Annotated in this window: 55 protein-coding genes and 1 tRNA gene (1 of these 56 running past the window's edge); 26 read left to right on the forward strand and 30 right to left on the reverse strand. The window is 63.8% G+C overall.

What is annotated here, in order from left to right; all coding sequences use genetic code 11:
• Positions 1-345 precede the first annotated feature (345 nt).
• The 3 genes from msrQ to OEZ49_RS13900 all read right to left on the reverse strand — a co-directional run bounded on the left by msrQ (position 346) and on the right by OEZ49_RS13900 (position 3,501).
• A complete protein-coding gene (msrQ, locus tag OEZ49_RS13890) occupies positions 346-939 on the reverse strand; it encodes a protein-methionine-sulfoxide reductase heme-binding subunit MsrQ (protein WP_263388871.1) in 594 nt (197 codons plus the stop codon).
• A 3-nt stretch (positions 940-942) separates the two neighbouring features.
• Positions 943-1,842 carry a protein-methionine-sulfoxide reductase catalytic subunit MsrP gene (gene msrP, locus OEZ49_RS13895; protein WP_263388872.1) on the reverse strand — a complete coding sequence of 300 codons (900 nt, stop codon included), beginning with the start codon at positions 1,840-1,842 and terminating at the stop codon, positions 943-945.
• Between the two features lie 105 nt (positions 1,843-1,947).
• A complete protein-coding gene (locus OEZ49_RS13900) occupies positions 1,948-3,501 on the reverse strand; it encodes an FMN-binding glutamate synthase family protein (RefSeq protein ID WP_263388873.1) in 1,554 nt (517 codons plus the stop codon).
• Positions 3,502-3,614: 113 nt separating this feature from the next.
• On the opposite strand from OEZ49_RS13900, the gene OEZ49_RS13905 reads away from it, so the two are divergent.
• Positions 3,615-4,052 (forward strand): DUF302 domain-containing protein, encoded by a 438-nt coding sequence (locus OEZ49_RS13905; RefSeq protein WP_263388874.1) that lies wholly within the window; start codon positions 3,615-3,617, stop codon positions 4,050-4,052.
• Between the two features lie 132 nt (positions 4,053-4,184).
• Positions 4,185-4,580, forward strand: coding sequence for a hypothetical protein (locus OEZ49_RS13910; RefSeq protein WP_263388875.1), 396 nt, complete (start codon positions 4,185-4,187; stop codon positions 4,578-4,580).
• A 3-nt stretch (positions 4,581-4,583) separates the two neighbouring features.
• On the opposite strand, the gene OEZ49_RS13915 is transcribed toward OEZ49_RS13910, so the two are convergent.
• Both OEZ49_RS13915 and clpB read right to left on the reverse strand, forming a co-directional pair.
• A complete protein-coding gene (locus tag OEZ49_RS13915) occupies positions 4,584-5,279 on the reverse strand; it encodes a DUF6629 family protein (RefSeq protein ID WP_263388876.1) in 696 nt (231 codons plus the stop codon).
• A 158-nt stretch (positions 5,280-5,437) separates the two neighbouring features.
• Positions 5,438-8,056 carry an ATP-dependent chaperone ClpB gene (gene clpB / locus OEZ49_RS13920; protein ID WP_263388877.1) on the reverse strand — a complete coding sequence of 873 codons (2,619 nt, stop codon included), beginning with the start codon at positions 8,054-8,056 and terminating at the stop codon, positions 5,438-5,440.
• A 217-nt stretch (positions 8,057-8,273) separates the two neighbouring features.
• Here clpB and OEZ49_RS13925 point away from each other — a divergent pair, with 217 nt between their 5' ends.
• Positions 8,274-8,534 (forward strand): hypothetical protein, encoded by a 261-nt coding sequence (locus tag OEZ49_RS13925; protein ID WP_263388878.1) that lies wholly within the window; start codon positions 8,274-8,276, stop codon positions 8,532-8,534.
• Positions 8,535-8,708: 174 nt separating this feature from the next.
• Positions 8,709-9,443 (forward strand): orotidine-5'-phosphate decarboxylase, encoded by a 735-nt coding sequence (gene pyrF, locus OEZ49_RS13930; RefSeq protein ID WP_263388879.1) that lies wholly within the window; start codon positions 8,709-8,711, stop codon positions 9,441-9,443.
• A 349-nt stretch (positions 9,444-9,792) separates the two neighbouring features.
• Here the strand turns inward: pyrF and OEZ49_RS13935 are convergent, their stop codons facing one another.
• Positions 9,793-10,227, reverse strand: coding sequence for an NUDIX hydrolase (locus OEZ49_RS13935; protein WP_263388880.1), 435 nt, complete (start codon positions 10,225-10,227; stop codon positions 9,793-9,795).
• Positions 10,228-10,295: 68 nt separating this feature from the next.
• Here OEZ49_RS13935 and OEZ49_RS13940 point away from each other — a divergent pair, with 68 nt between their 5' ends.
• A complete protein-coding gene (locus tag OEZ49_RS13940) occupies positions 10,296-11,558 on the forward strand; it encodes a DNA polymerase IV (RefSeq protein WP_263388881.1) in 1,263 nt (420 codons plus the stop codon).
• A gap of 15 nt (positions 11,559-11,573) precedes the next feature.
• Here OEZ49_RS13940 and OEZ49_RS13945 read toward each other — a convergent pair whose 3' ends face one another.
• Both OEZ49_RS13945 and OEZ49_RS13950 read right to left on the reverse strand, forming a co-directional pair.
• Positions 11,574-13,196 (reverse strand): DUF4139 domain-containing protein, encoded by a 1,623-nt coding sequence (locus tag OEZ49_RS13945; protein ID WP_263388882.1) that lies wholly within the window; start codon positions 13,194-13,196, stop codon positions 11,574-11,576.
• Positions 13,197-13,308: 112 nt separating this feature from the next.
• Entirely contained in the window at positions 13,309-14,169 is an 861-nt protein-coding gene (locus tag OEZ49_RS13950; RefSeq protein ID WP_263388883.1) for an N-formylglutamate amidohydrolase, read from the reverse strand.
• Positions 14,170-14,319: 150 nt separating this feature from the next.
• On the opposite strand from OEZ49_RS13950, the gene OEZ49_RS13955 reads away from it, so the two are divergent.
• The 5 genes from OEZ49_RS13955 to OEZ49_RS13975 all read left to right on the forward strand — a co-directional run bounded on the left by OEZ49_RS13955 (position 14,320) and on the right by OEZ49_RS13975 (position 18,463).
• Positions 14,320-14,394, forward strand: a tRNA-Val gene (locus OEZ49_RS13955).
• A 77-nt stretch (positions 14,395-14,471) separates the two neighbouring features.
• Positions 14,472-14,597, forward strand: coding sequence for a type B 50S ribosomal protein L36 (gene ykgO, locus OEZ49_RS13960; protein WP_011048967.1), 126 nt, complete (start codon positions 14,472-14,474; stop codon positions 14,595-14,597).
• A gap of 134 nt (positions 14,598-14,731) precedes the next feature.
• On the forward strand, positions 14,732-16,339 hold the full coding sequence (locus tag OEZ49_RS13965; protein ID WP_263388884.1) for an arylsulfatase: 1,608 nt from the start codon (positions 14,732-14,734) through the stop codon (positions 16,337-16,339).
• Positions 16,340-16,448: 109 nt separating this feature from the next.
• On the forward strand, positions 16,449-17,456 hold the full coding sequence (locus OEZ49_RS13970; protein WP_263388885.1) for a Fe(3+) ABC transporter substrate-binding protein: 1,008 nt from the start codon (positions 16,449-16,451) through the stop codon (positions 17,454-17,456).
• A 131-nt stretch (positions 17,457-17,587) separates the two neighbouring features.
• Positions 17,588-18,463 carry an adenylate/guanylate cyclase domain-containing protein gene (locus tag OEZ49_RS13975; RefSeq protein ID WP_263388886.1) on the forward strand — a complete coding sequence of 292 codons (876 nt, stop codon included), beginning with the start codon at positions 17,588-17,590 and terminating at the stop codon, positions 18,461-18,463.
• 10 nt (positions 18,464-18,473) lie between these two features.
• Here the strand turns inward: OEZ49_RS13975 and OEZ49_RS13980 are convergent, their stop codons facing one another.
• The gene (locus OEZ49_RS13980) at positions 18,474-20,141 is read right to left on the reverse strand and encodes an ABC transporter permease (protein WP_263388887.1); all 1,668 of its coding nucleotides are present in this window, start codon (positions 20,139-20,141) and stop codon (positions 18,474-18,476) included.
• Between the two features lie 103 nt (positions 20,142-20,244).
• On the opposite strand from OEZ49_RS13980, the gene OEZ49_RS13985 reads away from it, so the two are divergent.
• The gene (locus tag OEZ49_RS13985) at positions 20,245-21,396 is read left to right on the forward strand and encodes an adenylate/guanylate cyclase domain-containing protein (RefSeq protein WP_263388888.1); all 1,152 of its coding nucleotides are present in this window, start codon (positions 20,245-20,247) and stop codon (positions 21,394-21,396) included.
• Positions 21,397-21,448: 52 nt separating this feature from the next.
• Here the strand turns inward: OEZ49_RS13985 and OEZ49_RS13990 are convergent, their stop codons facing one another.
• The 8 genes from OEZ49_RS13990 to OEZ49_RS14025 form a co-directional block, all read right to left on the reverse strand.
• Positions 21,449-22,666: a phenylacetate--CoA ligase family protein gene (locus OEZ49_RS13990; protein WP_263388889.1), complete on the reverse strand. Its 1,218-nt coding sequence runs from the start codon at positions 22,664-22,666 to the stop codon at positions 21,449-21,451.
• 14 nt (positions 22,667-22,680) lie between these two features.
• Positions 22,681-23,517, reverse strand: coding sequence for an ABC transporter ATP-binding protein (locus tag OEZ49_RS13995; RefSeq protein WP_263388890.1), 837 nt, complete (start codon positions 23,515-23,517; stop codon positions 22,681-22,683).
• 110 nt (positions 23,518-23,627) lie between these two features.
• On the reverse strand, positions 23,628-24,911 hold the full coding sequence (locus OEZ49_RS14000) for an ABC transporter substrate-binding protein (RefSeq protein WP_263388891.1): 1,284 nt from the start codon (positions 24,909-24,911) through the stop codon (positions 23,628-23,630).
• Positions 24,912-24,990: 79 nt separating this feature from the next.
• Positions 24,991-26,067, reverse strand: a complete 1,077-nt coding sequence (locus OEZ49_RS14005) for a branched-chain amino acid ABC transporter permease (RefSeq protein WP_164131107.1) — start codon at positions 26,065-26,067, stop codon at positions 24,991-24,993.
• A 3-nt stretch (positions 26,068-26,070) separates the two neighbouring features.
• Positions 26,071-26,328: a hypothetical protein gene (locus OEZ49_RS14010; protein ID WP_263388892.1), complete on the reverse strand. Its 258-nt coding sequence runs from the start codon at positions 26,326-26,328 to the stop codon at positions 26,071-26,073.
• Between the two features lie 82 nt (positions 26,329-26,410).
• Positions 26,411-27,397 carry a branched-chain amino acid ABC transporter permease gene (locus tag OEZ49_RS14015; RefSeq protein ID WP_164131103.1) on the reverse strand — a complete coding sequence of 329 codons (987 nt, stop codon included), beginning with the start codon at positions 27,395-27,397 and terminating at the stop codon, positions 26,411-26,413.
• Positions 27,398-27,438: 41 nt separating this feature from the next.
• Positions 27,439-28,257 (reverse strand): ABC transporter ATP-binding protein, encoded by an 819-nt coding sequence (locus OEZ49_RS14020; RefSeq protein WP_263388893.1) that lies wholly within the window; start codon positions 28,255-28,257, stop codon positions 27,439-27,441.
• 68 nt (positions 28,258-28,325) lie between these two features.
• Entirely contained in the window at positions 28,326-30,299 is a 1,974-nt protein-coding gene (locus OEZ49_RS14025; RefSeq protein ID WP_164131099.1) for an AMP-binding protein, read from the reverse strand.
• A gap of 256 nt (positions 30,300-30,555) precedes the next feature.
• Between OEZ49_RS14025 and OEZ49_RS14030 the strand changes: the two genes are divergently transcribed.
• From OEZ49_RS14030 to OEZ49_RS14045, 4 genes are all read left to right on the forward strand, one after another.
• Positions 30,556-32,454, forward strand: coding sequence for a hybrid sensor histidine kinase/response regulator (locus tag OEZ49_RS14030; RefSeq protein ID WP_263388894.1), 1,899 nt, complete (start codon positions 30,556-30,558; stop codon positions 32,452-32,454).
• Complete coding sequence (locus tag OEZ49_RS14035; protein ID WP_263388895.1) at positions 32,451-33,155, forward strand: response regulator transcription factor; 705 nt, start codon at positions 32,451-32,453, stop codon at positions 33,153-33,155. The genes OEZ49_RS14030 and OEZ49_RS14035 overlap by 4 nt, the downstream gene beginning before the upstream one ends.
• Before the next feature lie 103 nt (positions 33,156-33,258).
• Positions 33,259-33,546 carry a hypothetical protein gene (locus tag OEZ49_RS14040; RefSeq protein WP_263388896.1) on the forward strand — a complete coding sequence of 96 codons (288 nt, stop codon included), beginning with the start codon at positions 33,259-33,261 and terminating at the stop codon, positions 33,544-33,546.
• 67 nt (positions 33,547-33,613) lie between these two features.
• A complete protein-coding gene (locus OEZ49_RS14045) occupies positions 33,614-34,012 on the forward strand; it encodes an MAPEG family protein (RefSeq protein ID WP_263388897.1) in 399 nt (132 codons plus the stop codon).
• Positions 34,013-34,024: 12 nt separating this feature from the next.
• On the opposite strand, the gene OEZ49_RS14050 is transcribed toward OEZ49_RS14045, so the two are convergent.
• Positions 34,025-34,897, reverse strand: a complete 873-nt coding sequence (locus tag OEZ49_RS14050; protein ID WP_263388898.1) for a LysR family transcriptional regulator — start codon at positions 34,895-34,897, stop codon at positions 34,025-34,027.
• 98 nt (positions 34,898-34,995) lie between these two features.
• On the opposite strand from OEZ49_RS14050, the gene OEZ49_RS14055 reads away from it, so the two are divergent.
• The gene (locus tag OEZ49_RS14055; protein WP_263388899.1) at positions 34,996-35,277 is read left to right on the forward strand and encodes a DUF1330 domain-containing protein; all 282 of its coding nucleotides are present in this window, start codon (positions 34,996-34,998) and stop codon (positions 35,275-35,277) included.
• Here OEZ49_RS14055 and OEZ49_RS14060 read toward each other — a convergent pair.
• Complete coding sequence (locus tag OEZ49_RS14060; RefSeq protein ID WP_263388900.1) at positions 35,274-35,969, reverse strand: SGNH/GDSL hydrolase family protein; 696 nt, start codon at positions 35,967-35,969, stop codon at positions 35,274-35,276. The genes OEZ49_RS14055 and OEZ49_RS14060 overlap by 4 nt on opposite strands.
• Before the next feature lie 24 nt (positions 35,970-35,993).
• Entirely contained in the window at positions 35,994-37,250 is a 1,257-nt protein-coding gene (locus OEZ49_RS14065) for a Zn-dependent hydrolase (protein ID WP_263388901.1), read from the reverse strand.
• Between the two features lie 163 nt (positions 37,251-37,413).
• Here OEZ49_RS14065 and OEZ49_RS14070 point away from each other — a divergent pair, with 163 nt between their 5' ends.
• The 4 genes from OEZ49_RS14070 to OEZ49_RS14085 are packed head-to-tail and all read left to right on the forward strand — an operon-like array spanning position 37,414 to position 40,904.
• Positions 37,414-38,064 (forward strand): histidine phosphatase family protein, encoded by a 651-nt coding sequence (locus OEZ49_RS14070; RefSeq protein ID WP_263388902.1) that lies wholly within the window; start codon positions 37,414-37,416, stop codon positions 38,062-38,064.
• 9 nt (positions 38,065-38,073) lie between these two features.
• Positions 38,074-38,688 (forward strand): glutathione S-transferase family protein, encoded by a 615-nt coding sequence (locus OEZ49_RS14075; protein ID WP_263388903.1) that lies wholly within the window; start codon positions 38,074-38,076, stop codon positions 38,686-38,688.
• 14 nt (positions 38,689-38,702) lie between these two features.
• Entirely contained in the window at positions 38,703-39,758 is a 1,056-nt protein-coding gene (locus tag OEZ49_RS14080; RefSeq protein WP_263388904.1) for a saccharopine dehydrogenase, read from the forward strand.
• A 3-nt stretch (positions 39,759-39,761) separates the two neighbouring features.
• The gene (locus tag OEZ49_RS14085) at positions 39,762-40,904 is read left to right on the forward strand and encodes a saccharopine dehydrogenase family protein (RefSeq protein WP_263388905.1); all 1,143 of its coding nucleotides are present in this window, start codon (positions 39,762-39,764) and stop codon (positions 40,902-40,904) included.
• 33 nt (positions 40,905-40,937) lie between these two features.
• Here the strand turns inward: OEZ49_RS14085 and OEZ49_RS14090 are convergent, their stop codons facing one another.
• From OEZ49_RS14090 to OEZ49_RS14120, 7 genes are all read right to left on the reverse strand, one after another.
• On the reverse strand, positions 40,938-41,498 hold the full coding sequence (locus tag OEZ49_RS14090) for a hypothetical protein (RefSeq protein ID WP_263388906.1): 561 nt from the start codon (positions 41,496-41,498) through the stop codon (positions 40,938-40,940).
• Positions 41,499-41,599: 101 nt separating this feature from the next.
• Entirely contained in the window at positions 41,600-41,917 is a 318-nt protein-coding gene (locus OEZ49_RS14095; RefSeq protein ID WP_164131190.1) for a DUF3775 domain-containing protein, read from the reverse strand.
• Between the two features lie 66 nt (positions 41,918-41,983).
• Positions 41,984-42,715 carry an SDR family NAD(P)-dependent oxidoreductase gene (locus OEZ49_RS14100; protein ID WP_263388907.1) on the reverse strand — a complete coding sequence of 244 codons (732 nt, stop codon included), beginning with the start codon at positions 42,713-42,715 and terminating at the stop codon, positions 41,984-41,986.
• Positions 42,712-43,290: a DUF3833 domain-containing protein gene (locus OEZ49_RS14105; protein WP_263388908.1), complete on the reverse strand. Its 579-nt coding sequence runs from the start codon at positions 43,288-43,290 to the stop codon at positions 42,712-42,714. The genes OEZ49_RS14100 and OEZ49_RS14105 overlap by 4 nt, the downstream gene beginning before the upstream one ends.
• Entirely contained in the window at positions 43,287-44,513 is a 1,227-nt protein-coding gene (locus OEZ49_RS14110; RefSeq protein ID WP_397545667.1) for an MFS transporter, read from the reverse strand. The genes OEZ49_RS14105 and OEZ49_RS14110 overlap by 4 nt, the downstream gene beginning before the upstream one ends.
• On the reverse strand, positions 44,510-45,271 hold the full coding sequence (locus OEZ49_RS14115; protein ID WP_263388910.1) for a DUF1365 domain-containing protein: 762 nt from the start codon (positions 45,269-45,271) through the stop codon (positions 44,510-44,512). Before OEZ49_RS14115 ends, OEZ49_RS14110 begins: the two co-directional genes overlap by 4 nt.
• Positions 45,268-46,566 (reverse strand): NAD(P)/FAD-dependent oxidoreductase, encoded by a 1,299-nt coding sequence (locus OEZ49_RS14120; RefSeq protein ID WP_263388911.1) that lies wholly within the window; start codon positions 46,564-46,566, stop codon positions 45,268-45,270. Before OEZ49_RS14120 ends, OEZ49_RS14115 begins: the two co-directional genes overlap by 4 nt.
• 279 nt (positions 46,567-46,845) lie before the next feature.
• On the opposite strand from OEZ49_RS14120, the gene OEZ49_RS14125 reads away from it, so the two are divergent.
• From OEZ49_RS14125 to OEZ49_RS14140, 4 genes are all read left to right on the forward strand, one after another.
• Positions 46,846-47,343, forward strand: coding sequence for a sigma-70 family RNA polymerase sigma factor (locus OEZ49_RS14125; RefSeq protein ID WP_397545670.1), 498 nt, complete (start codon positions 46,846-46,848; stop codon positions 47,341-47,343).
• A 5-nt stretch (positions 47,344-47,348) separates the two neighbouring features.
• Entirely contained in the window at positions 47,349-47,996 is a 648-nt protein-coding gene (locus OEZ49_RS14130; RefSeq protein ID WP_263388913.1) for a ChrR family anti-sigma-E factor, read from the forward strand.
• Positions 47,997-48,059: 63 nt separating this feature from the next.
• Entirely contained in the window at positions 48,060-48,713 is a 654-nt protein-coding gene (locus OEZ49_RS14135) for a methylated-DNA--[protein]-cysteine S-methyltransferase (protein ID WP_263388914.1), read from the forward strand.
• The gene (locus OEZ49_RS14140) at positions 48,710-49,483 is read left to right on the forward strand and encodes an isocitrate lyase/PEP mutase family protein (protein WP_263388915.1); all 774 of its coding nucleotides are present in this window, start codon (positions 48,710-48,712) and stop codon (positions 49,481-49,483) included. Before OEZ49_RS14135 ends, OEZ49_RS14140 begins: the two co-directional genes overlap by 4 nt.
• Here the strand turns inward: OEZ49_RS14140 and OEZ49_RS14145 are convergent.
• Complete coding sequence (locus OEZ49_RS14145) at positions 49,480-50,049, reverse strand: helix-turn-helix domain-containing protein (protein WP_263388916.1); 570 nt, start codon at positions 50,047-50,049, stop codon at positions 49,480-49,482. The two genes, OEZ49_RS14140 and OEZ49_RS14145, sit on opposite strands and share 4 nt — an antisense overlap.
• A gap of 105 nt (positions 50,050-50,154) precedes the next feature.
• Here OEZ49_RS14145 and ilvD point away from each other — a divergent pair, with 105 nt between their 5' ends.
• A complete protein-coding gene (ilvD, locus tag OEZ49_RS14150; protein ID WP_263388917.1) occupies positions 50,155-51,987 on the forward strand; it encodes a dihydroxy-acid dehydratase in 1,833 nt (610 codons plus the stop codon).
• A gap of 180 nt (positions 51,988-52,167) precedes the next feature.
• On the opposite strand, the gene OEZ49_RS14155 is transcribed toward ilvD, so the two are convergent.
• Both OEZ49_RS14155 and OEZ49_RS14160 read right to left on the reverse strand, forming a co-directional pair.
• Positions 52,168-52,881, reverse strand: coding sequence for a DNA helicase (locus tag OEZ49_RS14155; RefSeq protein ID WP_263388918.1), 714 nt, complete (start codon positions 52,879-52,881; stop codon positions 52,168-52,170).
• A gap of 307 nt (positions 52,882-53,188) precedes the next feature.
• Positions 53,189-54,007, reverse strand: coding sequence for a sulfotransferase family protein (locus OEZ49_RS14160; protein ID WP_263388919.1), 819 nt, complete (start codon positions 54,005-54,007; stop codon positions 53,189-53,191).
• Between the two features lie 146 nt (positions 54,008-54,153).
• Between OEZ49_RS14160 and OEZ49_RS14165 the strand changes: the two genes are divergently transcribed.
• A protein-coding gene (locus OEZ49_RS14165; protein WP_263388920.1) for a DUF5928 domain-containing protein crosses the window boundary here: on the forward strand, positions 54,154-55,562 show its 5' portion. 169 nt of this gene lie beyond the right edge of the window; 1,409 of the gene's 1,578 nt are visible here — the first part of the coding sequence; its start codon is at positions 54,154-54,156; its stop codon lies off the right edge, out of view.

A 55,562-nucleotide genomic window follows, 5' to 3' on the forward strand; every position in this document is an offset into this window, starting at 1 on the left:
TCAGCGCCGCCGGTGAGGGGCTATCTACGGTCTCTCTCCAACAGCCGCAAGAGCCTTTTTACAAAAAAATCAAAAAACTTCGATGGGTCCACGAAATCTCTTATTTTCATACACTTACGAAATCTCTGGATCGTTAAGACGCCCCACCAGAAACCTCTCGCACCCTGAACCCACTCGCCGATATCTTTCGAACGATACCTCACAAGCCCACATCTTGTGCCCTAGCAGCCAACAAACACCATAACAGGGCGACCCAAAGACCCGACACCGTCCAAAAACGTTACACGCCCACGGAATCACCCAACGGCTTTCGACCGACGGAAAATTGCGCCTAGAGGACTGAGATCACAAAGCTGTTCGGCGCCGTAAGTCCGGCAACCTCAGCCCAAGCAGCAGCAGGACCATACCAAGATAGATCAGTGGCTCGAACTGAAATCCCTTGACCAGCATCAAATAGTGGATCGCCCCCAACAGAACGGCGGGATAAACCAACCGGTGCAACCGGCGCCACGCATTGCCGAGCCGCACCGACCAGTTGTTCGACGTCACCGCCAGTGGCAGCAACAGCGCGAACGCGGCCATGCCTATTGTGATATACGGACGTTTAACGATATCCGCCCAGATCTGCGCGGGGATCTGAACATCAAGCACCAGCCAGACAAGCAGGTGGCAGCTGACATAGTAGAATGCCAACACCCCGATTGCGCGGCGGAACTTGATCAGGTTGAGGCGAAGATAGCGGCGCAGAGGTGTAATCGCCAAACCGAACAACAATGCTTGTAAGGCCAGTTCGCCAAGGCGATGCTCGATCTCTTTCACGGGATCAATGCCCAGCTGCCCGTTTATGCCAAGCCACAGCCAAATCGGAACGGGCAATACTCCGACCGTATAGACCAGCCAAACCGGCACCCGGCGCAGATATCCATTCACACGATCCACGGTTCAGAAGTATTTCGCCAGATCCATACCTTCGTAAAGCCCGGCAACTTCTTTTTCGTAACCGTTGAACATCAATGTCGGCACCCGTTTTACAAAGAAACCGCCACCGATCTTGCGTTCGCTGGCCTGACTCCATCGCGGGTGGCTGACCTCGGGGTTCACATTGCTGTAGAACCCGTATTCACTGGGGATCGCCATGTTCCAGCTGGTCGGCGGCTCCTTGTCGGTCAGGGTGATCCGCACGATCGACTTGATCGACTTGAACCCGTATTTCCATGGCACCACCAGCCGCAGCGGCGCGCCGTTCTGGTTGGGCAGCGGCTTGCCGTAGATGCCGGTCGCCATCAGGGTCAGCGGGTGCATCGCCTCGTCGAGGCGAAGACCCTCGCGATAGGGCCAATCCAACACCGGATAGCGGGTGCCGGGCATTTCCTCGGGCCGGTAGAGCGTTTCAAAGGCGACGTATTTCGCCCCCTCCTGCACCCCGGCCATGGCAAGCAGATCGGCCAGTTCGAACCCGTTCCAGGGGATCACCATCGACCAGGCCTCGACGCAGCGGAACCGATAGATTCGCTCCTCGACCGTCATTTCCGACATAATGTCCTGAAAATCATAGTCGCCGGGCCGGTCGACCATGCCGTCGATCTTGACCGACCAGGGTTTGGTGGTCAGCAGATGGGCGTATTCCGCCGGATCGCCCTTGCCGGTACCAAACTCGTAGAAGTTGTTGTAACCGGTGATCTCTTCCCAACTGTTCGGCTCGAGCGTTTCTGCCCTTGCCCGTCCGGCAACCGCGCTCAGGCCGCTTGCGGCCAGACCAGCCAGCACATGGCGGCGGTTCAAGAAAGTGGCCTCGGGCGTGATGTCGGCACGGCTAAGGTCATTGTTCCAGCGATGGGCCATCGGGCACTCCGTTACTTCCACATTCAAAGAGTGTAGAGCCGACGGACCGAACCGCCAACGCAACTCGCTTCACAGCTGCGTTGCCAGCCTGAAACAATTGACGCGTCAAACAATGCCGAGACGCTTCAACCCCTCCTCGAACTGCTTGTTGCCGCGCGCCCGAGCGGTGCCCTCGGCGCCGAGCAATACCGAAGGGTAGAGGTCATTCATCTGTACCGAGGTTCCATCGTCGCAGACGATCCGGACATGCCGCCGGCGCATCTGCCGGGGCTCGGCCACGCCGACCGAATGGGCGATGGTCTCGACCTCGCCAATCACCGAACGCGCATAGGCGGCCACTCGTTTTTCCTTTTCCGGCACCACAAGCCCCTTCTGCAACGAGGGGATATGGGTGGTGATCCCTGTCGGACAGGTGTTCTTGTTGCACTTGAGCGCCTGGATACATCCCAAAGAGAACATGAACCCGCGCGCCGACGCGATGAAGTCGGCGCCCAGGCAAATTGCCCAGGCGACGTCCCCTGGCGCGACCAGCTTGCCGGCGGCGATGATGCGGATGCGGTCGTGTAGGCCCGCGAGGTCGCGCAGGTCGACCATGCGGATCAGCGCCTCGCGCAACGGCAGGCCCACTAGGTCGATCAGGGGCATCGGGGCCGCGCCGGTCCCGCCCTCGCCGCCATCGACCGCGATGAAGTCCGGCGCGCTGTCGTCGCCGCGTTCGCGGATTTTGCGAAAGAACTCGAACCAGGGGTCGGCCGAACCCATGCAGGTCTTGATCCCAACCGGTTTTCCGGTGACCTCGCGCACGTGATTGATCAGGTCGAGCAACCCGTCGAAATCGTCAACCTCGCGGTGGCGGTTGGGCGAGATCGCGTCCTTACCCATTGGAACACCACGGATTTTCGAAACTTCCTCGTCGATCTTGGCGGCGGGCAGGATGCCGCCCTTGCCCGGCTTGGCGCCCTGGCTCAGCTTGATTTCGAACATCTTGACCTGCGGCAGCGCCGCCACCTCGCGCAGTTTCTCGTCGCTGAGGTTGCCGTCGGCGTCCCGCACTCCGAACTTGGCCGTGCCGATCTGGAAAACGATGTCGCAGCCGCCTTCAAGGTGGTAGGGAGATAAACCCCCTTCTCCGGTGTTCAGCCAGACCCCGGCCACCTTTGCGCCGCGCGACAGGGCCCTGACCGCAGGCTTGGAAATCGCGCCATAGGACATGCCGGAAATGTTGAAAAAGGACGGCGCCAGATAGGGTTGGCGGCAGGTCGGGCCGATCAGCATCGGCGCGGTCGTGGCATATTGGTCGTCCAGTGGGGGAAAGGGTGCGTTCATGAAAATCGGGGTGCCGGGGATGTTCAGGTTGCGCGTGGAGCCGAAGGCCACCGTGTTCCCCTTGGCCTCGCTGGCGTTGTAGACCCAGTTGCGCTGTGCCCTGTTGAACGGCATCTCCTCGCGGTCCATGGCAAAGAAATACTGCCGGAAGAACTCTCCTAACTCTGTGAAAATATTACGAAATCTTCCAATTACCGGATAGTTCCGACGGATCGCATCCTGGGTCTGGAACCTGTCTATGACAAAAAAGATCACCAGCAGCAGCGCGGCCAGGCCAAGGACGCCGATGAAGATGATGGCCATGACCTCGATGGAATTATACGCGAAACCCATGCCGGAACTCCGATATATTGATATGTCTCAAGGACGGATGTGATCTGTGGTTCAAGACTGTAACCGATTGGCGCATCGTGCAAGCCGCGTCACATCACAAAGGGAGAAGCGCTATGAAACAGTTAATGCTGGCACTGACACTTGCGGCGACCGCAACCGCCGTATCCGCTCAGGAGATGGTAACCTATTCAACTAACGAGAGTTTTTCCGATGTGGCCTTTGCCGTCGAAAGCGCCATCGTCGGTCGCGGGTTGGTCATAGACCATGTCAGCCACGTCGGCGACATGCTGGAACGGACCCGGGCCGACGTAGGATCGGAGGTGGTTCTGTTTGAAAAGGCCGAGGTTTACACGTTCTGCTCGGCCACCGTGTCGCGCCGGGTGATGGAGGCGGACCCGATGAACATCGTGTTCTGCCCCTATGGCATCTTCGTCGCTCAGAAGGCCGGATCAGAAGAGGTTATGGTCGGGTTCCGAGGCTATCCCGAGGGGCCGTTGCAGGAGGTTCAAGGGCTGTTGGACGGAATCGTGCGCGAGGCCGTCGACCAGTAGATCCGGGCCGAATTGACCGTTTTGTACGCCGCCCCGGGGCGGGATTGACCGTTTTGTACCAAGAAAGAACGGCCAATTTCGATCCGCCTCGGGCATCCGGGCGTATTCCTTTCAGAGGAAAGGAGTGCCCTGATGCCGAGAGTTGGCCTGTATCGCGTTGCAAGTCTGGCAACCGTTTTGACCGCGACCGCGGTGATGGCGGGAAACGAATCCCGTTCGGCCGCCTATCCGGTGGCGGGCGGGTTGATCGAGGTGGTGGCCGCGTTTTCCGAAAACGCGATCTATTGGTGCGGGGTGGGCGACCATGCGCTGACAAGGTTGGGCATGCCCGGCAGCCAGCGGATCTATGTCTGGCAGGGGCCATCGCCCAGCCTTGCCCGGCCGGGCGAGCGGGCGGTGACCTTTGGCTTTGCGCCGCCGCCTCAGGGAAGCGCCCCTGCCCTGACCAATGATGTCGGGATCATCGGCAACACGCTGACGGTCAGCCAGGCCAAGAAGACCTGCGACGAGCGGACCGCCAGCGGTTAAGGCTCAGGACTGGGTGCGCCGCGCCGGGTCGCCCGCGCGGTCGTCGCGCGCCAGAGCATACATCATGTAGACGATGTAACCCGAGATCAGCGCGGCCAGGAAACACCAGATCGAGGTGAAGGCATAAGCGGCAAAGACAAAGCCCGCCGCGACCGAGGCCACGATCAGCGCGCCAAAGATGCGCACCTGCCGATGGGAGGATCCCAGCAACGGCAGGCAGATCACCAGGGCGTAAACCAGCCGTACGACTGTCTTGGCGGCCTCGCCCGGGAACATGACCGGGTTCTCGTACTGGATCGAATGCCGCACCAGACAGATGTCGAGCGTGTCCGGATCGACCAGCACCGGCAGGTACAGCGCCGCACCAAGGCAGAAGCCAAAGGCGGACAGTCCCTCAAACAGGCGTTGGCGAGTGCGGTCAGGCTCGACCAGGGCCGCAGAGAGTGGCACCCAGAAGGGCCAGAACCAATAGGCGAAGAACAGAAACACCAGCGCCGCGCCGCCGGGCTGTGCCACGTCCGGGCTGTCAAGCGACAGCCACAGGACGCCCTCGGACATCTGCTGGATGCCGAAGAGCAGGGGAAATGCCCCAAAGCCGAGGAACCGCGACCGCAGGTCGCGCGCCCTGCGCAACGAGACCGCCCCGCCCGCGATCAGGACGGTGCCGGCGACAAAGCTTGCGGTGGCGGAAAAGCACATGGGAGCCTCCTTGGCGCAAGCTTAGGCGACATGAGCGGGAGGGGCAAACGCCCGGTTGTCCGGGCGGCTCCTTTCGTTGGCAGGGATGCTCAACCGACAATGCCGGATAAGAAAAGGCCCGCCAGAACTGGCGGGCCTTTCTGTTGCAGTGTCGCGGATCAGTGGACCACGGCGTCATCCGGCCGCGGGCGGTTCAAGCTGACCACCCGGTCGCCAATGATCAGCCCCTCGTCCCCGGCGGTGATGGCGATGGTCTCGCCGTCCTTGATCTCGCCGGCCAGCAGCTTCTCGGCCAGCGGGTTTTGCAGGTCGCGCTGGATTACGCGCTTGAGCGGGCGGGCGCCATAGACCGGGTCATAGCCCGCATCTGCCAGCCAGGTCCGCGCCGCGTCGTCCAGCTCCAGCCCGATCTTGCGATTGGCCAGACGCTTGGCCAGGCGGCCCAGCTGGATCGACACGATCCCGTCCATATCGGCGCGCTTGAGCCGGTCGAAGATGATCGTCTCGTCGAGCCGGTTCAGGAACTCGGGCCGGAAATGCGCGCGGACCGCATCCATCACGTCACGCCGGGCGGCGCTGGCGTCGGAACCTTCGGGCAGCTGGCTGAGCGCCTGGCTGCCGAGGTTCGAGGTCAGCACGATCAGCGTCTGCTTGAAGTCGACATGGTGGCCCTGACCGTCGGTCAGCATGCCGTCGTCGAGCACCTGAAGCAGGACGTTGAATACGTCCGGGTGGGCCTTTTCCACCTCGTCGAACAGCACCACCTGATAGGGCCGACGGCGGACCGCCTCGGTCAGCACGCCGCCCTCGTCATAGCCGACATAGCCCGGAGGCGCGCCGATCAGGCGGGCGACCGAGTGTTTCTCCATGAACTCGGACATGTCGATGCGCACCATCGCGGCGTCGTCGTCAAAGAGGTATTCGGCCACGGCCTTGGTCAGTTCGGTCTTGCCCACACCGGTGGGCCCGAGGAACAGGAACGAACCCAGCGGCCGGTTCTCGTCGTTGAGCCCCGCGCGTGCCCGGCGCACCGCGTTGGCCACGGCTGTGACGGCCGCGTTCTGGCCGATGACGCGCTTGTGCAGCTCGTCTTCCATACGCAGAAGCTTTTCCCGCTCGCCTTCGAGCATCTTGGAGGTCGGGATGCCGGTCCAGCGTTCGACCACTGCCGCGATCTGTTCGGGGCGCACGGTTTCCTCGGCCATCAGGCCGGTATCCTCGCGGGTTTCAGCATCGGTCAGCTGCTTTTCTAGCCCCGGGATAATGCCATAGCTAAGCTCGCCGGCACGGGCCAGGTTGCCTTCGCGCTTGGCGATTTCCAGTTCGGCGCGGGCCCGGTCGAGCTGTTCCTTGAGGTCGCGCGCCGAGGCCAGCTTGTCCCGTGCCGCCTGCCATTGGGCGGTCATCTCGGCGCTGTGCTCCTGCAAATCGGCAAGGTCCTTTTGCAGCGTGGCAAGCCGATCTTTCGATGCGGCATCGTCCTCGCGCTTCAGCGCCTCTTCCTCGATCTGCAATTGCAGGATCTGGCGGTCGAGCTGGTCAAGCTCCTCGGGCTTGCTGTCGACCTCCATCCGCAGGCGGCTGGCCGCCTCGTCCATCAGGTCGATCGCCTTGTCGGGCAGGAACCGGTCGGTGATGTAACGGTGGCTGAGCGTTGCCGCCGAAACCAGCGCCGAGTCGGAGATGCGCACGCCGTGGTGCAGCTCGTATTTCTCCTTGATGCCGCGCAGGATGCTGATCGTATCCTCGACGGTCGGTTCCTCGACCATCACGGGCTGGAACCGGCGGGCCAGGGCCGCGTCTTTTTCCACGTATTTGCGGTATTCATCCAGCGTGGTGGCACCGATGCAGTGCAATTCGCCGCGCGCCAGCGCCGGTTTGATCAGGTTGGCCGCATCCATCGCGCCGTCGGATTTACCGGCACCCACCAGCGTGTGCATCTCGTCGATGAACAGGATGATCTCGCCTGCCGCTGCCGTCACTTCGTTCAGCACGGCCTTGAGCCGTTCCTCGAACTCGCCACGATATTTCGCGCCGGCAATCAGCGCGCCCATGTCGAGAGCCAGGAGCTTCTTGTCGCGCAGGCTCTCGGGCACATCGCCATTGACGATGCGCAGCGCCAGGCCCTCGGCGATGGCGGTCTTGCCAACGCCCGGCTCACCGATCAGGACGGGGTTGTTCTTGGTCCGGCGGCTGAGCACCTGCATCGAGCGGCGGATTTCCTCGTCGCGCCCGATGATCGGGTCGATCTTGCCCTCGGCGGCGGCCTCGGTCAGGTCGCGGGCGTATTTCTTGAGCGCGTCATAGCCCTCTTCCGCGCTCGCCGTGTCGGCGGTGCGGCCCTTGCGGATGTCGTTGATCGCCTCGTTGAGCTTTTGCGCGGTGACGGCACCGGCATCCAGCGCCTCCTTGGCCTTGGATTTGACCATGCAGAGCGCCATCAGGATGCGTTCGACCGGAACAAAGCTGTCGCCCGCCTTCTTGGCGATCTGCTCAGCCTCGTCCAGCACCTTGGCGGTCTGGCCGTCAAGATAGACCTGGGCCGCTTCGCCGCTGACCTTGGGCAGTTTCGACATCGCCACGTCCAGCGCCTCGACCACGCGCGAGGGCGCGCCACCGGCGCGGGTGATCAGGTTGCTCGCCAGCCCCTGATCGTCATCCATCAATGCCTTGAGAAGGTGTTCGGGCGCCAGCCGTTGGTGCCCCTCGCGCAGTGCAATGGTCTGCGCCGCCTGCACGAAACCGCGTGCACGCTCGGTGAACTTGGACAAGTCCATCTTTCTCTCCTTTTCCAAGCGCCCTGTCTTGCCTGCGCCTGCCCGGCAGCACGCGGCGGTATGGGCCTCGAAACCAATCTGGGAACTATTCCCCCGGCTTCAAGAGCTTGACCCCAAGAAGCCTCAATCTGATACAGTTTTCGCTATTTTCCCCTATTGTCGCCCCTATTTGGCAATATTTCCGGTGTCACATGGTTCCAGAACATGGAGACTCGTGATGTTGATCACCAATATCGAAATCTCGCGCTACAGTTATTGCGCCAACACCTCGCGCCATTCCGCCAGCGTCTGCCTGACGCTTGCCGACCGGATCGTGACGCTGTTCTGCTCGCTGGACCTGCCCGGAGAGGCGAACCCGGTGGCGCGCGCGCAGGCCTTTGTCGGCGACGCGTTGCGGCAGATGCGACGGATGCCTGAATTCCGCTCGGGCAAGCAGGAGCTCCGGATCGACGAAGGCCTGGCCCTGGGCGCGGCGTAACGCGGTCGACGTGCCCGCGCCGCGCGGATGCGCGGCGCCCGGCCCAAGGCTGTAATGCCCCTTCAAGGGGGCGTTCAGGCGCGGAAGCGCACCTTGCGGGTGCATTCCGATCCGCGCTTGCCTCGGCAGAATACCCCGATTATGTACGGGCGACCCCTGCCGGAGGATCCCCAGATGACCGATACCCCCCTTGCCGACGATCGCCTGATCGTCGCCCTTGACGTACCCAATGCGCTGGACGGGCTGAACATGGCCGAACGGCTGGGCGACATGGTATCGTTCTACAAGATCGGGCTGGGCATGCTTACGGGCGGTGGGCTGGCGCTGGCCAACGAGCTGAAACAGGAACATGGCAAGCGCATCTTCCTGGACATGAAACTCTTCGACATCGGTAACACGGTCGAGGCCGCGGTGCGCGGGCTGGCACAGTACGATCTGGATTTCCTGACCGTGCATGGCGATCCGCATGTGGTGCGCGCCGCCAAGGAAGGCGCCGCCGGCAAGGACCTGAAGATCCTTGCCGTGACCATCCTGACCTCGCTGGAACGCGCCGACCTGGATGCCGGGCTGATGATGCCTGGCACGGTCAGCGAGTTGGTGATCGAACGCGCGGCACGCGCCTTTTCGGCAGGCGCCGACGGGATCATCGCCAGCCCGCAGGAGGCCGCCGCCATTCGCGCCCTGCCCGAGGCGGACGGGCGGCTGATCGTGACCCCGGGTGTGCGCCCTGCGGGCGCAGACTTGGGCGACCAGAAACGGGTGGCCACGCCCGCCAATGCCATCGCCGATGGTGCCGATCACATCGTGGTCGGCCGCCCTGTGGTCCGCGCCGCCGACCCGCGCGCCGCGGTCGCGGCGATCCTGCGGGAAATGACTTCGCCACAAGCCACCGCCCCGAACCGGGCCTGAGGCCCTGCAGACACCGCCGCACCGGGTGCGGCGGCACCGCAAAAATTTCTTGCCTTGTGCAGCGCCTGCGGCATCGAGTGACCTTACGTCACCCAAGATTCTCGCCTAACGGCCTGAAAAACCGGACTTTCCGCCGATTCCGCGCCATTTTGCCGCTGTGCCCCCAAAAACACATTAAAAAGGCGAGTTTCGGTCTGTTGGGACTCCGGCCTACTCCACCACCGGATTTTCGGCGACCCTTACACTTGAGACACTCCCCAACGAACCATGTCTTCCTGAGGTTCGTTACCTCCCCCCGCCCAGCGTGCGGGGGGCCTTTCTCAACAAAATCCCGGTTCAGGCGTCTTGTTCAGGCCCGGCGCTGATACTCAGGGCTGCCAAGATAGATGTCCAGCTGTTCGGCGAAATGCGGCACCGCTTTGGGATGGCGTATGTAGTCGCATGGCTCCATCAGCTGCCACTCCTGACCTTCGTCGCCCAGCACCACCTGGGCGCTCCAGGTTGCGGGAAGATGCGCCGCGAAGAACCAGATTCGGCCATGCGGCCGGAGGTAATTGACGCGCCAGATGACCTGATCGGCGGGGACAACCAGCCCGACCTCTTCGCGGGTTTCGCGCAGGGCGCAATCCAATGGGGTTTCATTGCCGTCGCGCCCGCCGCCGGGCAGGTCCCAATGATCAGGCCAAGGGATATCGGCCCGGTCATCGCGCCGGATCACCAGCAGTGATTGCCCGAGGAACAGGGCCAGCTTGGCGCCGGAAAACTCCGTCTGGTCCTGTGTCACCTTTTCTCTCCGCTGCGAGTCGGTCTAGATAGGAGAGATATAGCCCGTTCTCCGGTCGGATACACCCGATGACCTCTGCACCCGGACTTTGCCGCGAATGCCTGGCCCGGACCGGGGAGGCCCGACGCTGTCCGGTCTGTGGCAGCCCGCGGGTGCTGCGCCATCCCGAACTGGACGTGTTGACCATCGCGCATATGGATTGCGATGCCTTTTATGCCAGCGTGGAAAAGCGTGACAATCCGGACCTGGCCGACAAGCCGGTGATCATCGGGGGCGGCAAGCGCGGCGTGGTCTCGACCGCGTGTTATGTGGCACGGATCCGCGGCGTGCGCTCGGCCATGCCGATGTTTCAGGCGCTGAAGCTCTGCCCGGATGCGGTGGTGATCAAGCCGCGCATGTCGGTCTATGCCGAGGTGTCAAAACAGATCCGTGCGATGATGGACGAGCTGACCCCGGTGGTGGAACCCTTGTCGCTGGACGAGGCCTTTATGGACCTGTCGGGCACACAGCGGCTGCATGGGCATCCCCCGGCGGTCATGCTGGCGCGGTTGGTCAAGCGGATGAAGGACGAGCTGGGCGTGACCGGCTCGGTCGGGCTCAGCCACAACAAGTTCCTGGCCAAGGTGGCCTCGGACCTGGACAAGCCGCGCGGGTTCTCGGTGATCGGGCGGGCCGAGACGGCAGAGTTCCTGCGCGACAAGCCGGTGCGGCTGATCTGGGGCATAGGCCCGGCGGCGCAAGAGAGCCTGGAACGCGCGGGCATCCGCAGCTTTACCGACTTGTTGCGCTGGGATCAGGAGGCGCTGGTCGCCCGGTTCGGTGCGATGGGGCAGCGGCTGTGGCATCTGGCGCGCGGCGAGGATCACCGGCGCGTTTCGGCGCATGATCCGATCAAGTCGATCAGCAACGAGACCACGTTTTTCGAGGATACCGCGAATCTGGACGTGCTGGATGGCCATATCTGGCGGATGGCGGAGAAGGTGGCGGATCGGGCCAAGGCGCGCAGGCTGGCGGGGCGGGTGGTGACCCTGAAGCTGAAACGCGCCAATCACCGCATCCTGTCGCGGCAGCAAGCGCTGCGCGACCCGACGCAGATGGCCGACCGGATCTATCGCACCGCGCGCGCGCTGTTCGACCAGTTGGGGGATCAGGGACCTTACCGGCTCTTGGGCTGCGGGTTGTCGCATCTGTGCCCCGAGGCCGAAGCGGATGTCTCGGGCGACCTGCTCGACCCGCAGGCGGCGCAGCGGGCGCGCGCCGAGCGGGCCACCGACGAGATCCGTCGGCGGTTCGGGTCGGACGCGATCATCAAGGGGCGCGGGATGCGCTGAACCCGGTGCCGGGGGTCAGCGAAGGATCATGTCCAGCGGCCATTGCATGTCGTGCTTGAGCAGGATCGACTTTTCCGCACCCGGCGCCAAATCGAACCGCCATTCCAGCAGGCCCTGTTTGTCCTCCGGGTCTTCGATGTCCGGGCGTGGGGTGGCGGAATGGGTGATCACCAGATCCTCTTGCGTGGAGACCGGGACACGATCAAGCAGCCGGACGGGCCAGTTCCGGGCGCCCAGGTTTTCAATGGTGATCCGCACCTCTTCGCTGCTGGTGTTCGAACGGTTGATGATGCCGCTGTCGCCTTCGTTCTTGTCCAAACGGACGCGATCCAGCCGCAGATCCTCGACCGGACCAAAGGCCAGCGTCGCCTCGGCCCCGGCGGGGATCTGGTCTGTGTTTCCGCGCCCGATGAGGGTGTTGTCGAGCGAAAATCTGTTCTCGTAACTCTCGAAAATCGGCTCGGGCGAGGTGTTGGTGAACGTCGCCATCAGAAAGGCCGTTTCGTCGTGGAGCGGCACGGCACGGGCAAAGATCTCGGCCTCGAATCCCAGGGTATCGAGTGCAAGGCGTACCTGATCGACATTGTTGGCCACGGTGACGGGATTGGGAAAGGCATAGCTGGCCTCAACGTCGTTGAAGCTGGCATAGGCGACTGCGGTTTCGTCGACGATCATCGGCGCCTCGGCCAGCGGTTCGGCCAGGCTCTCTGTCCGTGACAGCAATTTCGGGGCGGGCTGCGGCGGGGCGGGTTTCTCGATCCGCAGCCATTGCGAGGAGAGATCATGGGGGGCGATGGTGTCGCTGATCCGCAGGGTGGACAGCGTCAGCATCACATCGCGCCAATCCTCGCCGCTGTATTGCGTGACTTCGGCGCCCCGCTTGATCGACAGCTGCACCGGTTCGGTCTGTGCCAGCGAGAATTCATAGGTGGGGCGCCAATCTGCCTCGACAAAATACGACAGCTCGATCTGCGCGGTGGTGGCGGTATCGGTACTGAGGGCGGCGGCGACCTGCACGCGATCCTCACCCGCCGTGAGCAGGGCGGCAAGCGCCTGTTGGGCATCCGTCAGGGCTTCTTCGAGATCTTCGCGGGCTTCGGCCATGCCGCGCAACTCCTGCCGGGCGGCCAGCATGTCGCGACGGGCTTGCAACACCCGGGTGCCGACGACCGAGACCAGATCGTCCAGCGCCGTGGCATCAGCCAGCAGCGCATCGCCCCCGCCCAGCCGTTCGAGAAAGGCGATCTGGGCGGCGGCGGCATCAGAGCGGTTGGTGACGGCCGTCTCGGCATCGGCATGCGCATCCAGCGCCGCCTGCGCCTCCTTGAGCGCAGCGCGCGCCGCCTCGATCGCGGGAGAGTCGGTGTCGGCCAGCGGGTCGAGCGCGCTGTCACGCAGCGAAACCGCGCCCAGAACCGCGCCCGAGACCGCGATTCGCGGGGTCTGGTGGGCGGCGCCCGGCGGCAGGTCGGGCAGAATGATCTGATGCGTGCCAGCGGGCAGATCCAGCGATATGTGGCGCGTGATCCGGGCAACCCCGGGATAGATGGTGACCTCCTGCGGGCTGCCGCGCAGAACAAACGTTTCGGCCAGTGCGGGAGAGGTAAGGCAGAACGCAAAAACGAGGGCGGCGCGCATGGCAAAGACTCCTTCAAACAGGCATCGGGGCGTGTTTTGCATTCGGGTCGGATTTTAGGAACCGCTTTCCTGGAAAGCCGCCCGGTTACCCTGATGCGACTGTTGGCCGCCCCTACTCGGCCGCCAGCGGCATGCGCTCTTGCCCGATGGTCGCAATATCGGCGACCACGGCGCGCAGAAGCGCACGCATCGCGTCGAAATTGGCGTTCGGGCTGATCGTCGCCTCGTCCATGTAAAGGGCTCGGTCGATCTCGATCTGGATGGCGTGCTGGCGGCGCGAAGGGCGGCCATAGGCCTGGGTCACATAAGCGCCGGCAAAGGGCGAATTGCGCACCACATGCAGGCCCGCGGCGGCAAAGGCGGCCTCGACCCGGTCGACCACCTCGGACGAGGCCGAGGCGCCGAACCGGTCGCCCAGGACCACTTCGGGTCGTTTGGAATGGGAACGGCTGGTGCCATCCAGCGCCTCGCGCGGCATCGAGTGGCAGTCGATCAGAATCGCCTGGCCAAACCGCGCATGCGATTCGTCCAGAAGCCGCTGAAGCCGGTTGTGATAGGGGCGCCAGACCTGATTGACGCGCGCGTTGGCCTCGGCCAGGGGCAGTTTGCCGCGATAGATCGCCCGCCCCCCGGCCACGACGCGGGGAATCACCCCCAGGCCCGAGGCGACGCGCGGATTGTGACCGCCCTTGCGCACGCCCTCGATCAGGGCCGGGTCCAGCTCGTCGGCGCTGCGGTTGAGATCGAGATAGGCGCGGGGCGCGACGGCGGTCAGAAACGGCGCGCCGAAATCGGGGGCGGCGTCGAACAGCGTGTTTACAAAGGCGTCCTCGGAGGAGCGAATCGCGTGATTGTCCAGTATGGTCTGCGTCAGGAAGGCAGGCGGGTAGTGCGAGCCGCTATGCGGCGAGGCAAAAACCACGCAGGAGGTGCGGTTTCCGGGCAGGGACAGATTGTAGGCGGCTTGGACCATGGACGCTCCTTGTTGAACAAAATCATAGACCGGAAAATAGTTCGGTCAAAAGCCCTTGATCCCCTCGCCGACTCCTTTTATAGACCCCGCTTACCGGCGCGGGCTACCGCGCCCCATTACGTTCTGGGGCAGGCACGCGACGGCAATCATGGGCGGTTAGCTCAGTGGTAGAGCACTACGTTGACATCGTAGGGGTCACAAGTTCGAACCTTGTACCGCCCACCATGATTTCACGCCTCTGTTCACACAGGGGACCCGCGTAACCCAGGCGCTGGCCCGCGCCGCAGGAATTGGAGACGACCATGAAGGTCAGGAACTCGCTCCGCTCGCTCAAGTCCCGCCACCGGGACTGCCGCGTCGTGCGTCGCAAAGGCCGCGTCTATGTGATCAACAAGACGCAGCGCAAGTTCAAAGCCCGCCAGGGCTGAACTGTCGCAAGACATTCGAGCTTCAATCAAAACCGCGCCTTTGGGCGCGGTTTTGTTGTTGCGGGGTGGCAATTTCCCGGTTCCCGCAACCGGCCGGGGCGCGATAGCCTTCTCTTGTGCAGGAGGAGGCCGCCATGTCCGACAAGCCCAACATCATTCTCATTCTCGCCGACGATCTGGGATTTGCCGATCTGGGCTGTACCGGATCCGAGATCCGCACACCTAACATCGACGGTCTGGCGCGCGACGGGGCGCTGCTGACGGCGATGTACAATTGCGCGCGATGCTGCCCGACGCGGGCGTCGCTGTTGACCGGGCTTTACCCGCATAATGCCGGGATCGGCCATATGGGGGCCGATCTGGGCACGCCCGCCTATCGCGGCTTTCTGCGCAACGACTGCGCCACCATCGCCGAGCATCTGCGGGCGGCGGGCTATCGCACCTGCATGTCGGGCAAGTGGCATGTGGGCGGGGATTTCATGGCGCGCGAGGTGGACAGCTGGCGGGTGGGCGATATCGACCACCCCACCCCGCGCCAGCGCGGGTTCGACCGGTTCTATGGCATCGTCGACGGCGTCACGCATTTCTTCTCGCCGCATTACATGCTGGAGGACGATACCCGCGTCGAAACCTTTCCGGACGATTTCTATTTCACCGACGCGATCACCGACAGGGCCATCGGCATGGTCGAGGAGGCGGTGGAGATGGAGCAGCCCTTCTTCCTCTACCTCGCCCATACCGCGCCGCATTGGCCGCTGCATGCGCATCCCGAGGATATCGCGCGCTATGACGGGGTCTATGGGCGCGGCTGGGACGCGCTGCGCAACAGCCGCCACGAGACGATGAACGCGATGGGCCTGTTTCAGACCAACTGGCAGATCAGCCCGCGCGACCCGGATGTCTGCCCCTGGGAGACCACGCCGCACAAGGATTGGGAAGCGCGCAAGATGGCCACCTATGCCGCCATGGTGGACCGGATGGACCAGTCCATCGGCACGCTCTTGGCGGCGCTGAAGCGAATGGGACAGTTCGACAACACGCTGATCCTGTTTCTCAGCGACAACGGGGGCTGCGCCGAATTCATGGCCGAGGATGGCTGGGCCAAGTTCTTTCCCGACACCACCCATGACGGGCGGCATATCGAGATGGGCAACCGGCCCGAGATCATGCCCGGCGGCGCGCTGACCTATCAGAGCTATGACAAGCCCTGGGCCAATGTGTCGAACGCGCCGTTCCGCAAGTTCAAGCATTATGTGCACGAGGGCGGCATCTCGACCCCGTTGATCGCCCATTGGCCCGGCAGGATCGCGGCACCTGTGCCGTTGCACGCCGCCTGTCATGTGGTCGATATCCTGCCGACGATCCTGGAAGTCGCGGGCGCGCAGCCGATTTCCGAGCTGGGCGGGCATGGGATGCAGCCCTTGCAAGGCGAGAGCCTGCTGGGCCTGCTGCGCGGCAAGGACTGGGAGCGCGCGCAGCCCATCTTTTTCGAGCACGAGGGCAACAGCGCCATTCGGTTGGGCCAGTTCAAGCTGGTGCGGCTGCACGGGCAGGACTGGGAGCTGTACGATATGGAAGGGGACCGGACCGAGCTGCACGACCTGATCCGGGGCGAGCCCGACCGGGCAAAGGCGCTGGTGGCCCAGTATCAGGACTGGGCCGACAAGACCGGCGTGCTGGACTGGGACATCGCCCTGCCCCGGCTGCTGGCGGCCTGGCAGATGGACAATGCCGAGGGGTGATTGCGGCCGAATTACCCGACTGAAATTATCGGTTTTGCCTTGCGTCCGCGTGAAAATCAGGTAATTGACTAAATCAGTCAGATAACTGGAATCGCGAGAGACCTCTGCCATGATGAAGACCACCACTGCAATCGCCGCCGCCCTGATCGCCACATCGGCTGTCGCCGAGGGCGAGCTGAACCTCTACTCGTCGCGCCACTACGACACCGACGAGCGCCTTTATTCGGATTTCGAGGCCGCCACCGGTATCCGCATCAACCGGATCGAGGGCAAGGCCGACGAGCTGGTCGCCCGGATGCAGGCCGAGGGCGCGAACTCGCCCGCCGACATCCTGCTCACCGTCGACACCTCGCGCCTGTCGCGCGCCAAGGAGGCGGGCATTCTGCAAGCCATCGACAGCCCGATCCTGGAAGAGCGTATTCCGGCCAACCTCCAGGACAGCGACAACCAGTGGTTCGGCTTTTCCCAGCGCGGGCGGATCATCTTTTTCGACAAGGCCGACGTGAGCGAACCGCCGATGACCTATGCCGACCTGGCCGACCCGAAATACAAGGGGCAGGTCTGTATCCGCTCGTCGACCAACGAATACAACCAGACCCTGCTGGCCGCCATCGTCACCCACGAAGGGCGCGACGCGGCCAAGGCCTGGGCCGAGGGCGTGGTTGCCAACATGGCGCGTGATCCGCAGGGCGGCGATACCGACCAATTGCGCGGCATCGTGTCGGGCGAGTGCGAGATTGCGGTGTCGAACACCTATTACTTTTCCCGCTCGATCCGGACCGATATCAAAGGCCTGTCCGACAGCCGCGACATGATCGGTTGGGTGTTCCCCGACCAGAGCGGCAATGGCGCGCATATGAACCTGTCGGGCGCCGGTGTCGCCGCCCATGCCCCCAACCGCGACAACGCGATCAAGTTCCTCGAATACCTGGCCAGCGATCAGGCACAGGTCTATTTCTCGGAAGGCAATGACGAGTATCCGGCCGTTTCCGGGGTTGAACTGGCCGCAAACGTCGCAGAGCTGGGAGAGTTCAAGGCCGATACGGTCAACCTGTCGGAAGTTGCTGCCAATATCCCCGAAGCGCAGAAGATCTTTAACGAGGTCGGCTGGAAGTAAACATTTCCGGGCGGAGCTTTGAGGCGCGGGGCCCTGCCCCGCGCCTTTTCATTTGCGCTGGCACCGGTGCCCGCGTACCCTGCGACCACCATTTTCTGACGTTTCGATTTAAAGTCCGTTGAGGGGCGATCATGCCGATGACATCCGTATTGCTTGCCGACATAACCGGCAGCACTGCGTTGTATGACAGGTTGGGACAGCACGTTGCGATGGAACGCGTCAGCACGATGCTGGCACGGTTGCGCGAGATTGCCGAGGGCAATGGCGGGCGTTGCATCAAGACGCAGGGCGACGATGCGCTCTGCCGGTTCGACGCCCCCGGCGCGGGCTATGTCGCGGCGCGACAGATGCTGTCGGAACCCTGGCCGCATGGGCTGAACCTGCATGCGGGTCTCTACTGGGGCGAGGCCGAGGAAACCCCGGGCGACATGTTCGGCGACGCGGTGAACGTGGCGGCGCGGCTGGCAACCCTGGCCAAAGCGGGCGAGATCCTGGCCGGGAACGCGGCGGTCGAGGCGCTGGACGACACAGCGCGCGAGGCATTCCTGCCGATCGGTCGGATCCGGCTGAAGGGCAAGGCCGAGGCGACCCGCGTTTATTCGATCACCCAGGGCGCCAGCGACGGGCGCACGACCATCGCCGGGGGCTTCGCGGCGCTGACACGGGCGCGCACCGAGAGCGCCGAGTTCCGCAGCGACGATGGTGTCTGGCACCTGACCGAGGGGCAGAGCCTGACGGTAGGGCGCGCCGAGGACTGTGACATAAGGCTGAGCGAACCCTGGGTGTCGCGTCAGCATGGCCGGCTGGAGCTGCGCGGTGCGGTGCTGGAATATGCTGACCATTCCAGCGCCGGCAGCGCGGTGCTGCCCGAGGACGGACCCGCAGTGGATGTGCATCGGCGGGCGGTGCCCTTGATGGGCACCGGCGTGCTGCTGTTCGGCACCGGCGACCAGAGCGCGGCGGGGGCGCGGCTGAGCTATGCCACCAACGACCTGATCCCCGAGTGAGGCGGCGCGGTTACTTTCCGCGGCCGACCTGGCGGCAGATCAGGATCACCGGCAAGAGGCCCACAGCGAGGATCACCAGCGAGGGCACGGCGGCACCTTCGAGCCGTTCGTCGCTGGCCAGGCGATAGGCCTGCACCGCCAGCGTGTCGAAATTGAAGGGCCGCATGATCAGAGTCGCGGGCAGTTCCTTCATCACGTCGACAAAGACGATGAGCAGCGCGGTCATAAGCGAAGGCGTCAGGATCGGCAGATGGATACGCCGCAGCGTGCCAAAGGGCGTCTGCCCCAGCGAGCGGGCGGCGGCGTCCATATTGGCGTGTACAGTGCTCTGCCCCCCCTCATAGGCGCTGAGCGCAGCGGCCAGGAAGCGCACCATATAGGCGGCAACCAAGAGCCAGATCGAGCCGGTGACCAAAAGGCCGGTGGAGACGCCGAAGGTGGCCCGCATCCAGGCGTCGAGCGCGTTGTCGAACGAGGCGAAGGGCACCATCAGGCCCACAGCGATCACGCCCCCCGGCACCGCATAGCCAAGCCGGGCGAGATAGGCCGAAATCTGGGCCGAGCGCCCGGGGCGGAGCCGCTGGAAAAAACCGACGCAGATCGCGGCCGTCACCGTCACAACGGCCGCCGTGCCCGCCAGGATCAACGAATTGCGGATAAAGCCGATATAGCGCTGCGACAGCAGGTCCTGTTCCGATTCCAGCCCCATCAGGACCAGGATCACCACCGGCAAGACAAAGCCCAGCAGGACGGGAATGGCGCAGAGCGTCAGCGCAGCCGCGGCGCGCCAGCCTTTCAGCTCGCCCGCGGGCATGGCAGCGTGGCGGCGGCCCGACTGGTAATAGCGCGCCTTGCCGCGCTGGGTGCGTTCGGCCACTGCCAGCAACAGGGCAAAGCCCAGAAGGCACAGTGCAAGCTGTGCCGCCGCTGCGCGGTCTGCCATCGAGAACCAGCTGGTATAGATGCCGGTGGCAAAGGTGCGCACGCCGAAATAGGCCACGGTGCCGAAATCGGCGATGGTCTCCATCACCGCGAGCAGCACGCCACCGGCGATGGCGGGCCGGGCCATCGGCAGCGACACCCGCCAGAACGCCGCCCAGGGGCTGGACCCCAGCGCACGGGCGGCAAGATAGGCGGTGGCGCTTTGTTGCAGGAAGGCGGCGCGCGCCAGCAGGTAGACGTAGGGGTAGAGCACGAGGATCAGCATCACCGCCGCGCCCTCGGTCGAGCGGATCTCGGGGAACCAGTAGTCGCGCGGTCCCCAGCCGGTGAGCTGGCGCAGGGTGGTCTGCACCACGCCAGGATGATCGAGCACGAAGGTATAGGCATAGGCCAGCACATAGGCCGGGAAGGCCAGCGGCAAGACCAGCGCAATCTCCATCAGGCGGACGCCGGGAAAGCGGGTCATCGTCACCAGCCAGGCCGCGCCGACGCCAAGGCAGAAGGTTCCGGCCGCCACCAGCAGCACCAGCAACAGCGTGGTCGCCGCGTATCCGGGCAGCACCGTGGACATCAGGTGGCCCAGCGTATCGGTCCCACCGGTCAGCGCCGCCAGCGCGACGGCGACCATCGGCAACAGGCAGGCTGCGGCAATGGCATAGGCAAGCCCGCCCAGAACGCGGGTTCCCAGCGCATTGCGGCGGCGCGAACCGTGTTCTGAATACTGGATCTCGGCCATGGTGGGTCTGGTACGGGGTTGCTTTTGTCCCTTAATCGACCAGATTAGTCGGAAATACCAGTGCCTACCGCGCGATTTTGCGCCTCTGCCACGGAATGCCGCGATGACGACGACCCGGACCTCTGCCGAGATCACCCGATGGCTGCTGACCGGGGCGCGGGCCGAGGCCGGTTTGGCGGCGGTGCTGGACGGGTTGGTCGAGCGGCTGATGGCGGCGGGGTTGCGCATCGACCGGGCCACCATAGGCGCGCCGCTGATGCATCCGATCGCGCGTTCGAGTTTCTCGATCTGGGTGCCGGGCGCGGGCGCAAAGGAGAATGAGCTGATCTGGGACGAGGTCGGACTGGAGCGGCTGCACAACAGCCCGATGTATCCGATCTATGCCCGGGGCAAGGATGTCGACTGGCGGCTGGACGCGGTGGCCGAGCCCGGCGAATACGGGATCGGGGCAGAATTGCGGGCGGATGGCTTCACCCATTACCTGGGGCTGGCGCTGCCCTTTGCCGATGGCAGTTACAAGGGGCTGACGCTCCAGACCAAGCGGGCGGGCGGGTTTTCCGCAGACGAACGCGCGCTGTTGCGTGACCTGGTGCCGCCGCTTGCGGTGGTGGTCGAGCATCATGTGCAGCGGCGGCTGGCGCAGACGCTGATGGATACGTTCGTGGGCCAGCGTGCGGGCCAGAGGGTGCTGGAGGGGCAGATCCATCGCGGCGACGGTGACACGATCCGCGCGGTGATCTGGATGAGCGATATCCGGGGGTTCACCCGGATCGCATCGGAGCACCCGCCAGAACAGGTGATCGGCCTGTTGAACCAGGCTTTCGAAGGCGTCACCCGGGCCATTCTGGACCGGGGCGGCGAGGTGCTGAAGTTCATCGGCGACGCGGTCTTGGGGATTTTTCCGGTTGAACAGGATGCCGAAGGCGCGGTTGCCCGCGCCGAGGCGGCGGTGGATGACTTGCGGGCGGCGATGGCGGCGCCGGACTGGCCCGAGGCGGTGCGCATCGGTGTGGCGCTGCATCTGGGCGAGGTCTTTTATGGTAATATCGGCGGGCGCGAACGGCTGGATTTCACCGTGATCGGCGCGGCGGTCAACCTTGTGGCACGGGTCGAGGGGCTGTGCGCTGCGTTGCAAGAACCGGTTCTGGTCACCGGCGACGTGACGCAATTGTCCAGCCGGAGATACCGGGACAAGGGGCGGCACGTGGTCAAGGGCGTGGCCGATCCGGTTGCGGTCTTTGCGCCCGAGGGCTGAACAGGACCCCGCGCCACGGCGCGGGGTCCTGTTGTCCGATACGGTCAGGCGCCTAGTCGTAGCGGCGCTGGTCCTCGATCACCAGCCCGTCCTTGGGCAGGCTTCCGGGGGCCACGACCTCGATCGCGCCTTTCAGCTTGAGTACCTCGGCGACCGAACGGGCATAGGCATTGCTGTCGCCGCCAGGGCTTTCGATCTGGACCGTCATCGCATCCATCTCGCCCACCCGGGTGGCGATCACCCGCGCCTTGACGATTTCGGAATGCTTGTCGACCAAGGCCGCCACCTGCTCGGGGCGCACGAACATGCCCTTGATCTTGGTGGTCTGGTCGGCGCGGCCCATCCAGCCCTTGATCCGCGTGTTGGTGCGGCCGCAGGGCGAGGCGCCCGCCATCACCGCCGACATGTCGCCGGTGGCGAAGCGGATGAGCGGGTAGTCGGGATTGAGGGAGGTCACCACGACCTCGCCCACCTCGCCCGGCGCCACCGGCGTGCCGGTGCCGGGAGTGACGATCTCGACGATCACGTGTTCGTCGACGATCATCCCCTCCATCGCCGCGCTTTCGTAGGCGATATTGCCCAGATCGGCGGTGGCATAGCATTGCAGGCACGAGATGCCACGGTCGGCATATTCCTTGCGCAGCGACGGGAACAGCGCGCCGCCGCCCACGGCGGCCTTGGTGAAGCTGAGCGTGACGCCCATCTCTTCGGCCTTGTCCAGGATCACCTTGAGGTAATCGGGCGTACCGGCATAGGCGGTGCAGCCGATGTCTTGCGCGGCGGTCACCTGCAATTCGGTCTGGCCGGTTCCGGCGGGCAGCACCGCCGCCCCGACAGCCCGGGCGCCGTTTTCAAAGATCATTCCGGCGGGTGTGAGGTGATAGCCAAAGCAGTTCTGCACGATATCACCCTGCCCGATACCGGCGGCATGCAGGAAGCGCCCCATGCGCCACCAGTCGTGATCGGTGCCGCCCGGTTCATAGATCGGACCGGGAGACTGGAACACATGGGCGAACCCGTGCGCGGGCTTGACGGTAAAGCCGCCAAAGGGCGGGTGTTCGCCCTGCGACCGGCTGAGTTCCGACTTGCGCAGCACCGGCAGCGTCGCCAGTGCCAGGGCATCGGTGATCGCGGCCGGGTCGATATCGGCCAGCAAACGGGCAAAACCGGGCGCGGTTTTCGCGCGGGCGATCTGCTCTGGCAAGGCCGTGGCCAGATCGGCGGCGCGCTGATCGGCCGAGCGGGTTTCGAGTGCATCAAAATGGGTCATGGCATGATCCCTCATCAGCTCAGCCACCGCTTGCGGCGGCGATAGGAGCGGACATCGCGGAAACTCTTGCGGCCCTCATCGGACATGCCGAGATAGAATTCCTTCACATCCGGGTTCTCGCGCAGTTCCTTGGCGGGGCCATCCATCACCACGCGACCGGATTCCAGGATATAGCCGTAGTGGGCATAACGCAGCGCCACGTTGGTGTTCTGTTCGGCCAGCAGGAAGGACACGCCCTCTTTCTGGTTCAGGTCGCGGACAATCTCGAAGATCTCTTCGACCAGCTGCGGCGCCAGGCCCATCGAGGGCTCGTCGAGCAGGATGGTCTCGGGCCGCGACATCAGCGCCCGCCCCATCGCCACCATCTGCTGTTCACCGCCCGAGGTATAGCCTGCCTGGCTGCGGCGGCGCTCCTTGAGGCGGGGGAAGTAGTTATAGACCATCTCGAGGTCACGCTGGATATTGGCGCCGCCATCCTTGCGGGTATAGGCGCCGGTCAGCAGGTTTTCCTCGACAGTCAGGTGTTCGAAACAATGGCGGCCTTCCATCACCTGGATGACGCCCTTGGTCACCAGGGCGGCGGGGTCCTGTTCGTGAATGGTCTCGCCACGATACTTGATCGACCCTTTGGTCACCTCTCCGCGTTCGGAATGCAGCAGGTTCGACACCGCCTTGAGCGTGGTCGTCTTGCCGGCGCCGTTGCCACCCAGCAGCGCGGTTATCCCGCCCTTGGGCACGGTGAGGCTGACACCCTTAAGCACGAGGATCACGTGATTGTAGATCACCTCGATATTGTTGACCTCCAGCAGGGTTTCCACCTGCGCATCCGTGGTATTTGCCGCATCCAGCATCCGCGCTTGTCCTCATTGGCCCCGGTTTGCCGGGGATGATCGGGGTGGGACGGCGGCGGACCGCCGTCCCGGGTTCGATGCGGGCCCGGATCCCGGGCCCGGTCCTGCGCTTAGTTGCAGCGCGGCGCGATGTTGTTCTCGGTCGCGTAGGCGCTCGAGTCTTCCTCGATCAGCGCGCCGATGACCTCGCCGTCGGTCGGTTTAAAGTCCGAGATCAGCGACCAGGTCTTGGACGTCGCATCCCACTGGGTCACACCCACCAGGGCGTCGCCGCCGTGGTTCTCGCAGCTGACCGAGAAGGTCGGACCGAAGTTCGGCAGGCCCAGTTCGGCCATCTTCGCTTCGGTGATCTCCAGCGCTTCCATGCCGTCGCGCATGTCGGCGGCGGTGATGTCGGCCTTGCCCGAGATCTCCTGTGCCTTCTTGGCGGCTTCGGCTGCCAGCATGGCGGCATAGAGACCGCGGTTATAGAGCACGGTACCGACCTGGTCACCGGCACCCGCCGCCTTGCCCGCGTCGATCACGTATTTCTTCAGATCGTCGAACAGCGGGAAATCGGTGCCGACGTTGTGGAAGGTCAGCGCCTTGTAGCCGTTGGCGGCATCACCGGCGGGCAACACGTCGTTCTCGGAACCCGACCACCAGATGCCGATGAAGTTTTCCATCGGGAAGCGGATGTTGGCGGCTTCCTGAACGGCGACCTGGTTCATCACGCCCCAGCCCCACATCAGCACATAGTCGGGCTTGTCGCGACGGATTTGCAGCCACTGCGATTTCTGCTCCTGGCCCGGATGGTCGACCGGCAGGGTGCTGAGTTCAAAGCCATGCTTCTTGCTCAGCTCTTCCAGGGTGCGGATCGGTTCCTTGCCATAGGCAGAGTTGTGATAGACCAGGGCGATCTTCTTGCCCTTGATGTCGCCGCCGTTGATTTCCAGCAGGTAGTTCACCGCGCCCGAGGCACCATCCCAGTAGTTGGCGGGATAGTTGAAGACGTTCGAGAACACCTTGCCGTTCTTGGCAGAGGTACGGCCATAGCCCATCGAGTGGATTGCGATACCGTCAGCGGTGGCTTTGGGGATCAGCTGATAGGTGATACCGGTCGACAGCGGCTGGTACACCAGGGCGCCCTGGCCCTTGGTCGACTCGTAGCATTCAACGCCTTTCTCGGTGTTGTAGCCGGTTTCGCATTCCAGCACGTTGGCCTTGACGCCGCCGATGCCACCGTCCCGCTCGTTGAGCAGGGTGAAATAGTCGGCATAGCCGTCTGCGAACGGAATGCCGCCCGCGGCATAGGCACCGGTACGATAGCTGAGCGACGGGAATGTCAGGTCAGCCAGTGCCGGGCCAGCGGCGATCAGGGCGCTCAGCGCCACGGTTGCCAGTTTCATCTTCATCGGGTGTCTCCTCCCTTGGTTAGACCGATGTTGGTGTACGGGGGGAACCGCCCCCCGTATCGGGTTGGACCTGTCCGCATCAGTGCGGGAAGGGCCAGAGTCTGAGTTTTTCCTTGGCCACGCGCCACAGCTGCGCCAGCCCGTGGGGTTCCATAATCAGGAACACGATGATCAGCGCACCGACGATAACAAGTTGCAGATGCGCCACGATATCCGTGGGCCAGCCCAGCATGTCCGCGCCGACGACCTTGAGCACCACCGGCAGCAGCACCAGGAAGGCCGCACCCGCGAACGAGCCGAAGATCGAGCCGAGACCGCCGATGATCACCATGAACAGCACCAGAAAAGATTTCTGGATGCCAAAGGCCTCGCCCACTTCGACGGCTCCGAGGTAGAGCGCGAAGAACAGCGCGCCCGAGATGCCGATGAAGAAGGAACTGACGGCGAAGGCGGTCATCTTGGCCTTGAGCGGGTTCACACCGATGATCTCGGCCGCGATGTCCATGTCGCGGATCGCCATCCAGGTGCGGCCCATGGTGCCGCGGGTCAGGTTCCGGGCGATCAGGGCGCAGAGGGTCAGAAAGACCAGGCAGAACAGGTAGGTGGCCCAGGCCGGCGCATTGGCGCCGGTGATGATGACACCGAACACTTCCCGTTCGGGCGCGTTGATCTGGCCCGAGGCGGAATAGTTGTAGAACCACGGCACCCGGTTGAAGAGCCAGACCAGAAAGAACTGCGCCGCCAAAGTTGCCACCGCAAGGTAGAACCCCTTGATCCGCAGGCTGGGCAGGCCGAACAGCACCCCCACGGCAGCGGTGATGCCACCGGCCAGGATCACATGGATGAACATGCTCACCTCGGGAAAGGCGGTCATCAGCTTGTAGACGGCATAAGCGCCCACCGCCATGAACCCGCCGGTGCCTAGGCTGACCTGGCCGCAATAGCCCACCAGGATGTTCAGCCCGATCGCGGCGATGGCATAGATCAGAAACGGCAGCAGCAGCGAGTTCGCCCAATAGTCGTTGATGATGAACGGGATGATCCCGAAGGCCACCACCAAAACCACGTAGTACCGATACCGGTCGAACTTGATCGGAAAGGTCTGGCTGTCGGACTGGTAGGAGGTTTTGAAATCTCCGGCTTCACGGTAGAACATCGCTTACATGCCCCCTTCGGACTGCGCGCGGTTGCGGGCCGCGGTGTCGAGTTGATTTGTCTTTTTCGCATAGCCGCTCGCTTCGGCGGCCCGGACCAGCCGCGGATATGCGACGATCCCCATGATGAACCCGGCAAAGGCCAGAAAGCTGGCGGTGATCAGCTGATGGTCGCTCAGATCCTGCGCGGTCAGGGCGATATAGCCAAAGGCCCAGAAGCCCGACCAGGCGACGACATTGACGATGGCGATCAGCTTGTTCATCCGTCTCCTCCCTTCCTTGCGAAGGTTCCGGGCGGGCGGGTCTCGTTGCGCGGCACGCGCAACGGGGTCGCCCACCGGAGCCTCAGACCCTTTCGATGATCTTCTCGCCGAACAGGCCCTGCGGCCGGAACACGAGGAAGATCAGCGCCAGAACATAGGCGAACCAGTTCTCGGTCGCGCCGCCCACCAGCGGGCCAACCGCGAATTCGAACAGTTTCTCGCCCACCCCGATGATCAGCCCGCCGACAATGGCGCCGGGGATCGAGGTGAAGCCGCCCAGCATCAGCACCGGAAGCGCCTTGAGCGCGATCAGCGACAGCGAGAACTGCACGCCCGACTTGGTGCCCCACATGATGCCCGCGACCAGCGCGACAAAGCCCGCGACCGACCAGACCAGCACCCAGATGAAGTTCAGCGAGATACCGACGCTCAGCGCCGCCTGGTGATCGTCGGCCACCGCGCGCATCGCCCGGCCCTGCTTGGTGTACTGGCTGAAGGCCACCAGCGCCGCCACCAGAAGCGCCGCGATCACGGTCGCCACGATATCCAGATTGTCGATGAAGAAGCCGTAGCCGAAGATGCCGTAGGTGGTGTCGTCGATCCAGACGTTCAGGCCCTGCGGCAAGCCGACATCCAGCGTCTTGATCTCGGAGCCCCACATCAGGTCGGCCACGCCTTCGAGGAAATAGGCAAGCCCGATGGTGGCCATGAACAGGATGATCGGTTCCTGCCCGACCAGGTGGCGCATCACGAATTGCTGCACCGCCCAGGCCAGAAGGATCATCACGCCCATCGTCAGCAGGATGGCCAGCAGCGCCGGAATGGTCCAGCCGAAATGGGTGACATGAACCCCGAAGGTCGCGTTGATCAGATGCGCAAAGGGCACCTGGCCGTTCATGATCCCCACCAGGGTCATGGCGGCAAACAGCGCCATCACGCCCTGGGCATAGTTGAAGATGCCGGACGCCTTGTAGATCAGCACGAAGCCCAGCGCCACCAGCGCATAGAGCACGCCCGCCATCAGGCCGTTGAGGATCACCTCGGTGGCATAAATCAGTTGATCAGACATGTCCCGCGCCCCCGGTTTTCATCGTGTCGTTCAGGTGAAGATCAGTCATGTGCCACCCCCAGATAGGCGTCGATGACCTCTTGGTTGTTGCGCACCTCGTCGGGTGTGCCGTCGCCGATCTTCTTGCCGTAATCCATCACCACCACACGGTCGCTCAGGTCCATGACCACGCCCATGTCGTGTTCGATCAGCGCGATGGTGGTGCCGAACTCGTCGTTCACGTCGAGGATGAAGCGGCTCATGTCCTCTTTCTCTTCGACGTTCATGCCCGCCATCGGCTCGTCCAGCAGCAAGAGCTTGGGCTCGGCGGCCAGCGCACGGGCCAGTTCGACCCGCTTTTTCAGGCCGTAGGGCAGGCGCGACACCGGCGTCTTGCGGATGTGCTGGATCTCGAGGAAATCGATGATCTTTTCCACCGCCTCGCGGTTCTCGACCTCTTCGCGCTCGGCCTTGCCGCGCCAGATCGACTGGCTCAGCAGGCCCGCGCTCATGAAGTTGAGCCGCCCGGTCATCACGTTGTCCAGAACGCTCATCCCCTCGAACAGGGCAATGTTCTGGAAGGTGCGCGCGATGCCCTGGCGGGCCACCTCATAGGGGCGCATCGCAGGGCGCTTCTTGCCGTGGAACCAGACCTCGCCCTCTTGCGGCACATAAAAGCCCGAGATCACGTTAAGCATCGAGGACTTGCCGGCACCGTTCGGGCCGATGATCGCGCGGATCTCGCCCTCGCGGATGTCAAAGCTGATGTCCTTGATCGCCACCACGCCGCCAAACCGCAGGGTGATGTTCTTCATTTCCATCACCACGCCGCCGATCTTGCGGCCGTCCTCGGTGATGTATCCCTCAGATGCGTCGAGCATCGGTGTCTCCCTTGTCTGTCGGACCGGGGTCCAGTGCGGTGGGCGCGGGCCGCGCGCCCTGCCGGCGCTTATTCAGCGGCCACCTTGTGCTGTGCCACGGGCTGGACCTTGGCGTCGCAGATGGTCAGCGTCGCCTTGATCGCGCCCTTGCGGCCATCCTCATAGGTCACCTCGGTCACGGTCGAGACCTTGTCGGAGCCGTCATAAAGCGCGGCGATGATGTCGGCATACTTGTCCTCGACAAAGCCGCGGCGCACCTTGCGGGTCCGGGTGATCTCGCCATCGTCGGCATCAAGCTCCTTGTGCAGGACGACGAAGCGATGCACCTGGCAGCCCGACAGCATGGCGTCGGCGGCAACGGATTTGTTCACCTCTTCCACGTGGTTGGTGATGGTTTCCAACACGCGCGGGTGTCCTGCCAGTTCCTGGTACGAGGCGTAGGCGATGTTGTTGCGCTCGGCCCAGTTGCCGATCGCCGTCAGGTCGATGTTGATGAAGGCGACGCAACGGTCGCGACCATTGCCAAACAGCACGGCCTCGAGAATGTCGGGATAGAACTTGAGTTTGTTCTCGACATATTTCGGCGCGAACATGCTGCCGTCGGCCATCTTGCCCACGTCCTTGGCGCGGTCGATGATGCGCAGGTGACCCGTGCCTTCCTCGATGAAGCCCGCGTCGCCGGTTGCGACCCAGCCTTCGGCATCCTTGGTCGAGGCGGTGCTTTCGGGGTTCTTGTAATACTCGACGAAGACGCCGGGCGAGCGGTAATGGATCTCGCCCTTTTCGTCGATCTTGATCTCGACGTCCGGCGCGGGCACGCCGACGGTATCGGCACGCACCTCTCCATCGGGCTGGACGGTGATGAACACGGTCGCCTCGGTCTGGCCGTAGAGCTGTTTCAGGTTGATGCCGAGCGAGCGGTAGAAATCGAAGATTTCCGGCCCGATCGCCTCGCCCGCGGTGTAGCCCACGCGGAACCGGCTGTAGCCCAGCGTATCCTTGAGCGGGCCGTAGACCAGAAAGTTGCCAAGCGCGTATTTCAGGCGGTCGCCGAAGCTGACCGGCTTGCCGTCCAGGATGCGACCGCCGACCTTCTTGGCATGGGCCATGAAGTGGTGGAACATCCGGCGTTTCAGGGGGCTTGCATCCTCCATCCGGATCATCACGTTGGTCAGCTGCATCTCGAACACCCGTGGCGGGGCGAAGAAATAGGTCGGGCCGATCTCGCGCAGGTCGGTCATCATCGTGTCGGGGCTTTCGGGGCAGTTCACGCAGAAACCGCACCAATAGGCCTGTCCGATCGAGAAGATGAAGTCGCCCACCCAGGCCATCGGCAGGTAGGAGAGGATATCCTCGCCGCGGGTCAGGTGATCGAAGTCCGCCGAATTCTTGGCGCTTTCGATGACGTTGCGGTTGGACAGAACCACGCCCTTGGGTTTGCCCGTGGTGCCCGAAGTGTAGAGCATCACGCAGGTGTCGTCATAGGTGATCGCGGCGATGCGGCGGTCGAGTTCGGCGTCCAGCCGGTGATGCCCGGCGCGACCCTCGGCCATGATGTCATGCAGCGCGTTCATCTGGGAGTGGTCGTATTTCCGCATCCCGCGCTTGTCGGTATAGAGGATGTGCTTGACCTGGTGCACCTTCTCCTGGATCTCGATGACCTTGTCGACCTGCTCCTGGTCACCGCAGACGATGTATTTGGCGCCGCAATGCTCCATGACATATGTCATCTCTTCGGCCACCGCGTCCTGGTAGAACGGCACCGGCACGGCGCCGACCATCTGGGCGGCGACCATCGACCAGTAATGCGCCGGACGGTTGCGGCCGATGACGGCGATGTGGTCGCCCTTTTCGACGCCGATCTCCAGAAAACCCAGCGCCATGGCGCGAATCTCGGCCGCGGCTTCGGCCCAGGTCCAGCATTGCCAGATGCCGAATTCCTTTTCCCGGTAAGCCGGGGCATTCCCAAACTGGGTTGCGTTGCGGTGAAGCAGCGCCGGAAGGGACTGAAGCCCCCCAGCGCCCGACTGCGACTGGACCAATGTCTCTCTCCTCCCCATTCCGACCCGCTCCTTCGGGCCGGACGTGACCGCGTGACCCTGACGGACCGTTGCGATTCTGCCCCAGATCAGGAACAGCGCCATTGGTCGCGGGGAAAGTTTTCGTGATGTTTTCCCAATTCTTACGAATTGTAACAGCGCCCATTCGGTATCCGCGACACGGTATCCCCCGGGACCGCCGCCCCTTGTTCTGACGAATTTTGTGGTGCTAGGCAGAGAGTGAGGGAGGCCAGACGCCGTGGACAGAAGCGAACAGTGGATCAAGACGATGACCTCGGCCGGGCTGAACCTGATCGCCCAGGCCCTGTCCATCTATGACAATGACCTGCGACTGGCGGTCTGCAACCGCCGTTTCCAGGAAATGTTTCATCTGCCCGACCGGCTGATCCGTCCGGGTGCGCGGTTCGACGACACGATCCGTTATCTCGCCCAGCGCGGCGATTATGGCGAGGTCGCCGACATCGACGCGCTGGTCCGGCACCGGGTGCAGCAGGCGCGCGCCTTTGTGCCGCATTATTTCGAACGGACGCGCGTCAACGGGCAGGTCATCTCGATCGAGGGCGCGCCCCTGCCGCAGGGTGGATGGGTGACCGTCTATACCGACATCACCCGGACCAAGCGGGTAGAAGAGCTGCTGCGCGCCCGGTCCGAGGAACTGTCGGGCCAGCTCCTGGCCCATGCCGAGGAGCTGAGCACCACCAACCGCAAGCTGGCCGCCACCATCAGCGCGCTGGAAGAGGCGCAGCGGCAGTTGACCGAGATCGAGGCACGCACCCGCCTGACCACCGAGATGATGCCGGCCCATATCGCCCATGTGGATCGGGACGGGCATTACACCTATTCCAACCGGCGGCTGAGCGCGGTGATGCCTGGGCGGCCCTCGGACATCCTGGGGCTGCATATCTCGGAGGCGCTGGGGCCGGAGGCCTTTGCCAAGATCGAGCCACATCTTCAGGCCGCCTATGGCGGGGACAGTCCGGTTTTCGAGTTCAACGAGGCGCATGACGGGCGGCGCATCCGGGTGGCGTTTACCCCCGATGGTACCGGCGGGGTCTATATCCTGTCGATGGATGTGACCACCGAAACCCAGACCCGGGTCGCGCTGCAACAATCCCGCCGCAGGGCAATGGCGGCGCAGATGACCAGCGGGCTGGCGCATGATTTCTCGAACCTATTGACCATCATCCTGGGCATGATGTCGAAGATGGAGAAGATGGACCTGCCCGAAGAGGCCGCCGAACTGGTGGCCGCAACCCAGGCCACCGCGCAGAGGGGTGGACGCCTGCTGAACCGGATCGCCGACATGACCGGCAACCGCACATTACGGCCACGGGCCACCGACATGCACGGGCTGCTCGATGACCTCAAGCTGCTGGCCACCCCCACCCTGCCGCGCGGCATCGGGCTGAGCGTGCTGGACCACACGCCGGACGAGGCGCTGATGCTGGATGCGGGCATGTTGCAGGATGCGCTGCTGAACCTGGTGCTGAACGCGCGCGACGCCTGCGGCGCCAACGGGCTGATCGCGGTCAGCGCACATGCCATCGGCCGTATCTGGATCGAGATCGCGGTAACCGACACAGGCCCGGGATTTTCCAAGGAGGCGCTGGAGCGCGGGCTGAACCCGTTCTTTACCACCAAGGGCAGCGAGGGGTCGGGGCTGGGCCTGCCGATGGTCTATGACATGGTCAAGCTGGCGGGCGGCGACATGCGGCTGGGCAACACCCCCACGGGCGCGGTTGTCACGTTGCGCCTGCCCTATCGTGCCGCGCCGCCCACGCAGGGCGGGCTGGCGTTGCTGGTCGAAGATAACGAGGATCTGCGCGCGACCTTCCGCGACATGCTGGTCGATCTGGGGCATACGGTGATCGAGGCGACCTCGGTCGACGAGGCCAGCGCGCTGACCGCCGACATCGAGGATATCGCGCTGGTCCTGTCGGACATCAAACTGGAGGGGGCCGCAACCGGTATCGACCTGCTGAAACGCCTGCCGCGCGCGCTGCCCTGTATCCTGATGACCTCGCTGCCACTGTCCGATCCGCTGCACCGCGAGGCCTTGACCCGCGGCCCGGTGCTGCGCAAGCCCTTTACCCGCGCGCAACTGGCCGCGCTGATCCGCTCTGAGGAGACGACATGACCGCCCCTCTCGTGACCATCCTGGACGACGAACCGGAAATCCGGCTGATCCTGACCGAAGCGCTGGCCGAGGCCGGGTTCCGCACCCAGAGCTTCTCCCGTGCCCGCGAATTCGAGGCCTCGCTGAAACGGGTGACGCCGGATGTCTGCCTGGTGGACCTGTCGCTGCCCGATACCGACGGTCTGGCGCTGGTGCACCGGCTGGCGCTGGAACAGGGGGCGACGGTGATCATCATCTCGGGCCGGGCGCAGGTGCAGGACCGGGTGACCGGGCTGGAACTGGGGGCTGACGATTACATCACCAAGCCGTTTGACCCGGCCGAGGTGGTGGCGCGTATCCGCGCGCGGCTGCGCGACGGGATGCGCGGTGAGGTGCAGGGCGGCGATATCGCCAGCTTCAACGGCTGGACGGCGCATTTCGACCGCTATGCGCTGGAGGATGAAAGCGGCGCCGAGACCCCGTTCTCTCATGCCGAGGGCGAGGTGCTGCGGCTGTTTCTGGAGAGCCCCAAGCGACTGATCAGCCGGGCGCAGATGCAGGAGGCCCTGGGCGGTGCTGCGGGCGAAAGCTTTGACCGGGCGATGGATGTGCGCATCTCGCGCCTGCGCACCAAACTGCGCGAAGACCCCAAGAACCCGCGTCTGATCAAGACGATCTATGGGGCGGGATATATCTTTCTGGGCGATGTCAGCTGGCGCTAGGCCAGGTTGACCGGGACCGGCCACCGACGGTAGCATGAACATGCGCGGACCGAAGCACAGGCGGGCCAGCGCCCGCCGCAGTTCCTTTGGGAGGGAGGCTGCAATGCACCCATATCTGGAGATTCGCAGACGCATGCTGGACAAGGCCATGCGCCGCTATGTCCGGGCCGACATTGCATGGCGGCAAGGGTTGGAGCAGGCGGCACTGCTGATACCCGGTGCGATCGGTCGGGGATACCTGATGATCGGCAATCCGGGATCGCGGGTCCGCCGACTCTATGACGAGCGCGACCGGGCTTTGCAGCGGTTGACGGCGGCACGGGCCAAGCTGCACGAGGCGCGCGGCAGGGTTCGGGTGGAACGGCGCATATTGTTGATCGCGCGGGGCTGACCGGCGCATTTCTCACGCGCAAAGTGGCACAAAATATGGTATGTTTCCGGTGGGAGGGACGCATATCATGACAACACTCGAATTCTATACCGCTTTGACCGCGCTTTGGGTGGCTATCGCCTGGTTGCCCTATATCCTTGACCGGATCATGATCCGTGGCCTGATGGGCGCCATGGCGAACTATGATCCGAACGCCGTTCCGCAAAGTGCCTGGGCACAGCGGGCGATGCGGGCGCATAACGTGGCGATCCAGGCCTTTGCCGCCTTTGCGCCGCTGGCCGTGATGGCGATGATCAGGATGCCCGAAGATGCCTATCCCGGCACGCTGGCGATGACGTTTTTTGTGGGCATTTTCGCCCATTACATCATCTATTGCCTGGGTATCCCGGTGCTCAGAACCCTGGCCTTTGCCCTGGCCGCGCTGTCGTCGGTCGCCCTGGCGTTGCGGCTGCTCGGAACGATCTAACGCGGTTCTGGTTCACGCCACGAAATCAGCCCGGCGGGACCGGAACCAGGGTATCAAGACCTCGCGAAAGGCGCGCGGCTTGGCTGCGCGCCAGACGTCCCGGTGCCCGACCACCCAGATGTCGGCATAGGGTTGCGGCGGCAGCAGCGGCACTTGTACCAGCCCCGGCGTGGCGCGGCCCAGGAACATCGGCATCCGCACCGCGCCCAGACCGGCTTGCGCGGCACCGACCATCGCGACCATGTCATCAAACACGTATCTCAGGCGGGTGTTTGGGAAGCTGCCGAGCACGGCCTCTGGCACGCGCGGTGTCTGCTCATAGGCGATCCAGTCAACGGGGGCGTTTGGATCGACCGCAATAGCTTCGGCCACCTGCGGCGCGGCAAAGCTCGCCGCCTGTTGCGCGCAAAGCCGGATACCGGTCAGGCTGTCGCCGGGGCTGCGACTTATGCGAATGGCCAGATCCGCTTCGCGCCGGGTCAAGTCGAGGAGGTCGTTGGTGGCACGCAAGTGGAGGTCCACCAATGGGTGCAGGTCAGTGAACCGTGCCATGACAGGAGCCAGATGCGGACCGACCAGAAGTTGAGGCGCGGTTATCACCAACCTGCCGCCAAGGCTCTGATCTCGGCCCTGAAGGCGGCGGAACAGATCCTGCTGGCGAGTTTCCATCCCAGCGGCATGATCCGCCACCATGCGCCCCGCTTCGGTCGGGCGATAGCCATCGGCCAGACGATCAAACAGGGTTTCGCCCAGCGCCGCCTCGGCCCTTTGTACTCGGCGCGCCACGGTGGTGTAATTCACCCCAAGTATCGTGGCCGCCGTTGCCAGAGTGCCCCCGCGTACCACGGCCAGAACCGTTCTAAGATCTTCCCAATCCGCATCCATGCCATGCATTTTCGCATGTATATCGTGCAAACACACGCGTTTTCCGCATGTCTCAGTATCACTACGTTCCAAAGTATCTGCAACAAGGAGAAGAGCCGATGATCTATGCAGTCTTTAAAGCCACCGTCACCGACCCCGTCGCCCTGGCCGCCTATCGTGACCGCGCCGGTGCGGCGCTGGCCCGCCATGGCGGCAAGGTCGAGCAGGCCACACCGGCCGCCAGCGCCCTGGACGGTGCGCCACAAGTACCGGATGTTGTCGCAATCCTGAGTTTTCCGGATGCCGGGGCTGCACGGGCCTGGATCAATGATCCGGACTTGGCCGACCTGCATGCTCTGCGCCGTAGCGCCGGGCCCAGCGAAATCCTGCTATTGGGTTAGGGGCGCCCGTTCAACTGACGGATCGCCGAGGCCAGCCGCTCGCCCACTTTGCGGCTGGTCTTGCGCGCGGGATGGATGAGGTCGGGAGCAAAATAGGTCAGACCGCCGGGTGGCACGACATCCTGCATCGAGACGTAATACACCCCGTCTTCGGCCGCAGCCAACCGGGCGATCCGCGCCTCAAGCTCGTCTCCGTCATTCTTGCAATGCTCGATCGGGGTCAGCAGGTCGGGGCTGCGCAGATATCCTGTATAGAGCACCCTTGCACCGTCAGCACGGATACGGCGGACAAGATCGGGTATCTGCCCCGCCGAGCCATCGGTCGATATCAGACGGTCCATGACAGTGTCGCAGCGGCCGCAACCACACCCGAACAGCAGGTCATTGCCGCCGCCATTGACGACAACCCATTCCCAGGCGCCCTGCTCGTACTGGTAGGGCACGTTTACGCCCCGGCCTTCCTCGTCACCATCCCGCGTCAACATCCATGCGCCGCTCACAGAGCGGTCGACAACCGGCTGACCCAGCTCCTTGGAAATTACATCGGGGACCGAACTGCCAAAGGCGGAGTTCCACGACAGAAGCGAATCGCCAATCGCCAGGATCCGGGCATCCTGATTATGCCGAACGCTGTCCTGACAGGCGAAAAGCAGGCCACTCAGGCCTAACAGAACAATGATTTTCCGAAACATGGACGACTGGCCCTCGCAAATCTCTCAATTGTCGACACACAGAGATTGCCAAAGGAACGCGGCTGAAAAATGGCAGGAGACCGGTAATTCCTTGCTCTGGTCCAGCGCGGCAACGGCTTGGTCCAGAACCCTCAACCCGGCAACAAGGTCTGCCTCGTCAGTATCCTCTGCGAAATCGTGGCTGATCCCGCCGATCGACGGCACGAAGAGCATCGCCACCGGCATCAGGCGCGACACGTTGGTGGCATCGTGCAACGCGCCCGAGGGCATGGACCGCCAGCGCCCCGGCGCGACCGCCTGGGCCCCCTTTTCCAGAGCGGCGCGCAATTGTGAATCCATCGCCACCGGTTCCAGACCCAGGAGCGGGCCAAAGCTCAGCTTCATGCCGCGCGCCTCCGCCACCTCCTGTGCGGTGGCGCGAATGATCTCCTCCATCCGCGCCAGCCGGGCCGTGTCACCATCGCGCCACTGCATCGAGAACCGCGCTCGCCCCGGCACGATGGACGACGCATTGGGATGCAGGTTGACATGGCCGATGGTCCAGACGGTGCGCGGGGTGACCACATTGCGGAATCGCTCGCCCAGCCGCGCGTTGAAATCGGACAACGCCTGGAACGCGTCGCGGCGCAGGTGCATGGGCGTGGTGCCAGCATGGTTCTGCTGGCCCTCGAATGTCACCTTCATGTCGCGGATACCGACGATATCGCTGACCACCCCGATCTGCTCGCCCTCTGTATCCAGCGTCGGGCCTTGTTCGATATGCATCTCGACAAAACCGGTGAACTGCGACGGGTCGACAAAATCCCCCGCCAGATCCGCCACTGCCGCGCGCGCCATGGCAAAGGACACGCCTGCGTGATCGCTCAGCCCATCCGCCTCGACCAGCGGCAGGTGCCCGGACCAGATCGCCGACCCGGTGGTGACGCCGAACCTACCCTCTTCGTCCTGGAAACTGACGACCGAGACCGGGCGGGCGCTGCTGCGGGCAATCTCCAACGCCGCGATCACCCCCAGCGCGCCGTCCAGCCAGCCGCCCTCGGGTTGGCTGTCGGAATGCGATCCCATCAGCAGCGACGGCCCCTCTGCCAGGCCGAAGAGATTGCCGACCGGGTCAAAGCGCACCTGCAACCCCGCCTCCTCCATCCGGCCCGCCAGCCAGCGGCGCGCCGCGATATCCGCCTCGGAATAGGCCGGTCGCACCACGCCCTTGCCCACCCCTGCGGCGCCAAAGCTGCGCAGCTTGTGCAGATCCTCCAGAAACCGCTCCGCGTTCACCGTCATCACAATTCCTCCCGTCCCTTCATTTCGCTGAAAATACTCCCGCCGGAGGCATCCGCAACCAGCCACAGGCACCAACGCCCGGTAAATTCACGCGCCCGGCGCCAAACCCCTCTGGCCCCCGGCCCGATCCTTGCCTAAGAGTCTGCCCGAAGTGGAGGATGACATGTCTCACATCACCCTGATCCGTCATGGCCAGGCCAATACCGCCGCCCGCGACGAGGAAAGCTATGACCGGCTGAGCGAGCTGGGGCACCAGCAGGCGCGCTGGCTGGGGTCGCATCTGGCCGACACCCGCGCCCATCATCCGCGCGTCTATTGTGGCACCCTGACCCGCCACCTGGAAACCGCCGCCAGCATGGGTCTGGCCGATGTGGTACAGGACCCGCGCCTGAACGAGATCGAGTATTTCACCCTCGCCCAGCTTTTCGAGGCGCAGCACGGTGTCACCATCCCCGAGGATCGCGAAGGCTTTGTCGAGCACCTGCCGATGACCTTCACCGCCTGGGCCGAAGGCCGCATCCAGGACGCACCCGAAAGCTTCGACCAGTTCGAAACCCGGGTCTCGTCGGCATTGGCCGAAATCGCCCACGGGGCGGGGCCGGCCATCGTGGTCACCTCGGGCGGGCTCATCTCGATGGTGATGCGTCAGGCGATGGGGCTGGACATACCGGCCATGGCGCGGGTGGCCCTTGCCATCATGAACACGTCGATGCATCGTCTCTATCCGATCGGCACGCATCTCAGCCCGGTGCTGTTCAACGCCGTCCCGCATCTGGAGGCCCCAGAGCGGCAGTTTGCCCAGACGCATCTCTAGGGGGATCCGATGCAGCTTTATTGTGCACCCGGCACCATTTCCGTGGCCGTCGCCATCGCGCTTCACGAGGCGGGAATCGAACACGAAAAGGTACAGCTCGACTTTGGCGCCGCCGAACAGACCAAACCCGCCTACCACCAGATCAACCCCAAGGGCCGGGTGCCGGCGCTGGCTGTGCCCGGCGGCATCCTGACCGAAACCGGTGCGCTGTTGGAATTCATCGCCGACAGCGCGCCCGACAAGGGGCTGGTCCCCGCCGATCCGCTGCTCAGCGCCCGCATGCGCGAGGTGATGTATTACCTTGCCTCCACCATGCATGTGAACCACGCCCACAAGATGCGCGGCGCCCGATGGGCCGACCGCGCCGACAGCTGGGCCGACATGACCGCCAAGGTGCCCGAGACGATGACGACCTCAGCCGCCTATGTCGAGACGAACGGGCTGCGCGGCCCCTTTGTGCTGGGTGAGGCGGTCAGCATCGCCGATTGCTATCTCTACGTGGTCACCGGCTGGCTCGAGGGCGACGGCGTCGACCTGGACCCGTTCCCGAAAATCCGCGCCTTCCGCGCCGCGATGGAGGCGCGCGCCTCGATTCAGGCCGTCAAGGCCGCTGGTCTGCTTTGAACAAAGGACAAGACATGACGCATCTCTGGGTCCGGGCCGAACAGCGCCCGAACGAGGAACGGGTCGGCCTGACCCCCGAGGGCGCCGCCGCCCTGATCGCCGCCGGTATCCGGGTCACGGTCGAGGAAAGCTCGGTCCGCGCCATTGGGCTGGACGGATACCGCGACGCTGGATGCGAGATCGCGCCCGAGAACAGCTGGCCGGATGCCCCGCGCGACGCCATCATCTTTGGGCTCAAGGAACTGCCCGAGGACGGCACGCCCCTGCCGCACCGCCACATCATGTTCGGCCATGCCTTCAAGGGGCAGCATTCGGGCCGCCGGTTGCTGGAGCGGTTCAAGGCCGGGGGCGGCACGCTTTACGATCTGGAGTATCTGGTGGACGAGGCCGGTCGTCGGGTCGCGGCATTCGGCTATTGGGCGGGCTATGCGGGTGCGGCGGTGACGCTCAAAGCCTGGGCCGCGCAGCAGCAGGGCAGCATTTGCGCCCCTGTCGGCGTCTATCCCAGCAAGGACGCGCTGAACGCGGCGCTTGCCGCAGAACTCGACGCCACCGGCGCGCCGCGCCCCCGCGCCATCGTGATCGGCGCCTTGGGCCGGGTCGGCACCGGTGCGGCCGATCTCTGCACCGCGATGGGGGTCGAGGTCACCAAATGGGACATGGCCGAGACCGCCAGCGGCGGCCCCTTCCCCGAGATCCTCGCCCATGACATCTTTCTCAACTGCATCTTTGCCCGTCCCGGTACGCCGGTCTTTGTGCCGCGCGAAGCGCTGAATGCACCCCGCACGCTAACCGCCATCGGCGACGTGGCCTGTGACCCCGACAGCGATTACAACCCGGTGCCGGTCTATGATCGTGCCACCAGCTGGGACGCGCCGGTGCTGCGCGTGGCCGAGGACCCGGCGCTGGACGTGATGGCCATCGACAACCTGCCGTCGATGTTGCCGGTGGAAAGTTCACAGGATTACGCGGCCCAGTTGCTGCCCTCGCTGCTGACCCTGACTGCGCTTGATGCAGGCGTCTGGGGCAGGGCCGAGGCCGAATTCAAAACCCATATGAAAGGGATCTGAGCGATGACCATCCATTGGTGTGGCACCGGCCTGTCGGCTATTCCCGGCCTGCGCCGCCTGATCGAGGCGGGCCATCCCGTCACCGTCTGGAACCGAACGGTCGAAAAGGCCCGCGCCGAACTGGGCGACCTGACCGACGACATCCGCGTCTTTGACGTCGACGCGCTTGGCGCGGTGCTGGCCAAGGGCGACATGGTGGTCTCGATGCTGCCGGGTGACTGGCACGTGCCGCTGGCGGAGCTGGCAATTTCCAAGGGCGCGCATTTCGTTTCGTCGTCGTACATCGCGCCCGAGATGCGCGCGCTCGATGACCGCGCGCGCGCCGCTGGCGTGAGCCTGGTGAACGAAATCGGGCTTGATCCCGGCATCGATCACCTGATGGCGCATGAGCTGGTGGCCGAGTATCGTGCCTCGGACGCGTTCGACGCCCAGAACCACCTGAGTTTCATTTCCTATTGTGGCGGCATCCCGAAACACCCCAACCCCTTCCGCTACAAGTTCAGCTGGTCGCCGCTGGGCGTGCTGAAGGCGCTGCGCTCGCCCTCGCGCTCGATCCGGGACTATGCCCCGCTGGATGTGGCGCGGCCCTGGGATGCGATCAGCAGCTACACCGCGCCGCTGCCCATGCCCGAAAGCTTCGAGGTCTATCCCAATCGCGACTCGCTGCCGTTCATGGGCCAGTACCATTTCGAGGAGCATTGGCCAGTGAAGGAGTTCGTGCGCGGCACCCTGCGGCTCAACGGCTGGGCCGAGGCCTGGGGCGATGTGTTCCGTGAGATCGAGACGCTGCAAGGTCCCGAGGGCGACGCACGGCTCAAGGAGATGTCCGACCAGTTCTGGACCGAAAACGCCTATGACGAAGGTGAACCGGACCGCGTGGTCCTGTGCGTCGGCCTCAAGGCCGAGAAGGATGGGCGCGAGGTCTGGCACAAATCCTATGTGATGGATGCCTGGGGCGACGCGCGCGGCACCGCCATGGCCCGGCTGGTGTCGATCCCGGTCTCGCTGGCAGTCGAGGCGGTGTTGAACCGCGAGATCCCCGCAGGCGTGCACGCCGCCTCGAGCGACCCGAAGCTGCTGGCCCGCTGGATGGGCGAGGTCGGAAAACTGGCGCAGCACTTGCAGATCGTGGACCATATAGCCTGAACAATCGGGGCGCGGTGCCCGCCCGCGCCCCTGTCAGTCTTTCGGTGGGTCCTCACCATATGCGACCCGGTAGGCGTCGATCATCCGCACCATCTCGGCTGGCACTTGCGACAAACACCAGCTGGCGATCATCAGATGCCCCGGCCCAACCGATTTGCGCATCGACTTCAACAGTTTCTGGCTGACCGAGATCCGATAGCTGCGGGCAAATCCCCGGCGAAGGGTCAGGATCACGAAATCACCGCGTGCAACGGCGTTGGTGATCTGGGTCCAGGGAATGGTCTCGCGACCTGCCCTCAGATCGACAAATCCCTGCGGACCGAACCTGACCGGGGCTCCCCAAGGGAAAACCAGGCGGTACAAGGACACAAGCCCCAGAACCGAGAACACGGGCAGGATCACAAACGACCCTCTATGAAACCGGCGGCTGGGGAGACTGTCGGGCTCGATGCCTATTCCATGGGCCGCCGCGGCCACCAGGATAAGACAGACAATCGGCAGAGCGACGGATTTCGGCCAGTCGCGCCCGATGCGCGTTTCCCTGGAAACATCCTGTTGTTCGAACGCCTCTGACATCGCCCGGCCAGCTTCCATGTGGCTGGCGTTTCCTGTCAAGAACAACCGGATATCTTCATCTTGCCCAAAATACTCCGGGGAGCGCGAGGGGCAGCGCCCCTCGCCCCCTCCACCGGGTATCACATCAGATCGTTTTCGACATCCTCGGCCGAGATCCCCAGCGCATCGAGCCCGTTTTCCAAGTGGTCCGGCAGATGCGGCGAGCCCAGCAGGTAATCGGCGCAGGGCGTTGTCGCCTCGGCCCGTGCTGTGGCGATGGCCTCTTCGAACTCCTCTGCCTCGAAACTGCCACGCCCAATCCACATGATCGCCACCAGCTCGGCCTGTTCGTCCTCGCTCATCCGGTCGATGAAGGCGCGCAACTCGCCCTCGGCGCGTCCCAGCTCGCGCGCCATCAGCGCCACTTGCGCCACCTTGCGTGCCGAAATTTCCATGATTCCCTCGTCTCCTGTTCGCGTATCCTGTGGTCCATCAAACAGGCGTGGCACATGCCGTCTTTGATCTCACGCAAACAGGCGGACATAGAGCCATTGCGGCAGGAAACGTCCAAACCGGAACAGCCAGGCAAACGGTGCAGGGAAATTGGTGGCAAAACTGCGGCTGTTCATGTGCCGGAACATTGCGCGGGCGGCCGTCTCCGGCTCCATCAGCATCGGCATGGCGAACGTGTTGAGATCGGTCAGCCGTGTGCGGATGAAACCTGGATTGACCAGTTGCACTTTGACGCCGGTACGATGCAGGTCGGCATGCAGGCATTCGGCCAGTGCCATCGCACCCGCCTTGGACGCCGCGTAACCGATGGCGCCCGGCAACCCGCCAAACCCGGCGAGCGATCCTGTGATCACGATATGGCCCCGGTCGCGGTCCACCATACCCGGTACCACGGCCCCGAGCACCCGCAGGTACCCGGTGAAGTTGACATCCGCCATGGTCACCGCACGGGCGCTGTCCCAATCCTGCGCCCGCATCGGCCAGTAGACACCCGCCAGCAGAACCACACCGTCGATCTCGCCCAGCGCGCGCGCGGCGGCCGCGACGCTGCCGTCATCGGCGATATCCACCGGCAACACCTCGGCCGGGCCCGGCAAGCGGGCGGCAAGGCGCTCGAGCCCCTCGCGCCCCCGCGCCGAAAGCACGAGGTGCGCGCCGGCGGCGCTCATCTGCTGGGCCAGCGCCGCGCCCAGTCCTTCGGAGGCGCCGACCAGCCAGTATCGCTTGCCGGTCCAGTCCGTCATGCAGCCGACCGCTCCACGTTGGCAGGGTGCATGGTCGCGACCAGTTCCGCGACCTTTATCCCGTACTTGCGGAATTCAGAGCGGTTGACGATGGCGCCGCCCGGGGTGAGATACATCCAGTCGGTCACATCGACCACATGGCCACCGGCACCCTCGGGCAGGCGCAGACGATAGAGCAGGCGCACCGACGGGCCGCTCTGATCGCCCCGGCCGGTGCCGATCACGTCCGGTGCACTGGCCTGGATCCGGCCATCGTTGCCGATGCTGAGCTGCCATTCGCGATCCTGCACGGTGCCGCTGTCATAGTGAAAGCGCTCGCGCATGGTGCCGCGATTGCCATCCCATGTCGCCTCGAACGCGCCGGTAAAGCGCGAGGCGACGCGGCCGGTCGGACCATAGATTACGCCTTCGCAGGCAATCGGCCCGTTCAGGTGGCGACGCAGGTCGAACTGCGGTTCGGCCCCGGCATAGTCGCCGGGCGCTTGCGCCGAGAAGCCCACGTATCGGCGCAGCACAAGGAACGTAACGGCCGTCACGGCTATGCCCAAAAGGATGAAAAGGATCGGATCTGTCATGACATGTCCTCCGGATCAGTCAGGGCCAACAGGCCCAGCGCCGCCGCCTTGAGCAGGCAGGGCAGTGCAGCATAAAGCAGCGATAGAAGCGTCAGGGCGCCCGCCGGGCTGGTCGCGCCCGGCACGAAACCGGCGGCATCAAGCACCGGCAGCAGCACCAGCGCGGCCAGCGCCAGGGTGAACTTGGTGACAAAAGCCCAGAGGCCCCAGCCCGGCGCGGCGCCTGGCGCCACCCGCGCCATGCGCGCGGCAAAGAGCGCCGGCAGCAGCGTCATGTCGGCGCCCAGAGCGATACCGGACACGGCACAGATCAGGGCAAAACCCGCCACGTCGCCCGGGCCCAGTAGTGGCACCAGCGCAAAAGCCGCGATTGACAGCGCCATGCCAGCCATCAGGGTCGGTCGGGCACCCCGCCGCTCGGCCAGCATGCCCCAGAGCGGCGCGCCAGCAGCGGCGCTGAGAAAGAACAGGATCAGCAGCGGCCCTTCGGTGCCGGGCGCCTCCAGCCGGTCTGCCACGAAGAACAGGAACAGGGTCGAGGAAACCGCCACCGGTGCAGCGTTCAGCCCCGCGATCAGCAGCAGGCGCCGCGCGACGGGGTCGCGCAGAACGGGCGCAAAGCCGGTGTGCGGCACCGGGCTTGCGCGCCATTCCGTGCGCTGCGCCACCGTCGCGACAAGGGCGAGACCAACAAAGGCCAGGGCAAAGGCGGCATAGCCGCCCGGCAACAGGACCGGCGCGGCTGCGGCGCCGCAGATGCCCAAGAGTGCGCCCGCCTCGCGCCAGCGCGCCAGCCGGATATGACCGCCCAAACCGGCCGCATTGGTCACGCCCTGTGCGTAAAAACAGATGGTCAGAAAGCTGAAGGCCGAGAACACCAGCATCAGCATCAGCGCGAACCAGGCCAGCGGCGCAATTGGCGGAGCCAAGGAAAAGAGACCGAGCATCCCGCCCGCCATAACCGCCGCCGCCACCGGTACAGCGACCCGCAGATGACGGCGCAAGCGCGCGGCCAACCAGCCAAGTCCCGGATCCTGTACCACGTCAATGAGCCGCAATCCGAACAGCACCGCGCCCAGCGCGGTCAGGCTGACCCCATAGGTATCGGCATAGAACTTCGGCGCATGCAGATAGATCGGCAGGCCCGCCGCCGCCAGCATGGCGGCAAAGAGCGCATAGCCGGTCAGGGGTGCTGCGCGCGGCAGGGGAACGGACATGGTCATCCCCGGCTCACATCCGGGCGATTTGCTGCGGGTTCGGGGCGAAAGCGCGCACCTTTCCACCAGAGCTTCAGCGCCTGCCAGTGGATCAGCGCCAGCACGCGGCGCGCCCCAAAGGGACGGCGCAGCGCCGACCACAGGATCGCCCGGTTGGTCAATGGCCGCCTGTGACCGGTCAGTGTGGCCACCAGCCCGCCCCCTTCGCGACCATAGTCGATCCAGATACCGACCCGGTCGGCGCGCAGGTCAAAGCGGAAGGCGTAAGACCCCTCGCGCGGCTGAAAGGGCGAGACATGCAAGAGCTTGGTCGCGCCCAACCGGTCCTGCGGCCCGATCGGCGACAGATCGGGTTTGTGGCACAGATAGCTGTGGCGGGTGCCGAAAGTGTTGGTCACCTCAGCCACCACGGCATAGAGCGCATCCCGCGAATCGAAACAGAACCAGAAACTGACCGGGTTGAACACGTGCCCAAACAGGCGCGGCTGGGTCAGCAGCGCGATCCGGGCAGGCTGGGGCAGTTGAAACAGGTCGAACTGCTCGCGCAGCCAGGCCGCTCCGCGCCCCTGCCCCGGACTGCCACCGTGATCGCGGTCGAACACACCCGACAGGTTCGCGCGGTTGCGCGAAAACAGGCGCGGCCCGGACACGGGCGTCTCTGGGTCGAGAAGCACGAAATCCACCGAATAGCGGAACGCGTTCCGCACCGCGCCCTTGCGCCCATGAAACGTGTGGGCCGGGATATGTTCGACCATTGCGCTCATTCCGCGGCAACCGGCAAGGCGGCGGTGCGATTGATTCCTGTAACCACATCGATGGCGCTGGCCAACCCGTCCTCGTGAAACCCGTTCTTCATCCAGGCGCCGCAGAACCAGGTCGAGTTGGTTCCGTTCATCCGTGCCAGATCCTCTTGCGCGGCAAGCGCACCGGCGTCGAACACTGGATGGGCAAAGGTGGTCACGTCGTGAATATGCTCTTCGCGGATGCGATGGCTGGCATTCAGTGTCACGAACAACGGGTCATCCTGCGGGATCGGCTGCAAGGAATTCATCCAGTAGGTCAGGCCGATGGGGCCGCCATTGGCGCCTTTTTCCTCGGTGTGGTTCCAGCTGGCCCAGCACTTGCGCCGTTTCGGCATCAGCGCGGGATCGGAATGCAGGACTGCCTCGTTCGGCTGGTAGCGCACCGCGCCCAGGGCCGCGCTTTCTCGCCGGGTGGCATCGGATAGCAGCGCCAGAGTGGTGTCGGAATGGGTGGCAAACACGACCTCGTCGAACACCTGCCACTCGCCGCCCCGCACCCGGATCTCGACCCCAAGCTCGGTGCGCCGCACCCCGGCGATAGGCACACCCAGTGCCAGCGACACGCCCTTGCGGCGCATCGCCTGTTCCAGCCGGCTGACATATTCGACCGAGCCGCCTTCGACCGTGTACCACTGATGTTGGCCAGAGTAGTTCAGCAGCGCGTGGTTCTCGAAGAAGCGGATCATCGCATGGGCGGGAAAGTCGAGGATGTGTTCCTTGGGCGTGGACCAGATCGCGCCCGAAAAGGGTTCAAGGTAATAGCGCCGGAACCAGTCGCCGGTTCCGAGACGGTCGAGAAGCTGGCGCACCGTGATCGAGCGGTCGCGCGCGGCCTCGGCCGCATGCGCGTTGAAGTGAAAGAGGTCGCGCACCATGCGCAGAAAGCCCGGACGCGCCAGGTTGCGCCGCTGTGCGAACAGCGCATCGGCCCCATGCAACGCATATTCCACCGCACCGCCCTGGGCCGAAACGGCAAAGCTCATGTCGCTTTTGGCGATTGGCACACCGAGGCGGTCGAAGAGAGCGATCAGGTTGGGATAGGTTGCATTGTTGAACACGATGAAGCCGGTATCGACCGGCTGGTCGCCCCGCTTCCCGGCCACGATGGTCCGCGCGTGCCCGCCCAGCCGGGGTTCGGCCTCGAACAGTGTCACGTTATGGGTGTCCGCCAAAAGGTTGGCGGCCCCCATGCCCGAGATCCCGCCCCCGATCACAGCGATCCGTCGGGGCACGCCCCCATTCAGTTCAAATGGCATGTCTTGCTCCGCCTTGTCCTTGTGTCAGATGTACGGCCCGAATGCGGAAGTGGATGAAAAGAAAATCCTTTGACCGCGACTGATCCGCTTTGGCCCGAGCCGCGTATCGTGGTTATGTTGATCGCAACGAACACAGACCGGCCCGACGCCAGCCTTGACGGACAATGCCCTGTCGGGCGGTATGGCCACATGTGCAAGGACGCGAGCGAAGGAAAGCACTTGGACCGGAAACAGGACGGGGCGCGGGCAGAAAACGATTGGAGCGGCCACCTCGCCCGTATCGTCGAGGCGCAGGACAGGGCCGCCTTTGCCGAGCTGTTTGCCCATTTCGCGCCGCGCGTTAAGTCTTTTCTGATGCGGTCCGGCGCCACGCCGACTCTGGCCGAGGATTGCGCGCAAGAGGTCATGGCGACGGTGTGGAACAAGTCGCACCTGTACGATCCCACACGGGCAACCGTTTCGACCTGGATTTTCACCATTGCACGCAACCGGCGCATCGACGCCCTGCGCAAGGATCGCAGGCCGGAACCCGAAGACCTGCCCTGGGGGCCGGAACCTGAACCGGCAGCCGCCGATGTTATGGCGATGCAGCAGGAAACAGAGATGTTGCGCGTTGCAATCCGGGCCCTGCCCGACGCGCAGCGCGAACTGATCGAACAAGCCTATTTCGGCGATCTCAGCCACCGCGAGATTGCCGCCCGCACCGGCCTTCCGCTGGGGACCATCAAATCCAGAATCAGACTGGCGCTAGACCGATTGCGCCACGCGATGAAGTGACGACCATGACAGAACTGATCAAACACCACCTGACCGATACGCTGTTGACGGCCTATACCGCCGGCAATCTGCCCGAGGCGTTCAACCTGATGGTCGCAACGCATCTGTCGCTCTGCGACACCTGCCGCGCCCAGGCCGAAGCGCTGGAGGCCGTGGGCGGCTGCCTGCTGGCCGAGTGCGGCACTGAGGCGATGGCCGCCGATGCGCTGGAGGCCACATTTGCCCGCATCAGCACCGGCACTGCCGTACCCGCAAGGCGCCGCGATAGCTGCTCGGTGCTGCCGCAGCCTTTGCGCGACTATGTGGGGGGCGATGTTTCAACGATCCGCTGGAAACCCGTCGGCATGGGCGTACGGCAGGCGATCCTGCCGACCAGCAACGCGGCCTCGGCCCGGCTGCTGTTCATTCCCGCCGGGGCCGCCGTGCCCGATCACGGGCATCGTGGCGTCGAATTGACCATGGTGTTACAGGGAGCTTTTTCGGACGAGATGGACCGGTTCGCGCGCGGCGATGTCGAAGTCGCTGACGAAGAACTGGAGCATATGCCGGTGGCCGATCCGGGAGAGGATTGCATCTGCCTGGCGGTGACCGACGCGCCGTTGCGGTTCAACAGCTGGATCCCCCGGTTGGTACAGCCTTTCCTGCGGATCTGACTGTTACTTCACATGTTCGAAAAACCGACTGCGGGTTGGCCGTCATCGCGCTAGTATAGGCGCATGACCCAAGTTTCTCGCACACAGGACCGGCACGCCAGCGGTGTGGACAGCTGCGCCACGCCGCGAGCGCTGCATGACAGCGTGGCAAGGATGTTGTCGCTGACGACCGACGCCTTTCCCAGTCAGGCGGGGCTCCGGTTGGCACGTCTCGACACGCCGCTGGGCACCATGGTGGCGGGTTGCGATGACAGCCGACTGCACCTGCTGGAATTCGCCGACTGCCGGATCTTGCCAGAGCAGGTTCGCAGGCTCTATCGGGCCTCAGATGGTGATCTGGGCTTTGGCCGGCACCCGTTGACGGACCAGCTGGAACGGCAATTGTCAGAGTATTTTGACGGCAGTAGAGATCATTTCGACCTGCCGCTTGCGCTGCACGGTACCGCCTTCATGCGCGAGGTCTGGGCGGCGCTGATCGCTCTGCCAGCCGGTAGGACGACCTCCTACGGCGAACTTGCAAGCGGGATCGGGCGCGGTCCGGCGGTACGCGCCGTGGCGCGGGCAAATGGCGCCAACCAGATCTCCATTGTGATCCCATGCCATCGGGTTACGGCCGCCGATGGCGCGCTGACCGGGTATGGCGGCGGCCTGTGGCGAAAACGCTGGCTGATCAATCACGAGGCTAAATTCTTTCCCATCCAAGGAGCGCATGCATGAGTCAGGTTTCAATCGCCGAGCGCTTTGCCGCGCTGCACCGGCCCGGTGCGCCGCTGATCCTGTACAATGCCTGGGATGCCGGCAGCGCCCGCGCGATTGCAAAGGCCGGGGCGCGGGCCATCGCCACGGGCAGCTGGTCGCTGGCGGCGGCACAGGGTTATGCGGACGGGCAGGAAATCCCGCTTGAGTTCGCCTTGCAGATTCTGGCCCGGATCGCGGCCAGCGTCGACCTGCCCGTCACCTTTGACTTCGAGACCGGATATGCGGAAACCAAGGTAAACTTGGCCACGAATACGGAACGGGTGATCGCGGCGGGCGCCGTCGGTGTCAATTTCGAAGACCGGCGGATCGGCGGGACCGGCCTGTTGCCTGCCGAGGAACAGGCCGATCGCATCGCCACCCTGCGCCACGCGGCCGAGGCGACAGGCGTGCCGCTGTTCATCAATGCCCGCACCGATGTGTTCTTCCAGGGCAGCAAGCCCTTGGATCATCCCGCGCTGATGGGCGAGGCGCTGGACCGGGCGCGGATCTATGCCAGCGCCGGGGCGAACGGGCTGTTCGTACCGGGGCTGGTGACGCCCGAGTTGATCGGAACGCTATGCGCCGAATCCCTGCTGCCGGTGAACATCATGCAGACCGGCAAGGCGCCGGACAACGTGACCCTGGCGGGCCTGAGCGTCGCGCGCATCAGCCACGGCCCAATGCCCTGGATCACCGCCATGGACGGCGTCACAGAGGCGGCGAAGACGGCACTGGCAAATAACGGCTAGACCGGTAAACCGGTCTGTTGCGGATAGTGGTGCATGTTGAGAAATGCGGCACCTTCGGCACCGCTGCGATAGCCATGTGGCAGGTCGGCGGCAAAGCGCAGGCCCTGCTCTGTCCTGAGTGGCACGCAGTCCCCGTCCCGCAGAATCTCCAGCGCGCCATGTAGCACGAACACCTCTTCGGTGACACCGCTGGCATGGGCGGCGGACTCGTAGCTTTGGCCGGGAGCCAGCGTCACGTGAAAGGTTTCGGCGCCAAGCATCGGGTCAAAGGGAAAGACGATCTTGACCTTGATGCTGCCGGGAAAGGTCACGGTACGAAACAGCCGCTCGTCAGCCGGATCGCGCAACGAGGCCGGGCCGATCAGTGCGCTGAGCGGCAGCTGGAACCCTTTGGCGATCTTCCACAGCGTCGCGATGGTCGGGCTTGATTCGCCGCGCTCGATCTGACCCAGCATCGCCTTGCTGACCCCGGTCAGCTCGGCCGCCTTTGACAGGCTGAGGCCGGTTGCCGCGCGAACCTCGCGCAGTTTGAGGGTGACCTCACCCGATTCCACAGCCGAGTCCATGTATCCGCCCTTCGATTCCACTTGTACGTTATAACGCACATCGGATAGCGTGCGCTATAACATACGCACCCGAATTTCAGGGACCGGCAAAAGGGAAACAGCACCATGCCAATGTACCGATCCAGAACCTCGACCCATGGCCGTAACATGGCTGGCGCGCGCGGCCTGTGGCGCGCGACCGGCATGACCGACGACGATTTCGGCAAGCCGATCATCGCCATCGTGAACTCGTTCACCCAGTTCGTGCCGGGGCATGTGCATCTGAAGGATCTGGGCCAGATGGTCGCGCGCGAGGTCGAGGCCGCAGGCGGGGTAGCCAAGGAATTCAACACCATCGCGGTGGATGACGGCATCGCGATGGGGCATGACGGCATGCTCTATTCCCTGCCCTCGCGCGAGGTGATCGCCGACAGCGTCGAGTACATGGTCAACGCCCATTGCGCCGACGCGATGGTCTGCATCTCGAACTGCGACAAGATCACCCCCGGCATGTTGATGGCCGCGATGCGGCTGAACATCCCGGCAATTTTTGTGTCCGGCGGGCCGATGGAGGCCGGCAAGATCGACATCGCCGATCTGGACATGAAGAAGATCGACCTCGTGGATGCGATGGTTGCGGCCGCCGACGACAAGTTCACCGACGAGCAGGTCAAGCAGATCGAGGAAAACGCCTGCCCGACCTGCGGGTCCTGTTCGGGCATGTTCACCGCCAACTCGATGAACTGCCTCGCCGAAGCGCTGGGTCTGGCGCTGCCGGGCAACGGCTCGACGCTGGCCACTCATGCCGACCGCAAGAAGCTGTTCCTGGAGGCCGGGCGCAAGATCGTCGACATCACCAAGCGGCATTATGTCGGCGAGGAAAAGGGCTTGCTGCCGCGCGAGGTCGCGACCTTCGAAGCGTTCGAGAATGCCATGAGCCTCGACATCGCGATGGGCGGGTCGACCAACACCGTGCTGCACCTGCTGGCGATCGCCTATGAGGGCGAGGTGAACTTCACGATGGACGATATCGACCGGCTGAGCCGCAAGGTGCCGTGCCTGTGCAAGGTCGCGCCCAACATCCACAACGTCCATATGGAGGATGTGCACCGCGCCGGTGGCATCTTCTCGATCTTGGGCGAGCTGAGCCGCGCTGGCCTGCTGCATGGCGACGTGCCGACGGTGCACACCAACTCGATGGCCGAGGCGATCGCCAAATGGGACATCACGGTTGCCAACAACCCCGAGGCCGAGGAGCTTTTCAAGGCCGCACCAGGCGGGGTGCGGACGACGCAGGCGTTCAGCCAGGCGAACCGGTTCAAGGAATTGGACACCGACCGTGAAAAGGGTGTGATCCGCAGCAAGGAGCACGCGTTCAGCCAGGACGGTGGTCTGGCGGTACTCTTCGGCAATATCGCACTGGACGGTTGCATCGTGAAAACCGCCGGGGTGGATGCAAGCATTTTGAAATTCACCGGCACCGCACATGTCTGCGAAAGCCAGGACGCCGCCGTCAATGACATCCTGACCGGCAAGGTCAAGGAAGGCGACGTGGTGGTGATCCGCTACGAGGGCCCGCGCGGCGGGCCGGGCATGCAGGAGATGCTGTATCCGACGAGCTATCTGAAGTCGAAGGGGCTGGGCAAGGCCTGCGCCCTTCTGACCGATGGCCGGTTCTCGGGCGGCACCTCGGGCCTGTCGATTGGCCATGTCTCGCCCGAAGCGGCCGAAGGCGGAACCATCGGGCTGGTGCGCCAGGGCGACCGGATCGAGATCGACATCCCCAACCGCACCATCCACCTGGTGGTGCCCGACGAGGATCTGGCCGCCCGCCGCGCGGAACAGGACAAGCTGGGGTGGGCCCCCGCGCAACCGCGCAAGCGCAAGGTGTCCACCGCGCTCAAGGCCTATGCCAAACTGGCCACCAGCGCCGCCAAAGGCGCAGTTCGCCAACTCTGAAACCAGGGCCGGTCAAGACCGACGGCCCACCGATTGGTGGGCCGTTTTGTTTTTCAGGTTGCAAAGCCGATTGCCGCCGCTCGCGCCACGAACAGGCCTCGGCGGCGCATGACGCAAAAGGTGATCTTGCAGTCTCTGTAGACACGCCTTGAATGTGCACAGATCACTTTGGCCGAAAAGCTACGCAGCCTGATCAAACTGCAATTTACCATTGTGCAGAAAAACGAACTTGCCGAAGGCCGAGAGATCAATCGGATTGGGCGCCCGGATATCTGACTTTCCTGGCATGCGCTTGCTTCCCATATCGAACCGGCGGTCGATCTGAGAAAGGACAACGCAATTCGAACCGGTGTCGGCCGCATAGTTGCAGAGAACTCGCAACTGATCATTCAAGCTCGGGTTCGTGCGCTTTTGATCGAGAAGTTGAAGATAATCGACAACGACGAGCGTTGGCCCCTGCTCGGACCTGAGACGACGTATTATGTAGTCTGCGGATACATCGTCAGATGTATCTACAACCACGGTGTGCTCCACCGCATGACGGGCAATGCCCATAGACGCAAACCGATCTGCAACGTCGCGCTCATGATAATCTAGCGTGAAGAAGAAACTTTTGCGTCCTACCCGCGATGCCCGGGCCGCGAGTTCCAACCCAAGAAGTGTCTTGCCCTGACTCGGTCTGGCACCAACGAGGCAAAGGTCACCGGGCTTGAGTTGACTCAACAGCTCTCGGGCCGGGCTTTCGTTCTTCAATGTAGCGGCGAGATGACTCCAACTTTGGTAACCCTGCCCGCTGGCTACCTTGTCCAGCGCCTGATTCAGGGGAGTGTCTGTTTGCCGTGCCAAAAGCTTGGCCTGCCGCTTTAGAACGTAAACGGGGGTAGACAACCACAATGTCTTTCTCCTCTTTCGAGCCGCTTCCGCAATCCCTCCTTATGCTGGCGGTCGAACGAGACAGATTTCGACGATTTCGCTCTGCATGGCCTATGCTTCCCGATTGGAGGGTGGAGGCCCGAGCAGGGCCTAAAGAGCAGCGTAGTCGACGCCCCCCGCTGGCGCAACAGAAAGGAGCCACATTCGCGAATGTCCGAAAGATGATTGCTTTGAGTCCGGGGGTGACCTTAGCTGCGCCACGTGTTCGGCTCAGGCTCTCCCTATCGGGTGACTGACCCGCAATGGCCCGCGAATCCTGCCAACCCTCTCACTCGCCCAGCTTGGCGTGCACCTCGTCCAGGTCGATCTCGTCAATCGGCATCTTGTTGCCGGGGTTCTCGAAATCGTATTTGAACAGGTCAAAATCGCGTTTGTAGATTTCATAGACCAGATGTTTCGACAGGTCGTCGAAGTAGTCCTCGACCGGGTGCGCACGTTTCGGCCCGTGGCCCTCGCTCTCGTTGAAGCGCGGGATCTTGTCCAGCCTGACCTTGTGCGGCGTCTCGATATTGTCGAGCACCTCTTGCATGCCGTCATTGAACGCCTCGGTCCAGAAGATCTTGTCGTAGCGCCCGCCGTTGCAGATAAAGGTCGAGATATGGCCCGACATGGCCGACCAGTGAATGTCCGGGTCCATCGGGCGCCGCCAGCGGATGGTGTCGCGCGCGAACAGCAGGAACCGGCGGAAACTGGCGATCTGATCGAAGTCCTGCTTGCCGTCCTCGCCACCGACCTCGACCCCGTATTTGTAGACCAGCATCGGAACGAGGTTGCCGCGATAGCGTTTGCCATTACGCTGAATGCCGCAGATCTTGTCGAAGAAGGAACTGAGGATGCGCGTATACGGGTTGCGCACACAGGTAAAGGCATAGGATTTGTGCGACTTGACGTTTCGCTTGATCGGACCCTGGCTGGCCTCAAGCGCCCATTTGTGCAAGCCTTGCTGGGCATCATGGATGTCGCCGTCAAAAAACGTGCCGTGATCCGAGTAATACATGATCTGCCCGATGGTCGAGCAGGCGCATTTCGGCACCACCCGATAGACCACACTTTCGCTTTCCGTCATCCACGTGCCGGGGAAACCCATCTGCCTTGCCTCCTGTGCCACGTATCGCCATAATCCGGGAACGGGCGTGTTTGCTCCAAAGAACCAAATTTTCTCTGTTTATTCAATCGGTCTTCACCTTTATCAGGGTAAACAACGAGCAGAAACAGGGGTCGATCGTTTCCGTTATGGCCAAAATCGCCTACATCCTTTTGTGCCACAAAGACCCTGATGCGATCGTCATGCAGGCTGAGCGCCTGACAGCCGCTGGCGACTACATGTCGATCCATTTCGACGCCCGCGCCAGACGCGCCGATTATGACCGCGTGCGCAGCACCCTGGCAGACAACCCCAACGTCACCTTTGCCCGCCGCCGCATCAAATGCGGCTGGGGCGAGTGGTCACTTGTCCAAGCCACGATAAACGCTATCGAGGCGGCGGTGGACGAGTTTCCGCGCGCCACCCATTTTTACCTACTGTCGGGCGACTGCATGGCGATCAAGACCGCCGAATATGCGCACCGGTTCCTGGACGAACACGACCGGGATTTCATCGAAAGCTTTGACTACTTCGAAAGCGACTGGATCAAGACCGGCTGGAAGGAAGAGCGGCTGATCTATCGCCATTGGTTCAACGAGCGTACGCAGAGAAAACGCTTCTATGCGATGTTCGAAACCCAGAAACGGCTGGGCTGGACGCGCGAGATCCCATCGGACATCCAGATCATGATCGGCAGCCAATGGTGGTGCCTGCGCCGCCGCACGATCGAATGGATCTTGGATTTCACCCGCACGCGGCGCGACGTGATGCGTTTTTTCGCCAGCACCTGGATTCCGGACGAGACATTCTTTCAGACCCTGGTCCGGCACCTGATCCCGGAACACGAGATCGAGACCCGCACGCTGACTTTCCTGATGTTCTCGGACTACGGGATGCCGGTGACATTCTACAACGACCATTTCGACCTGTTGCTGAGCCAGGATTTCCTGTTCGCACGCAAGATCAGCCCCGAAGCAAAGGAGCTCAAAGCCCGTCTTGGACGGCTCTACGCGACCCATAGCGTCGATTTCCAGATCTCGAACGAGGGCAGGAACCTGTTCAAGTTCCTGACCGGTCGCGGCCGGATCGGGCGGCGGTTTGCCATGCGGTTTTGGGAAACCGAAAGCTCGCTGGGCCGCGAGCGTGAGCTGATGATCGTGGTCTGCAAGAAATGGCACGTGGCCAAGCGGCTTATGGAACAGATCCGGCAGGTCATGAATGTGCCGACAATCGAATACCTCTTCAGCGAGGAAGGCACGCCCCTGCCTGACCTGGGCGGCATCCAGGCAACGCTGGAGAAGCGGACGCGGCACCGACGCGCTTTGATGCGGATGCTGTTCGAGTATTTCGAGACGGATCGTCTGGTCATCTGCCTCGATCCGTCGAACCTCGACCTGATGCACGATTTCTTTTCCGACAGGTCGGTCACTCGAATGCTGGAGATCGAATGCCAATTTACCGACGACTACCTGATCGGCCATGCCTATCGCGTGGGACTGGCAGGCGAGCGCACACCAAAGGCGACACTAGAACGGCTGTTGCCCACCATCCGTAACGA

This window comes from Ruegeria marisflavi, from assembly GCF_025673445.1.
Taxonomy (GTDB): domain Bacteria; phylum Pseudomonadota; class Alphaproteobacteria; order Rhodobacterales; family Rhodobacteraceae; genus Ruegeria_B; species Ruegeria_B marisflavi.

Bases quoted from the DNA above. Each gene is read 5' to 3' on its own strand.
- OEZ49_RS14040 (WP_263388896.1), top strand. From the start codon at position 33,259: ATGCACCCATATCTGGAGATTCGCAGACGCATGCTGGACAAGGCCATG.
- pyrF (WP_263388879.1), top strand. From the start codon at position 8,709: ATGACCGATACCCCCCTTGCCGACGATCGCCTGATCGTCGCCCTTGAC.
- OEZ49_RS14115 (WP_263388910.1), bottom strand. From the start codon at position 45,271: ATGAGCGCAATGGTCGAACATATCCCGGCCCACACGTTTCATGGGCGC.
- OEZ49_RS14035 (WP_263388895.1), top strand. From the start codon at position 32,451: ATGACCGCCCCTCTCGTGACCATCCTGGACGACGAACCGGAAATCCGG.
- OEZ49_RS14130 (WP_263388913.1), top strand. From the start codon at position 47,349: ATGACAGAACTGATCAAACACCACCTGACCGATACGCTGTTGACGGCC.
- OEZ49_RS14100 (WP_263388907.1), bottom strand. From the start codon at position 42,715: ATGACGGACTGGACCGGCAAGCGATACTGGCTGGTCGGCGCCTCCGAA.
- OEZ49_RS14120 (WP_263388911.1), bottom strand. From the start codon at position 46,566: ATGCCATTTGAACTGAATGGGGGCGTGCCCCGACGGATCGCTGTGATC.
- OEZ49_RS13965 (WP_263388884.1), top strand. From the start codon at position 14,732: ATGTCCGACAAGCCCAACATCATTCTCATTCTCGCCGACGATCTGGGA.
- OEZ49_RS14105 (WP_263388908.1), bottom strand. From the start codon at position 43,290: ATGACAGATCCGATCCTTTTCATCCTTTTGGGCATAGCCGTGACGGCC.
- OEZ49_RS14015 (WP_164131103.1), bottom strand. From the start codon at position 27,397: ATGTCTGATCAACTGATTTATGCCACCGAGGTGATCCTCAACGGCCTG.
- msrP (WP_263388872.1), bottom strand. From the start codon at position 1,842: ATGGCCCATCGCTGGAACAATGACCTTAGCCGTGCCGACATCACGCCC.
- OEZ49_RS14050 (WP_263388898.1), bottom strand. From the start codon at position 34,897: ATGGATGCGGATTGGGAAGATCTTAGAACGGTTCTGGCCGTGGTACGC.
- OEZ49_RS13995 (WP_263388890.1), bottom strand. From the start codon at position 23,517: ATGCTGGATGCGGCAAATACCACGGATGCGCAGGTGGAAACCCTGCTG.
- OEZ49_RS14135 (WP_263388914.1), top strand. From the start codon at position 48,060: ATGACCCAAGTTTCTCGCACACAGGACCGGCACGCCAGCGGTGTGGAC.
- OEZ49_RS13975 (WP_263388886.1), top strand. From the start codon at position 17,588: ATGCCGATGACATCCGTATTGCTTGCCGACATAACCGGCAGCACTGCG.
- OEZ49_RS14065 (WP_263388901.1), bottom strand. From the start codon at position 37,250: ATGACGGTGAACGCGGAGCGGTTTCTGGAGGATCTGCACAAGCTGCGC.
- OEZ49_RS13910 (WP_263388875.1), top strand. From the start codon at position 4,185: ATGCCGAGAGTTGGCCTGTATCGCGTTGCAAGTCTGGCAACCGTTTTG.
- OEZ49_RS14005 (WP_164131107.1), bottom strand. From the start codon at position 26,067: ATGTTCTACCGTGAAGCCGGAGATTTCAAAACCTCCTACCAGTCCGAC.
- OEZ49_RS14110 (WP_397545667.1), bottom strand. From the start codon at position 44,513: ATGACCATGTCCGTTCCCCTGCCGCGCGCAGCACCCCTGACCGGCTAT.
- ykgO (WP_011048967.1), top strand. From the start codon at position 14,472: ATGAAGGTCAGGAACTCGCTCCGCTCGCTCAAGTCCCGCCACCGGGAC.
- OEZ49_RS14055 (WP_263388899.1), top strand. From the start codon at position 34,996: ATGATCTATGCAGTCTTTAAAGCCACCGTCACCGACCCCGTCGCCCTG.
- OEZ49_RS14060 (WP_263388900.1), bottom strand. From the start codon at position 35,969: ATGTTTCGGAAAATCATTGTTCTGTTAGGCCTGAGTGGCCTGCTTTTC.
- OEZ49_RS14020 (WP_263388893.1), bottom strand. From the start codon at position 28,257: ATGCTCGACGCATCTGAGGGATACATCACCGAGGACGGCCGCAAGATC.
- OEZ49_RS13945 (WP_263388882.1), bottom strand. From the start codon at position 13,196: ATGCGCGCCGCCCTCGTTTTTGCGTTCTGCCTTACCTCTCCCGCACTG.
- OEZ49_RS13990 (WP_263388889.1), bottom strand. From the start codon at position 22,666: ATGACCCATTTTGATGCACTCGAAACCCGCTCGGCCGATCAGCGCGCC.
- OEZ49_RS13950 (WP_263388883.1), bottom strand. From the start codon at position 14,169: ATGGTCCAAGCCGCCTACAATCTGTCCCTGCCCGGAAACCGCACCTCC.
- OEZ49_RS14000 (WP_263388891.1), bottom strand. From the start codon at position 24,911: ATGAAGATGAAACTGGCAACCGTGGCGCTGAGCGCCCTGATCGCCGCT.
- OEZ49_RS13925 (WP_263388878.1), top strand. From the start codon at position 8,274: ATGTTGATCACCAATATCGAAATCTCGCGCTACAGTTATTGCGCCAAC.
- OEZ49_RS13940 (WP_263388881.1), top strand. From the start codon at position 10,296: ATGACCTCTGCACCCGGACTTTGCCGCGAATGCCTGGCCCGGACCGGG.
- OEZ49_RS13900 (WP_263388873.1), bottom strand. From the start codon at position 3,501: ATGGGTTTCGCGTATAATTCCATCGAGGTCATGGCCATCATCTTCATC.
- OEZ49_RS13985 (WP_263388888.1), top strand. From the start codon at position 20,245: ATGACGACGACCCGGACCTCTGCCGAGATCACCCGATGGCTGCTGACC.
- OEZ49_RS13915 (WP_263388876.1), bottom strand. From the start codon at position 5,279: ATGTGCTTTTCCGCCACCGCAAGCTTTGTCGCCGGCACCGTCCTGATC.
- ilvD (WP_263388917.1), top strand. From the start codon at position 50,155: ATGCCAATGTACCGATCCAGAACCTCGACCCATGGCCGTAACATGGCT.
- OEZ49_RS14080 (WP_263388904.1), top strand. From the start codon at position 38,703: ATGACGCATCTCTGGGTCCGGGCCGAACAGCGCCCGAACGAGGAACGG.
- OEZ49_RS14140 (WP_263388915.1), top strand. From the start codon at position 48,710: ATGAGTCAGGTTTCAATCGCCGAGCGCTTTGCCGCGCTGCACCGGCCC.
- OEZ49_RS14160 (WP_263388919.1), bottom strand. From the start codon at position 54,007: ATGGGTTTCCCCGGCACGTGGATGACGGAAAGCGAAAGTGTGGTCTAT.
- OEZ49_RS14045 (WP_263388897.1), top strand. From the start codon at position 33,614: ATGACAACACTCGAATTCTATACCGCTTTGACCGCGCTTTGGGTGGCT.
- OEZ49_RS14085 (WP_263388905.1), top strand. From the start codon at position 39,762: ATGACCATCCATTGGTGTGGCACCGGCCTGTCGGCTATTCCCGGCCTG.
- clpB (WP_263388877.1), bottom strand. From the start codon at position 8,056: ATGGACTTGTCCAAGTTCACCGAGCGTGCACGCGGTTTCGTGCAGGCG.
- OEZ49_RS13970 (WP_263388885.1), top strand. From the start codon at position 16,449: ATGATGAAGACCACCACTGCAATCGCCGCCGCCCTGATCGCCACATCG.
- OEZ49_RS14075 (WP_263388903.1), top strand. From the start codon at position 38,074: ATGCAGCTTTATTGTGCACCCGGCACCATTTCCGTGGCCGTCGCCATC.
- OEZ49_RS14090 (WP_263388906.1), bottom strand. From the start codon at position 41,498: ATGGAAGCTGGCCGGGCGATGTCAGAGGCGTTCGAACAACAGGATGTT.
- OEZ49_RS13905 (WP_263388874.1), top strand. From the start codon at position 3,615: ATGAAACAGTTAATGCTGGCACTGACACTTGCGGCGACCGCAACCGCC.
- OEZ49_RS14010 (WP_263388892.1), bottom strand. From the start codon at position 26,328: ATGAACAAGCTGATCGCCATCGTCAATGTCGTCGCCTGGTCGGGCTTC.
- OEZ49_RS13980 (WP_263388887.1), bottom strand. From the start codon at position 20,141: ATGGCCGAGATCCAGTATTCAGAACACGGTTCGCGCCGCCGCAATGCG.
- OEZ49_RS14070 (WP_263388902.1), top strand. From the start codon at position 37,414: ATGTCTCACATCACCCTGATCCGTCATGGCCAGGCCAATACCGCCGCC.
- OEZ49_RS14145 (WP_263388916.1), bottom strand. From the start codon at position 50,049: ATGGACTCGGCTGTGGAATCGGGTGAGGTCACCCTCAAACTGCGCGAG.